The organism is Actinoplanes sp. CA-252034 (assembly GCF_050956125.1).
Lineage (GTDB): Bacteria > Actinomycetota > Actinomycetes > Mycobacteriales > Micromonosporaceae > Actinoplanes.
Map to the genome: position 1 here is coordinate 6,263,488 of NZ_CP191846.1, position 54,415 is coordinate 6,317,902.

Here is a 54,415-nt window from a genome sequence, read left to right on the forward strand (position 1 = left end):
ACCGACTTCCTGGCGCTGCCGGTCGACGGTCTGGAGCCGGCGGAGAACGATGTCGACGGGTTCATGGTGCAATGGGGCCGGTACAGCTGGAACGACCGGCTGCCCAGTGTGGCCTTCACCAGAGAGCTCATCATCGATGCTCGGGGCTCTCGGGTCGGCGAAGCCCCGTATCAGCCCGAGATCTGGCAGGTCAGCCTGGACATGGTCTTCCCGGACACGCCCGAGCTGGCCGAACTCGGCCGGCCCGGCGCGGCGGACACCGGCTTGGACTTCAGCCGGCCGGGCCCGGAGCGCGACCGTGCCGTGCACGCCATGGAGCAGCGGCTGAGGCAGCACCCGGCGCTGCAGGCGGCGTGGGCGAGCAGCCCGGCACACAGTTCCCTCACGCTGTACGACGCCGGTTGATCACCCCCCGGACGGTGGCCGGCGGATCGAGGTCTCGGACCTGGCCGACTCCAGCGTCGCCGTCTACCGCGCGGACCGAAGGCCCGACTCCACCGCTGCCGTCTACCGCGCGGACCGGTAGGCCGACTCCAGCCGCTCCGCCTCGGCGCGGGTGCCGATCGCCGCCCGGGCGGACGGATCCTCCCGATAGGCACGGAACGTGAAGCTCAGGAACGCCGGATCGATGTGCAGCCCGCGCTCCCGGACCTTCTCGGGAGGCAGGTCGGCCCAGGGTATCCGCCGCTCGCCGACGATCTTGCTGATCGTGACGCCGTCACGGTCGAGTGCCAGCCACGGCCACCGCCCCAGGACGAGCCAGATGGCGAACAGCAGGGCCGCCACCGCGAGCACCACCGCGGCCTGGGTGAAGAGGCCGAGTTCCGCGATCCGCTTCCGGTCCTCGCCGGGCACCCGCTCGGTCGGGAGGAGTCCCCCGGCCATCCATCCGAGCACCACCGCCGACGAACCCGCCCACGACGGCGACGGACCCGCCACGAACCGGCGCGCCCCGGCGTCGGCTTGCCAGGCCGCCGGCCGTTTGCGGGCCTGCCCGGTAAGCAGGAGATAGCCGCTCAGTGGAAGTCCCAGGGAACCGCCGAGCAATGACAGGATGGCGAGCAGCCCGAGCGCGAACGGCTCCACATTCCAGGTGAACGGCTCCACCCAGAGACTCGAGACGAGACGAAGGGCGCACGCCACCAGGACGAACGGAACCGCCAGCAGACGGGCGGCACGGGCAGACATCGGCGCAGCGTAGAACAATGATCATCAGGGCGGCTCGGCCGACCGGGCGGAAACGCCGACCGGGCGCGGCGAAAACCCGTCACATCCGGGCTTCGATCATGGCAACCTCGCGGACGTGAGGTATCCCTTCGACGCTCCGCCGCCGGGGGCGGTCCTCGTCGGGAAGACCGCCGGACGCGGTCCTCGTCAGGAAGGCGGACTTGGAATGGCGCTGATCGAGCTGCACGATGGATTCCGCGACGGGGAACAGCGCCGGCGGGTGGCCGGGTTGATCCGCACTCGGCTGGTCGACGACCGGAATGACGAGGAGCGCTACAGCCTGCTGAACCTCGCCTCCGGCCTGTCCGGGGAGGACGGACGCATCGACGATACCGAGTGGGCCGCCACCATGAGTGGAAGCCGGCTCGCGGCGGTCAAGGCCCTGATCACGGCGGTACGGACCTCGCCGGACGCCGTAGACGACTGGATCGGGAGGACATCGCGATCCCCTCGGCTTTTCGCCGCCGAACCACGGTGGGACATTCACCCGGCCGGGCCCGGACCCGACGGTGCGGACCTGGCACCGGCCCGGGCGGCGGTCGACGGCGGCATCGATGGTGCCGCGTTCCGGCTGGCGGAGCTACTCGAGCAGCGGGGTGAGCTGGACCGGGCCGCCGAGATGTACCGGCTCGCCGGCGAGACCGGCGACGTGCAGTCCCTGTACGCCCTCGGCCGTGTGTACTGGAGGCTGGACCGGCGGAGGTCCGCGCCGGCCGACGAGAGGTTCCGGCTGCCCGACTGGCGGATCACCGAGGTCTGGCAGCACGCCGCCGATCTGGGCCTGGTCGAGGCCATGTATGCGGTGGGCCTGATCGCGGAGATCGGGACCGGCATGTCCCTCCGTTACCTTCGCCGGGCGGCCGATCTCGGCCACCTGCCGGCCTGCTACGCGCTCGGCTACGCCGCGGACCGGCGCGGATCCCTCGACGAGGCGATCACCTGGTGGACGCTGGCGGCCACCAGCGGCTACCAGCCCGCCGTCGAAGCACTCACTCTGCTCGAGATCTTCTCCGCGCAGGACGAGAGCACCTTCTCCGTGCGGGACGAGAGCACCTTCCCCGTGCAGGAGAAGAGCTCCTGCTCCGTGCAGGAGAAGAGCTCCTGCTCCGTGCAGGACGAGAATGACGATCTCGCGGAGCCGGGTCCGGCAGTCGCCGTTTGAGCTTTCCGGCCCCCGCCACGGGACTGCGGGCTCGCGGCCCGGGATCAGTGGATGGGGCGGCCCTTCGCGTCGGGGATTCCGGACTTCCGGTGGAAATACGTGTTGATCTGGTCCCGCCACTCCTCGGCGCTGCGGTGCTGCTCGGCCAGGCGGCCGGTCACCCGTGCGTGCACGTCCGGGTCCACCAGGTCGGCTACGGACTGCCATGCCGACTGCATCTCGGCCACCCGCTGGGCGCCGGCGAAGTGGGTGTCGTAGATGTGCTGGATGACCGTCGTTCCGCTGTGCAGGACGTGCGTGTACGGGACGTGGTGGAAGAACAGCAGCAGCTCGTCGGGGCAGCTCGACAGTGATTCGTAGCGGTCCGACCACGGGGCCGGGTACTGGCCGGCGAATCCGGTGCCGGTGGCGACCGTGCGGTCCACGCCGACGCCGTCGCGGTCGGCGAAGTGGTAGGTGCCCCACGGGGTGTACTCGTAGCCGTCCACATCGGGGCCGTAGTGGTGACCGGGCCGGACCATGAAACCCACCCCGAGCGGGGCCGTGTAGTGCTCATACGTTCGCCACGAGTCGTCCATCAGCGTGTGCAGCGTGTGCCGCAGCCGGGGTGGCGCGTCCGGGAACGTCAGTGAGATCCACTCGTCGAGGATCGCCGCCGGGTCGCGGTCGGGGGCCCAGGCCAGGCGGCCGACGGCATACAGGTTGGCCTGCGCCAACGGGTGCCCTGTCCAGAATCGGTCATCGCCGACGTTGGCCACGGCCGACAAGACCCCCGCGGCGGTACGGCCGGAGGCCGCTCCCTCAACGGCCGAACCGGAACCGGCGGGTCCGGCCGACAGGCGCTCTGCGAGGGTCGGGGCGGAGTCGCCGGTGGCGCGGAAGCCGAGCACTTCACTCCACATCGGCGGCAGGTAGCAGAGGTGTTTCTGCTGGCCGGTGTACTCCTGGGTGACCTGCAGCTCGACGGCCTGCCGGGTGTGCCGCATCGCGAAGAGCACCGGTGACACCGGCTCCCGGGTCTGGAAGTCCATCGGCCCGTGCTTGACCTGCAGGATCACGTTGTCGGCGAACTGCCCGTCGAGCGGGGCGAAGTGGTCGTGGGCGGCCCGGGCCCGGTCGGTGCTCCGGTCGCGCCAGTCCTGCCGGTGGTTGTAGACGAACGCCCGCCACCGGACCGGGGCGCCGTGCGGGGCCAGGGCGGCGGCCAGCATGTCGGCGCCGTCGGCGTGGGTGCGGCCGTAGGTGAACGGGCCGGGCCGGCCCTCGGAGTCGGCTTTCACCAGGTAGCCGCCGAAGTCGGGGATCGTCGCGAACACCCGGTCGGTGGTGTCCGCCCACCAGCGGCGGACCCGCGGGTCGAGCGGGTCGGCGGTCGGCAGGTCCCCGAGGACCACGGGCGCGGCGAAGTCGATCGACAAGTGGACGCGTATCCCGTACCGCCGGAAGATCGAAGCGATGGTGGCGACCTCGCCGAGCCGGTCGGTGAGCAGGTGGGCCTCGCCCGCGTGGACGTTGACGTTGTTGACGGTGACCGCGTTGATGCCGGACGCCGCCAGCAACCGTGCGTAGTCGCCGACCCGGGTCAGGTCGTCGCGGAGCCGCCCCGCGTGCCAGAACAGCGACCCGCCGGCGTAGCCGCGTTCGACCTGACCCATCACCGGGTGCACGTCCACGTTGTCCCAGTGGTCCAGAACGCGCAGCCCGAAGGCGGGCTCGTGGTGTTCGTCGGCCAGCGCCGGATCGAACGCGCCCTCGCCGCGGCGGATCACCTCGAACAGGCCGTAGAGCAGGCCGGACGGCCCGTCCGCGGTCACCACCGTCGCCGTCCCCCGGCGCCCCAGCCGGAAGCCGTCCCCGGCCGCCGGGAATCCGGGCGCGGCGCCGGGGGCGGCGGGCCCGAACCGGAAAGCGGCGTCGGAGGCGTCGGGAACGGACCGAGGAGCGGCGCCGGAGTCCTCGGGGGCGAGGGTCAGGATCAGGTCGGCCGGGCCGCCCGCCGGTGAGAGGCTCCCGCCGAAGAGCGAGCAGGCCCGGGAGACCTCGTCCCGGACGGTGTCGGCGAATGGCCCGGAGGCGTCGACCCGGACCCGCCGGGAGCCGAGTGGCCGCCACGTCGGCGGCGGTAGCCAGGCCGGATGGATCACGGGCGGCGGGAGGTCTGTCACGGCGACTCCGGCGGATCGAGGGACGACGATCGCTTCCATTGAAGTCATCCGATGCCCGGACGTCGAGCCCGGCTTTTGAACGGTTCCAAGATGATCTTGCGAGAAGACAGCCCCGATGCACTGAAACGATCCAGCGGTTTACCGGCCAGAAACCGTTGACGGGCTCGACCGACCATTGCAGACTTCGCTGGAAAGCGCTTTCCTACCGCACATCCCCTCGGGAGGAACGAGAGCATGAGTCCCCGTACCGGAAGATTGTGGAAAGCGTGCGTAGCGGTCGCCGTGCTGGCCGCCGCCCTGCCCGCGTCGCCCGCGGCCGCCGGGAGACCGCACGGCGGCCCGAAGCTGGAACGCCTCGACCGCGGCCTGGTCGCGGCCGCCACCAGCGAGGGGGTCTTCCTGAGCTGGCGTCTGCTGGGACCGGAGGCGACCGGCCACTCGGCGACCGGCCTGACCGGGAAGAGCTTCACGGTCTACCGGGACGGCCGGCGGATCGCGACGGTCACCGACAGCACCAACTTCCTGGACCGCGACGGCACGGCCACCTCCCGCTACCGGGTCAGCGGATCAGAAACGGTCACGCCTTGGGCCACGAACTACACCGAGCTGCCGCTGCGGAAGCCGGCGGACGGCGTGACCCCGGCCGGCGAGGCCTACACGTATGCGGCGAACGACATGAGCGTCGGCGACGTGGACGGTGACGGGCGGTACGAGTACATCGTCAAGTGGGACCCGTCGAACTCCAAGGACGTCTCGCAGGTCGGGTACACCGGGCCGGTCTACATCGACACCTACCGGGCCGACGGCACCCTCCTGCACCGCATCGACCTGGGCGTCAACATCCGGGCGGGCGCGCACTACACCCAGTTCCTGGTGTACGACTTCGACGGCGACGGCCGCTCGGAGATGATGCTCAAGACCGCCCCGGGCACGAAGACGATCCGTGACGGCCGGGAGCGCTTCATCACCACACCGGGTCACGCGCCGACCGAGGACCACCGCTTGAGCGCGGCAGGCTACTACGAGCACGTCGTGCGGATGTTCCTCGGCTGGCACGAGCACCCGGAGGTGGTGGCGGGCCACTGGCCGGCGACGCTGGAGCAGGCGTTCGGCATCGCCCCGCAGTATCAGTACCCGCTGAGCCGCGCGGATGCCGAGAAGCTGACCGACTACTTCATGGACGTGTACGCCCCGTCCCGCAGCACCCGCAACAACCTGCGCGCGTTCGCCGGCTTCATCGTTGACGGCCCGGAGTATCTGACCGTGTTCGAGGGCGCGACCGGCCGTGAGCTGCAGACCATCGAGTACAAGCCGGGCCGGCACGACGACGGCCTGATGTGGGGCGACTACGCGATGGCCCGCATCGAACCGGGCAACCGGGTGGACCGGTTCCTGTCCGGGGTCGCCTACCTGGACGGCAGACATCCGTCGGCGGTGTTCGCGCGGGGCTATTACACCCGCACGACGCTCGTCAGTTACCGCTGGAACGGCCGCAAGCTGGTCGAGGACTGGTACGTGGACTCGGGCTGGACGCCGATGACGAACCCGTTCAACGACTCCCCGCACGGCCGGGACGGCACCTCGGCGAAGTACGGGAAGATCACCACCCAGGGGTTCCACTCGCTGAGTGCGGCGGACGTGGATCAGGATGGCAGACAGGAGATCGTCTACGGATCGGCCACGATCGACGACGACGGTGACGTGCTCTACTCGTCGTTCGACGCGCTCCCGGCCGGCGAAGTGCAACGGCTCGGGCACGGCGACGCCATGCACGTGACCGACATCGACCCGGACCGGCTGGGCCTGGAGATCTTCACGGTCCACGAGGGCGCGACGTCGGCGCCGTACGGGATGGCGATGCGGGACGCGAAAACCGGCGAGGTGCTGTTCGGGACGTACTCGGGCCGTGACACCGGCCGCGGCATGATCGGTGACGTGCTTCCGGGGACGCGCGGGATCGAGTCGTGGGCGAGCATGCCCGGCGGCTCGGAGGCGCTCGGCCTGCACAGCGCCACCGGCGAGGTGCTGACCGGCACGATCCCGGGGACGAACGCGAGCATCCGGTGGGCGGGCGACCTGACCACGCAGATCGTCAACGGCGCGCAGGACGTCACGCCGACGATCGACGACTGGACGCGGGGCACCCTGCTGACCGCCGGCGGCACCCGCACGAACAACGGCACGAAGGGCAACCCGAGCCTGGTCGCCGACGTCCTCGGAGACTGGCGTGAGGAACTGCTGGTCCGGACGGCGGACAGCTCGGCGATCCGGATCCACCTGAGCACCGAGGTGACGAACCACAAGCTGTACACGCTGATGCACGACCCGCAGTACCGGGCCGAGGTGGCGCGACAGCAGACCACCTACAACCAGCCGTCGTACCCGAGCTTCTATCTGGCCTCGGACACCGACTGGTCGCGGGTGCCGCTCAACGTACGGACCAGGTGATCGACGACGTAGCGGGCATCGTCCTCGATCCCGTGCAGGAAGGTCGACCGGCGGCGGCGTAGCACCGGCAGGCCCAGGGCGTACAGTCCGGGGACGTCGGTCACGCCGCCGTCGTGGCGCAGCCGGCCCTTCTCGTCGAGGACCGGCAGGTCGAGCCAGGAGTGGTCGGGCCGGAAGCCGGTCGCCCACACGATCGTGCTGATCTCGCCGCTGCCCAGGTCGAGGCGCAGCCGGGGCCTCTCCGGCACCCGCGTCGGCTCCAGGGGCGCGCGGTCGGTGAGACCGGCCCACTCGTCGAAGCCGGCGAGCATCCGGTTCGCCTTCAGATCGGCGAGCGAGCACACGTTGCGCAGCCCGCCGGAGAACAGCGCCCACCCGTCACGCACCGTGGCCAGCCGCCCGACCAGCTCCACCCCGGCCGCGGTCAGCGTGTTGAGATCGACGTCGGCGCCCCCGGCGAGCTGCGGCGACGGCAGCCGCCGGGCCCGGTCGAGATCCTCCACCTCGTCGTAGCGCTGCGCCCACAGCCCCGACTCGTGCAGCCACCAGAGCACGTCCCGGCCGCGGTACCGGCGCGGCATACGGGTGTGCTCCCCCACCGACAGGACCACGTTCCGGCCGGATCGCCGCAGCTCCGCGGCGATCTGCACGCCGGTGGCGGAGGCGCCGACCACGAGCACGCCGCCGTCCGGCAGCCTGTCGGGATCGCGGTAGTCGAACGGCGTCACCTGGTGCACGCCGAGCTTCCCGAAATCCGGCACGACGGGCACGTTGCAGGCGCCACTGGCGATCACCACCGACCGGCACCGCAGGTCACCGACGGCAAGACCTTCGGTGGTACGCCGTACCGACGTCACGTTCACGCCGGTCCGGACGGGCGCCGCGACGGCGTAGCGCTCGATGAACGCGACCACCTCCGCCATCGTCATGTACCCGTCCGGGTCGTCGCCGTCGTAGTCCTGCCCCGGCAGCCGGCTCAGCCAGTTGGGCGTGAGCAGCCGCAGCGAGTCCCAGCGCTCGGTGCGCCACGAGTTGGCGACCTGTCCGCGTTCGAGGACGACGTGATCGACGCCCCGCTCACGCAGGAAGTGACTGGCGGCCAGGCCGGCGTGTCCCGCGCCGACGACGACCGCGGTGACGCTGTCGCCCAAGGTCAGGCGACCTCTACGGTCACGTCGGTCGGGTTGGTGAGCGCGTCGTAGACGGCCGACCGCTTCTGCGACTGGGCCACGATCGCCTCGATGTCCTCCTTGGAGGCGTCGGCGTCGATGTTGAAGGTGACCTTGATGTCGTTGTAGCCGTTGCGCACGTCGGGGTCGCCGAGGATGCCGCGGATGTCGTGGTTGCCCTCGACGGTGGCGGTGACCGAGCGCAGCTGGACGCCGCGGTTCTGGGCGACCGACGCGACACCGGCGGTGAGGCAGCTCGCCAGGCCGACGAGCAGGTACTCGATCGGGGTGATGCCGTTGTCCTCGGCCGCGAACACCTCGGGGTGGTCGGCGGAGAAGTCGGTCCTCGTCTTGTGGGTCTGCTCGGCGCCGAGGCCGTAGAAGTTCTCGATGGTGGTGGTGCTGTGCACGCCCTTCTCCCACTTGGAGGTGGCCCGCCAGGTGAACTGGGCGGCCTCCGGGGCGGCCTTGAGGGCCTCACGTGCGTCGAGCAGCGCCTGGACGTTGACTCCGTTATCGGTGACGGTCATGGCTGGCATCCTCCCTGGTGAACCCTTGATCTACAACACCCCTAGGTACGCTAGACAATGATCTTCTCCACGCCTAGCGTTGGGGTTCGTGAAAAGCGTGGGAGTCGTCGAGACGCGCTACCTCGACCTGCCCGATCCACTGCCACTGGACTGCGGGCGTGAGCTTGCCAGGGTCCGGGTGGCCTACGAGACCTACGGGACGCTGTCCCCCGATCGGGACAACGTGATCCTGGTGTGCCACGCGCTCTCCGGCGACGCGCACGCGGCCGGGATCGCCGCGCAGCCGCCCCAGGAGGGCACCCGCGAGGGGTACGCCAGGGGTCTGGGCTGGTGGGACGGCATGATCGGGCCGGGGAAGGCGTTCGACACCGACAGGTATTTCGTGGTGTCGACGAACCTGCTCGGCGGGTGCCGGGGAACGACCGGGCCGTCCTCGGTGAACCCCGCGACCGGGGAGCCGTACGGGCCCGACTTCCCGGTGATCACGGTCGCCGACATGGTCCGGTGCGAGCGGGCGTTCCTCGACGAGCTGGGCATCGGGCGGCTCGCCGCGGTGGCCGGCGGCTCGCTGGGCGGCATGCAGGCACTCGTCTGGGCGACCCGCTATCCGGATCAGGTCGACGCGATCGTGGTGATCGCGTCGACGCACGCGCTGCAGCCGCAGGGTGTGGCCTGGAACGCGATCGCCCGTGAGTCGATCATGCGGGACCCGGACTGGCAGGGCGGGCGCTACTACGGCACGGGCCGCACACCGGACGCCGGGATGGGGGTGGCGCGGATGGTCGGGCACATCACCTACCTGTCCGCGCCCGGGCTGGCGGAGAAGTTCGGCAGGCGCTTCCAGAACGGGCTCAACTACACGATCACCGAGCCCGAGTTCGAGGTGGAGAGCTACCTGCGCCACCAGGCCGCCGCCTTCGTCCGGCGGTTCGACGCGAACACCTACCTCTACCTCTCGCGGGCGCTGACCTATTTCGAGCTGGGACCCCTCGACGAGGTGAAGGCGCGGACCCTGCTGATCTCGTTCAGCTCGGACTGGCTCTACCCGCCGGCCGCGTCCCAGGAGATCGCCGACACGCTGACGAGACTCGGCAAGCACGTGGAGAACCACGTGATCGACGCGCCGTACGGGCACGATTGCTTTCTGCTGGAAGAGGCCCGGCAGACCCCCATCGTCCGGCGGTTCCTTCAGGAGGGCAGCGAGTGAGCAGAGAAGAAGCGCCGCACGAGTTCGGGTTCGAGACCCGGCAACTGCACGCCGGGCAACGGCCCGATCCGAACACCGGCGCCCGGGCGGTGCCGATCTTCCAGACCACCAGCTACGTCTTCGAGGATCCCGAGTCGGCGGCGGCCTACTTCAACCTCCAGGAGTACGGGAACACGTACTCCCGGATCATGAACCCGACGACGGCCGTCTTCGAGGAGCGGGTGGCCAACCTGGAGGGCGGCAGCGGGGCGGTCGCGTTCGCCAGCGGGATCGCGGCGCAGGCGGCGGCGCTGTTCACGCTGCTGGAGCCGGGTGACCACGTGGTCGCGTCGCAGGCCCTCTACGGTGGCACCGTCAACCAGCTCAAGCATCTGCTGCGCAAGCTGAACGTGGAGCTCACCTGGGTGGACCCGGACGACCTGTCGGCCTGGGGCAAGGCGGTGCGTGACAACACGAAGGCGTTCTTCGGCGAGACGATCGGCAACCCGGGCGGGAACGTGCTCGACATCGAGGCGATCGCCCGGATCGCACACGAGCACGAGCTGCCGCTGATCGTGGACAACACCTTCGCCACGCCGTATCTGTGCCGGCCGATCGAGTGGGGCGCCGACATCGTGGTGCACTCGGCGACCAAGTTCATCGGAGGGCACGGCACCAGCATCGGCGGGGTGGTCGTGGAGGCCGGCACGTTCGACTGGTCCAACGGGCGGTTCCCGGTGGTGGCGGAACCGTCCCCGGCGTACCACGGCCTGAAGTTCCATGAGACGTTCGGAACCTACGGCTATCTGATGAAGTTGCGCGCGGAGACGCTGCGGGATCTGGGCGGGGCGCTGTCGCCGTTCAACGCGTTCCTGTTCCTGCAGGGCCTGGAGACCCTGTCGCTGCGGATGGACCGGCACGTCGCGAACGCCGGCCGGGTCGCCGCGTTCCTCGCCGGGCACCCCCTCGCCTCGAACATCACCTGGGCCGGGCTGCCGGACAGCCGGTACCGGCCACTGGTGGAGAAGTATCTGCCGCTCGGGCCGGGCGCGGTGTTCTCCTTCGACGTGGCCGGTGGGCGTGACGGCGGTCAGGATCTGATCCGTGGCGTGCGGCTGTGGTCGCACCTGGCGAACGTCGGAGACGCGAAGAGCCTGATCATCCACCCGGCGAGCACCACCCACCGGCAGCTCAGCGACGACGAGCTGCGGGCCGCCGGGGTGGGGCCGGGAACCGTACGGCTGTCGGTCGGCACCGAGAGCGTGGACGATCTGATCTGGGACCTGACCAGTGCGTTCGAGGGGGTGACCGGATGAGCTACCAGGACGCTCTGACGATCCAGCGGGTGCTCAACACGGCGAAGACGATCGCGATCGTCGGCCTGTCCGGCAACGAGCTGCGGGCCAGCTACTTCGTCGGCTACTACATGAAGCGGCACGGCTATCGGGTGATCCCGGTGAACCCGCGGGAGTCCTCGATCCTCGGCGAGGTGTCCTACCCGTCGCTGGCCGAGGTGCCGGTCCCGATCGACGTGGTCAACGTGTTCCGGGCACCGGGCGCGTTGCCGCAGATCGCCGCCGGCGCGGTTGCCGTCGGCGCCGGGACGCTGTGGACCCAGTTCGGGGTGGTGAACCAGGAGGGCGCGGACATCGCCGAGGCGGGCGGCCTGACCGTGATCATGGACCGCTGCCTGAAGGTGGAGCACGCGCGCTACGTCGGCCGGATGCACTGGCTCGGCTTCAACACCCAGCGCATCACGTCGGTCCGGACGGGTCTGCAGTGACCCGCCCGGGCCCCTCGGCCGCGGGCCGCGCCGACCCTCGCCCGTCGCCGGGGACAGCCGGCCCGCCGCCGGAGCGCACCGGCCCTACGCCGCGCGGGCACCTCGGGCCGGGGCGAGCTCCAGCGCGCCCGCGGCCAGGGTGAGCGCGTCGATGTGCTGATCGACCGTGGTGATGCCGGGCTGGGTCGTGTTGACCGCGACGTGGGTGGCGCCGGCCTCCCGCCAGGCCCGCACCTGCCCGGCGACCGCGTCCGGTGACCCGGTCCACGAGATCGTCGTCTCCAGGCCGATGGTCGCCGGGTCACGGCCGGCGTCGACGGCGGCCTTGTCGACGATCGCCCGCGCCTCGTCCAGCTCCGGGCCGGGCTGCAGCAGCGGGAACCAGCCGTCGCCGAGCCGGCCGACCCGGCGGTAGGCGGGCGCCGACCCGGCCCCGAACCACAGCGGAATCGGCCGCTGGATCGGAGGCGGGGCGATCCCGGCCCCGGTGACCTGCTCGAACTCGCCACGGTGGGTGATCGACCGCTCGGTCCAGTAGCGGCGCAGCAGCCCGATCTGCTCGTCGTAGCGGCGGCCGCGATTGGCGAAGTCCTTGCCGAGCGCCTCGAACTCGACGGCGTTCCACCCGGCTCCGATGCCGAGCCGGAACCGGCCGCCGGTCAGCAGGTCGACCTGCGCGGCCTGCTTGGCGACCAGCGCCGTCTGCCGTTGCGGGAGGATGATCACGGCGGTGACTAGCTCCAGGTCGGTCAACGCGGCGAGGTGACCGAAGAGCACGAACGGCTCGTGGATGACGGTGTCCACGTCGTAGGGCCGGGTCCAGCCGGGGTGCACGTCCCGGTCGGCGCCGAGGACGTGGTCGGCGGCGCGCAGGTGGGCATACCCCAGCCCTTCGACGGCCTGGGCATAGGCACGGATCGCGCCCCGGTCGGCTCCGACGGCGGCGTGCGGGAAGATGACTCCGATTCGCAAGGGCATGAGAGACCCTACTATGCCGATAGGTTTTACGCGACCTCGGCCCGGTCGGGTGACTTTTTCCTTTATGGGGCGTTTTTCCGTTTACGAACCCTCCCGGTTCGCGCGCACACGCATCCCCAAGGGAGACCCGTCATGTCCGATCCCGCCGCGATCTACCGCCGCGTCGTCGCCGTCTGCGCGACCGTCGCACTGACCGCCACGGCGTGGGCCGCCCCCGCGACCGCCGTGGCCGTTGCCGTCGCCCCCGCCCCGCTGCCGTACGTCGCGCTCGGCGACTCGTACGCGGCCGGCTTCGGCGCCGCTCCGACCAGCGACAGGTGCGGCCGCAACTCGTCCGCCTACCCGGCCCTGCTGGCCCGCGAGGCACACGGCGGCATCGCGCTGCGCAACGCCGCCTGCACCGGCGCCACCACCGCCGACGTGATCGGCCAGGCCTCGGTGCTCACCGCGAAGACCAAGCTGGTCACCATCACCGCCGGCGCCAACGACCTGCGGCTCGCACGACTGCTCCAGTCGTGCATGAGCCGGATCGTCGGCGACGCCTGCCGCAACGGCAACCTCGCCATCGACCGCAAACTGACCACGGCCCTGCCGCGCGACCTGCACCGCATGATCCGCACCGTCGTCACCGCCGCGCCCCACGCCCGCGTCGTCGTCACCGGCTACCCGCTGCCGTTCGCCAAGAGCCGCCAGTGCCCGACCGTGCCGGTGACCGCCCGGATGCGTACCCGCGCCAACCAGGTGGTCACCCGCCTGAACACCGCGATCGCGACAGCCGCCGCCCGCAACAGGGTCCGCTACGTCGACGTCACGCCGGGCTTCGCCTCGCACGGCCTGTGCAGCCGCAAGCCGTGGCTGGTCGGCGCCGAGGGCATGCGCGACAACCGGGTGCTGCACCCGACCGCGACCGGCCAGGCCCGCGGCTACCTGCCGGCCATCGCTGGAAGCGGCCTTACCGACCGCGCCTGACGCCGTCGCCCGCTCCTCGTCCGGCCTCTCCTTCCGGCCTCTCCAACCGGCTTTCTCATCCGGCCTCCCCAACCGGCCTCTCATCCGGCCTCCCTGACCGGCCTCCACGGATCTTCCGGCGTCGAGGGGTCGCCCGGGCTTGAGGGATCCTCCGGCGTAGAGGTCCGCAGACTCGAGCGGGCCTCTACGCCGGTCGGGGGTCGCGAGCCGTCGCCGTTACGCTGCGGGGATGAATGATCGGGGCGGTCACCGGTGAGCCATGTCGCGGTCATCGGCGCGGGGTTGACCGGCGCGGCCACGGCCTGGCGCCTGGCCCAGCGCGGCGAACGGGTCACCGTCCTCGAGCAGGCGATGCCCGCCAACCCGCAAGGCAGCTCACACGGCTCGGCGAGGATCTTCCGGTACGCCTACCCGGACCCGTTCTATGCGAGCCTGGTGGCCGAGGCCCGCGATCACTGGGACGAACTGTCCGAGACCGCCGGCGTCCCCCTGATCCGGAACGTCGGATCACTCGACTTCGGCGCCCGCCGCGACCCGGCCCAGCTGGCCGGGATCCTCACGTCGATCGGTGTCGACAACGACCTGCTCACCGCCGAGGAGGCGGCCACCCGCTGGCCGGGCCTGCACGTCGACGGACCGGCGCTGTGGCAGCCGGGCGCCGGCGTCCTCGACGCGGAGTCCACAGTCACCGCCATGATCGAACTGGCCCGGGCCGGGGGCGCGACGATCCGGACGGGTTGGACGGTCACCGGTCTCACCACCGCGCCCCGTCCCGCCGCCACCGCCGGTCGCGCCACCACCAGTTCCGCCGCCACCACCCCCGATCCCACCGCCGCCACCGCCGTCGGTCCCACCACCCCCGGCCCCACCGCCACCAGTTCCGCCGCCACCGGCCTCACCGCCGCCACCGGTCTCACCGCCGCCACCGGTCTCGCCGCCGGCTCCGGGAGGTGTCGATCCGGTCCGCCGACGGTGAGGAGCTGACCGTCGATCACGTCGTCATCGCGGCCGGTGGCTGGCTCCCGACTCTCGCTGCCGGCCTGCCGTTCCGGCTGCCGTCACTGCGCGTCACCAAGGAGCAGGCGTACCACTTCCCGTACCGGGATGCGGGCACCGACTGGCCGACGACGGTGCACATCCGTGACGACATCGCGGCGTACTCGCTGCCGGGCGGCCGAGACGCCGGGCATCGCGGGCACAAGGTCGCCGAGTTCCTGGGCGGCCCGGACATCATGTCGGCGGCCGGCAACGACGGGATCATCGACCCCGGCAACCGGCAGCGGGTCGTCGACTACGTGACGAGATACCTGCCCGGCCTGATCCCCGAGCCCTACGCCGAGACCACCTGCGTCTTCACCTCGACCCCGTCGGAGGACTTCGTGATCGACACGGTGGGCCCGTTCACCGTGGCGTCGCCGTGCTCGGGTCACGGCGCCAAGTTCGCCCCGCTCCTCGGCGCGATCATCGCCGCCTCCGCCCTGGGCATCGCAGCACCCGCCGATCGATTCCGGACATCGTCCCGGGCGTCCAGGGCCTGAGTCCCCGGTCCGCCACCGCCTCCGGCCGACCGCGCCTGGTCGGTCGCGCGAGGTCGGTCGGGCGAGGTCGGCCGCGCAAGGCCGCCGCGCAAGGGCAGCCGGGCAAGGTCAGCCGCGCAAGGGCAGCCGGGCAAGGGCAGCCGGGCAAGGGCAGCCGCGCAAGGGCAGCCGCGCGAGGTCGGTCGGGCGAGGTCGGCCGCGCAAGGCCGCCGCGCAAGGGCAGCCGCGCAAGGTCAGCCGCGCGAGGTCGGTCGCGCGGGCGGTTCTCAGATTGCCCGGACCTCGGCGAGGCGCTTGTGCGAATAGTCGTCGTCCCAGCAGACGGCGGCCTGCCAGGCGGCCGATGCCTGCGCCGCGATGTCGTGGGCGTCGTCGTCGAGGTCGGCTGCGTTGCCGGGGAGTGCCAGGTCGAGGTCGGGGACGTCGGCGTGGGACTCGTCCCAGTCGATCAAGGCGACCCGGTCGGCGGTCATGCGGATGTTGCCGGGGTTGAGGTCGCCGTGCACGACGCAAGTCGGTCGGCCGGCCAGGCGCGCCCACGCCGCCCGGCATCGGGCGACGCCTTCCGGGGGCATCGCGTTCAGGTCGACCCTGGTCCCGGTGTCGGCGTGCAGCAGGTCGGTCGACGAACGCCAGCCGGGGCGCTGCGGCCAGCCTCGTGTCAGCCGGTGCAGCTCGCGGAGCGTACCGGCGACCCGGCGCCAGTCGGCCCGGGTCTCGGGCGGGCCGCCCTCCAGGTGGGTCATCACCACCAGGCCGTCGGCGAACAGCCGGCCGTCCTTCGCCGGGATCGGCGCCGGAACCGTGAGGCCCGCGTGGTCGAGGTGGACGAGCAGCCCGGTCTCCCACGCGAGGTCGGCGTCACCGCGGGAACCGAGGCGCCCGACCGCGAGCCGCCCGTCGACGTGCACGCTCCACACGTCGTTGGCGACTCCGCCGGACAGCGGCCGGACACGAACGGCGTCCGCACCCCAATGCCTGAGCGCCTCCCACCCCATCGAACGGACACTACCCCAGCGCCTGGTGCCCGTCGTCCGGGCGGAACGAGCCGGGTTTGCGGAGGTGGATGACACCGTCGCTTGTCGAAAGCGAAAGGGACACCCCCGGAGGACGCCGTCGCTTGTCGAAACGATAGGGACACCCCCGGAGATGGACGTGACGGTCCTGGACGGCGATCAGCCCGCCGTCGGTCTCCCGGCCGCTCGGGCACAGCGGATCCGGTCCGCAGACGACCGGCATCACCACCGGTGCGGGCATCCTCCAGCGACCTCCGGGGCGGCGGGACCGGCGCCCCCGCAGCCGGGCCCGCCGCTGGAGTTCCATGACGCCACAGCGCCCGGTGACGGGTCGAGGACGGACGGAAACCCGTTGCGCATTCGCGCAGTCACGGTCGGGTCCGCGACGCGTACCCCCTATGGTTTTTGCGCATCTGCGCAGTGGCGCGTCGATCGGCCTGGATGAATTCCGGCGTGGATGTTCTGATGGGACCACTCAATCGGGGGGTCGGGTATGTCAGGACACGCTGTGGTGCCGGTTCTGGGGCGGTGGGGGCTGTCGCCGCACGCCGACCTGGTGTATCGGACGTTGACGATGCTCGGCCCGCAGACGTGCGCGATGCTGGCCCGGGAGCTGGACATCGACGGTGGCCGTCTGGCCGAGGCGATGGAGGAGCTCACCGCCGCCGGTGCGGCGCGCCTGACGTGCCGCGGCCGGGAACGCTGGTGGAGCGCCGTGGACGTGCACCGGGTCGGGCTTCTGGTGCGGCAGCGGCGCGGGCCGGTGGCCGTGACCGAGGGCTACCGGCGGCATCTGGCCGCGGTCGCCGGCCTGCACCTGGAGCGCATCGATCCCCGGTCGGTGCGCCGGTTGCCCAACCGTGAGGCGGCGCGGGCCCGGATCGCCGTCCTGACCGCCGCGGAACGCCGCGAGCATCTGGCCATCAACACCGAGGAGCGGATCAGTGCGGAGGCCGCCGCGGTCGCCGCGCCGCAGGATCGCGAGCTGGTCGCACGGGGCGTCCGGCTGCGCGCGATCAGTCTGCCTCCACGCGACGGGCGGCCGCGGGAGACGGTGCCGTCCGGCGCCGAGTACAGGGAGACGACCGGTCTGCCCCTCAAGCTCATGGTCTTCGACCGGCACACCGCCCTGTTCCCCGCCGACCCGGCACGCTTCGACGCCGGCGCGATCCAGGTCACCGACCCGGACACCGTCGCCCATCTGACCCAGCTGTTCCACCGCATCTGGCGCACCGCCAGGGATCCCTTCCGGCAGGAGGTTCCGCCGATCGAACTGACTGCCCGTGAACAGGCCATCCTCGCCCTGCTCACCGACGGCTACAGCGAGGAGGCGGCCGGCACGATGCTGGGCCTGAGCCGTCGCACCGTCGTCTACACCCTGCGCGCGCTGATGGACCGTCTCGGCGTGCAGAACCGTTTCCAGCTCGCCCTCGTGCTCGGCGCGGCCAGGGCGGTTCCACTGCCGGGTGTCCCGGCCACCGCCGCGCCGACGCACGAGGAGACCTGATGTCGTTCCGGCTTCGCGCCGCCGCCACCACCGCCATGCTGCTGACGGCGGCTCTGCTTCCGGGCCAGGCCGTGTCCGCCGCCGCGGGGGCGGTTCCCTGGCGGTACGCGACATGCGTACAGGCTGAGCTGTCCGGTCTGCACCCCGACAGCAATCTCGAGTTCTTCGTCGTGACGGGCGCCGCCACGCAGTGCGCCGCACCGGCGGCCACGGATCTCCCGGTCGGTTTCAGCCTGGTGGCGTACCGGGGCCGCGCCGGTCTGGCCGGCCGGTTGCAGGGCTACAACGTGCGGCTGTTCCCGGCTCCGCCGTCGTCCGGCTGGCAGCCCGCACGGGTCGAATTCGGCGCCCTGGCCGTCGAGCGGGCCGCCGGGACCTACGGGGTGTGTGCCGTCTCCGGGCCGACCCGCATGGATCCCCAGATGCCCCTGTACTACTACGGGGTCCGGGTGGCATGCGTGCGCATCACCGTGACGGGGGACCGCAACACCGGCTATCACACCACGATGACGCCGCTGGCCGCCGACGACCCGCTGGTCAGCGGCCCGGTCTCGCCGCGCAGCGCCTACACCGGCAGCACGTCGCCGGGCGAGCCGGACGGGTCACCCGGCGGCGACCCGCACAATTTCTGCGGCAGCTGCTTCTGAGCGTCGTCCCGCGGCGCCCGTTCCTGCCGCGAGCACGAGAAACCCCGGGCGGCGCCGGTGAGGGCGCCACCCGGGGGTGGGATGCTCGAGGTGCGTCAGGCGCAGGTGGTGATGCTCAGGCTGTCCGGGGCCTGCTGGACCGAGCCGCCCTTCTCGCTGTCGTACAGGTACTTCTTGGTGCTGCCGCCGCCGTTGGTGGCGCAGAGCTTGTAGGTGCCGGTGGCGGTGCCCGCGACGTAGGTCAGCTGGGTCTTGTCCGACAGGGTGATGACCTGCTTGCCGGTCGCCGACAGCTTCAGCGTGGTCTTGGTGCCGTCGGTGTTGTTCTCGGTCAGCGTGCCGGTCGGGTACTTGTTGCCGTTCTCGGTGTAGTACTGCTCCACCGCGCTGATCGCGCCGCGCACGTCGGACTGCGCCGACTTGTCAGCCGCGCCCTGACGGTAGTTCAGGTAGACCGGGACGGCGATCGCGACCAGCACGCCGATGATGACCACCACGACCAGAAGCTCGATCAGGGTGAAACCCTCGTCGTTCTTCTTACCAGCGCGGAGCCGGGCGATGGCGTCGTGCAGCTTCATTTGGATTACCTCTCGGTGGGGGTGGGGAAGTGAAACTGGAACCAGTGCCCGGTCGGGCGGTCGGCCGTCGGGAGCTTGGCCGTGGCCTCTGGCCGTAAAGGTCGGCAACCCGGTGGGTCACTTGACGGATCCGGCCCACTTCTTTCCGGGAAATCCAGACCCGGTTCGAGGCGGCCCGCGTACGGGTGAACGCAAAACCCCCGGGTGACGCCGGTGAGGGCGCCACCCGGGGGTGGAACAGCTGAACGCGTCAGGCGCAGGTGGTGATGCTCAGGGTGTCCGGGGCCTGCTGGACCGAGCCGCCCTTCTCGCTGTCGTACAGGTACTTCTTGTCACTGCCGCCGCCGTTGGTGGCGCAGAGCTTGTAGGTGCCGGCGGCGGTGCCCGCGACGTACGACAGCTGGGTCTTGTCCGACAGGGTGATGACCTGCTTGCCGGTCGCCGACAGCTTCAGCGTGGTCTTGGTGCCGTCGGTGTTGTTCTCGGTCAGCGGGCCGGTCGGGTACTTGTTGCCGTTCTCGGTGTAGAACTGCTCCACCGCGCTGATCGCGCCGCGCACGTCGGACTGTGCCGACTTGTCAGCCGCGCCTTGACGGTAGTTCAGGTAGACCGGGACGGCGATCGCGACCAGCACGCCGATGATGACCACCACGACCAGGAGCTCGATGAGGGTGAAACCCTCATCATTCTTCTTACCAGCGCGGAGCCGGTCGATGATGCGGTGCAGCTTCATGAGGAATGCCTCCATGGGGGCGGGGAGGAAGGCTCGGGTGGGACGCCATCCGACATCGGCCGGTCCGTGACGTACCTGAGAATTGAGCGGGCCGGAATATGATCGGGTGGTGAGCTCAGCGGCCGCATTGTTCGCGTCGGCGCGGGTGGCGCGGCTCGCCACGGCCGGCGCCGACGGTGTCCCCCACGTGGTGCCGATCGTCTTCGCGGTGATCGGCGACGTCATCCACACCGCGGTCGACGGCAAACCCAAGCGCACCCGCGCCCTGCGCCGGCTCTCCGACATCGCGGCGAACCCGCGCGTCAGCGTGCTGGCCGACCACTACGAGGAGGACTGGTCGGCGCTGTGGTGGGCGCGTGCCGACGGCATCGCCCGCATCGTCGACCACTCCCCGGAGGGCCGGGCCGCGCTGACCGCGCGCTATCCGCAGTACCGCGCGACGCCGCTGCCGGGGCCATTCCTGGAGATCACCGTCGATCGTTGGACGGTCTGGCGCCCCTGACGACGTCACCCACACGGGTCTCCCATGGTCGCCCGATCACATGATCCCCGACTACTTCTGCTTGGGCGAGGCGGGAGAAGACGCGGTGTAGCAGGCCGGCGCGCATGGTGCTGGATCTTGATCTGGCGATGTGATCCGTGGAGTCGTAGCGATGTGGGCCGGTGCGCTGCGGGCTCGGCCTGGCCGGCGATTCAGCGGGTCTTGTCATAGGGAGCTCCTACGATGTGCCGATGACGCGATTCGTGCAGCAGCCCGACTACGAGGGTGCGGAGTTCATCGACCTGTCAATGGCCGGCGCGACCTTCCGCGAGGTGGATCTCAGCGGCGCCCGGATGCGTGGCGTTCTGCTGTTGGATGCCGACATCGACGGGGCGATCGACGGGCTGCGCGTCAACGGCGTGGAGGTCATGCCGTTGATCGAGGCCGAGTTGGATCGTCTTCATCCCGAACGGCTGCGACTGCGGCCGACTACGCCAGAGGCGATGCGCGACGCATTGGATGTCATCGAGGAGCTGTGGCAGGCGGCGCTGCGACGCGCAAGTGCGCTGCCGGAGGAGGCCGCCTACAGGTCGGTGAACGACGAATGGTCGCTGGCCCAAACCTTGCGGCACACGATCTTCGTCGTGGACGCCTGGTATGGCCACGCGGCGGCCCTTCGCCCGAACCCGTTCCATCCGATCGGCGTGCCCGCATCGTTCACGACCAACGGCGCGGAGTTCGGCATCGATGAGTCGGCCGCGCCCACCCTCGACGAAGTCCTCGCCGTGCGCGCCGAGCGGATTGCCGATCTGCGCGCGTATCTGGCGCAGGTCACGCAGGAGGAGCTGGACCGGGTGCGGGGGCCGAATACAGTCATCGGCTGCCCGCCGCCCGCCGAACGGACGGCGGCCAAGTGCCTGCAGGTCATCTTCAGCGACCAGTGGGCGCACATGCAGTTCGCCAACCGCGACCTGGCCATCCTGGAACAGGAGTATGCGTGATGCTCCGCAAGGTCAACTGCTACACCGTCCGTGCCAGTGGCAAATACTCCTCGTAGCGTGTCGCCGCTTAGTTCTGCGTTGTCTGACTGAGAGGCGTTGCCGCCGGTGCCTTCGCCGGTCACCGGTGATGGCTGCTCTCCACGGGCGTCAGGGCCTGGGGTTCTGCAGGCACCACGTCTGGTCGGGGGTGCTGCCGTGCGGCCACATGATGACCGGCGCGCCGTTGGCGGTGCTGCGCCCCTCCACGCTGAGCAGGTAGCCGGTCTGCGTATTCACCACGATGAAGCCGCCGCACGCGCTGCTGGGCTTCAGGCGCCAGGTCTGGTTGGGTGTGCCGTCACACTTGTTGATCACCACCTGGGCACCTCGGGCGCCGCTGCCGCCGAGGACGCCGAGACAGAACCCGGAGCCCTGGCGGTTCAGGATCCGGTGATCGAAGCCCTGGGTGTCGACCTGCCAGAACTGGTCCCAGTTGTCCAGGCACTGCCAGAGGATGATCCGGCTCAGGTTGCGCATGTCGCCGCCCTCGACCCCGGCACAGCGTTCCTGCGCGCCCGGGTTGAGGTTTCGCAGCTGGTAGTAGTCGAACAGGCCGGCCGCCGCCGGCGCGGCGGGTGCCAGCGCCGTCGACACCGCGACGATCAGCAGGCTCGCGGCGGCGAGCAGGCGGCGGAGCCGGCGACGGGGGTTTCGTGGATCCAGGGGTACGGCCATGGTCCTGCCTTCCGGACGCTGGTGGCCGGTGGGTGCACCGGCCCTGGCCGGAAGCATCGCCGCCCGGGCATGACACCGGCGTGACACGCCACGGGGAGGGCCGGTCACGGTCGACGTCAGCCGGAGCGCAGGGCGGTGTCCAGAGCCGCCAGGTGATCCGCGACCGTGCCGACGGTCAGCGCCCCGCTCGCGGCGCCCGCCCACTCCCCCGCCGCCGGGGCGAGCGCCCGCCTGGCCCGTCGCATCGCCGTCCGGTCCCCGGCGCTGATCGCGGCCCGCCCGAACAGGCACCACAGCGCCTCGGCGAGCAGATCCGCGGGCGGATCCGGCACGTCGGCGAGCGGGATCCGGCCGGGGTCGAGCAGCGGCCGCACCCAAGGTTCGTACGGCCCCCACGCGTCGTCGCCGATGTCGGGTGGCAGGCCCCGGCGCAGGCGCAGGCCCAGCAGCGCCAGGGACAGCAGCCCGTCGCGCATGCCGGGCATCCCCGCGTCGTCGAGCCGGGCCGCCGCCGCACGGTACCGGGCCTCGGCCGGCGCCTGCCCGGTCACATCGGCCCGCAGCGCTCCATACCACTGGGTGAACACGCCGACGAGCGGCCGATCGTGCCGGCCGGCCAGATCGTCGGCGGCCCGCGCATGCTGGTCGGCCCGGTCGAACGCGGCCACCGCGCAACTCGACTGCAGGCGGATCAGATGCCCGAGCACCTCCACGGAGACGAGACCGTGCCGGTTGCCCAGGCTCGCCAGTTCGGCGCCGATCCGGTCGCGGCGCCCGGACGCGCCGGTGGGCCGGCAGCTCTGGATGAACACGCCGTTCAGGGCGAACGCGAGCAGCGCCGGATCACCCAGCTCCCGGGCGATCGACTCGGCCTGCCGGGCACAGTCGCGCGGCCGGGCCTCGTGGACGCCGCGCGACTCCAGCGCGACGGTGGCCAGCAGCCGTGCCCGAGCCGGTTCGTGCCCGGTCGCGGGAAGGGCGGCGAGGGCCCGTTCCGCGGCGGCGACGACGCCGGCCGCCTCGCCGGGGTCGTCGGAGCGCGGCCAGATCGCCGGCACGTCGTAGGCGCCGATCACCCGTGCGGTCAGTTCGGGGTCGCCGAGCTGCTCGGCGGCCGTGACCGCCGCGGCACGCTGCCGGCGGGCCACCTGCAGGCCGTCCGCGCCGGTGACGGCCAGGTCACGCAGCAGACCGACCGCCGACTCCAGGCGGGTCCGCGCTCCACCGGCCACCCGGTCGTAGGCCGACGCGGCCTGCCGCAGCACCTCACCGGCCGGATCGGTCACGTCCAGGTGCGGCTCCTGCCGCAGGATGTCGGTCTCCAGTGTGCGCAGCGCCGGCCCGGGCTCCACGCCGAGCTGACCGGCGAGGAGCCGCCGGGCGCGTCGCAGCACCGCGAGCGCGTCCCCCTGCCGGCCCGACCGGTACAGCGCGAGCGCCAGCAGCCGCCAGCCGTCCTCCCGCCACGGATGCGCGGTCACGTGCTCGTCGAGGTCCGGGACGGCCTCGGCCGGGCGGCCCAGGGCCAGACGCGCCCCGGCCCGGCGCTCGACGGCCTGCAGGCGCAACTCGGCCAGGCGGGAACGGTCGGCGCGTGGCCACGCCGCATCCGGGAAGTCGGCGTACGCGGGGCCGCGCCACCAGGCGAGAGCCTCGTCGAGCCGGGACAGGGCGGCGGCGGGGTCAGCGGCACGGGCGTCGTCGACGGCCTGCTCGAACCGCCACGCGTCCACCTGATCGGGCGCGCACCTCAACGCGTACCCCATGCCGTGGGTCGTCAGCAACGTCGCCGGTGCTCGCGCCGGGCGGTCCGGCTCGACGGCCTTGCGCAACGCGGCGACGAAGGTCCGCACAGCGGCCACCGCCCCCTCGGGAGGCGACACCCACAGGTCATTGACAAGATCATCAAGGGGTACGACACGACGGCGCGCCACCAGCAGCCGGCCCAGCACCGCCCGGTGCATCGGCCCCTTCAGCGCGACCGGCCGGCCCGACGCGTCCTCGGCGATCACCGGCCCGAGGACACCGAAATGGATCACCCGGTCACGTTACTCCGGGGCCTTTTCGCCTCACAGCACCGTCGTCAGGGCGCCTCCGTCGACGCGCACCGCCGACCCGTTGATCGCCGACGCCACGGGACTGGCGAGGAAGGTCACCGCGTTCGCGATCTCGAACGGCTCGATGAAGCGCCCGAGCAGGGACGTCGCGTTCGTACCGATGATCGCCGCCTTCATCTCGTCCTCGGTGACGGATCGCGCACCGGCCAGCGCCTTGACCGTCCGGGCGACGCCGTCGGAGTATGTCGGGCCGCCCAGGACGGAGTTGACCGTCACCGCGGCGCCTCGCGTGAGCTTGGCCAGGCCGTTGCCCACCGACAGCATCGCCGTCTTGGACGTGCCGTAATGAATCATGTTCGCGGGGATGTCGACGCCCGACTCGCTGCTGACGAAGACGATCCGCCCCCAGCCCCGGTCGAGCATCCCCGGCATGAGCCGCCGAGCGAGCCGGACACCGCTGAGCACGTTGACCTCGAAGTAGAGCCGCCAGTCGTCGTCCGAGATCAGCTCGAACGGTTTGAGCTCGAACAGCCCGACGTTGTTGACCAGGATGTCGACGGCCGGGATCTGCTCGCACAGCCGCTCCACGTCCTCGGCGACCGAGAAGTCGGCGGGCAGCCCGCTGACGGCCACCCCGGGAACCGCGCGGCGCAACGTCTCGACGGCGTCCTCCACCTTCGCGGGGTCGCGGCCGTTGAGGATCACGTCGGCACCCTCGCCGGCCAGGGCCCTGGCGGTCGCGTACCCGATGCCCTGGCTGGATCCGCTGATGAACGCGGTCTTGCCGGTGAGCTGCAGATCCATCGACTCTCCTCAGAAATGGCCACCGGCCGGAACCGGGACCGTGCACCCGTGCCGCGTCGTCGACGGCGGCTGACACGAGGATGCCGCCGCCCGATGAGCATCCGATGAGCGAGCGGCGGGGCCGGCCGGCTGCGGGCCCTGATTCCGGAAGGTCGTTACAGACCGAGGCGGATCGGGCGGGTCGGCGCGCCCGCGGCGAGAAGGGCCGCCAACGGGGTGGCGAGGTCGCGGGGCGAGAACAACTCGGGGCCGGTGTGGCCGGTGATCTCCGCGAGACGCCACCAGCGGAACGCGTCCAGGTGCTCGTCGGCGGCCAGCCAGGCGTCGGTCATCTCCCCGCGCGGCCGGAAGTGACCGACACGGACGAGGAAGTAGTCGTTGACGAGGCCGTCGAGGCCCGGCGCGTGGACGGCGTCGATCTCCTGGCGCCACACATGCGGCGGATCGGCGGTGATCGTCAGCCCCGTCTCCTCGCGGAGCTCGCGGCGCAGGGCGGTCAGCGCGTCCTCGCCGGGTTCGATGCCGCCGCCCGGCGCCGCCCACACGCCCTTCGCCCCGCGCGGCACGGCCGGGTGCGGGGGACGAACCGGCACAGCAGGACGCGGTCGTCCTCGTCGAGGAGGATCGCCCGCGCGGAGTGCCGCAGCCGCGGCGTCACGGCACGTCGGACGTGACGACGGAGCCATCGATGATCGACACGCCGGGAGACTATCAACGTCTCCGCCGTCTTCTCGTGCCCGCGCCGGGACTCGAACCCGGGACTGCCGGTGTGTAGGACCGGCGCTCTCGCCGCTGAGCCACACGGGCATGCGGAGGAGGTGGGATTGTGTCGGCGGGTGCCGACCGCGTGTTCCGGCCTGGAATCGAACCAGGGACCTCCGTCTTGTCGAGGCGGTGCTCTACCGATTGAGCTACCGGAACGGGATGGTGCACACTTTCGGCCCCTGGGCGGGACTCGAACCCGCAACCGTCGCCTTAGAAGGGCGCTGCTCTGTCCAGTTGAGCCACCAGGGGGCATGCCGAGCCGGCGGGGCGACTCGAACGCCCTCCTGCCGCTTACGAGACGGCCGCACCACCTGTCGTGCTGCGCCGGCCTGCCGGACACGTGTTGCTGGGGGTGCAGGGCTCGAACCTGCATTCCCGAGGCCAAAGCTCGGTGGCCTGCCGATTGGCCGAACCCCCATCGGCTCGTGTCGCCGTCGCCCGTCCGGGGGTCGAACCCGGTCTTCCGGATCGAGAGTCCGGTGGTCTACCCACCTCAGCCTCACGGGCGTTCATTCACCGACCAGGCCGGGGTACGAGAATCGTTCCAGCACCCGGGTCCGGTCGTTTCTGGGCAGCCGGAAATGGGCCGCCACAACACCTGCCGTCCACTGTTCAGTTGAGAGAGAACAATTCCGCCGAACGCATGCGGAGGAGGAGCGGGAATCGTCATGCAACCACGCCCGCGGGAATGCTCCGGAAACGAGGGAGCCGCCCTTTTCGTCGGCTGACGAGGGCGGCACAGGCGCATGTTTTACTGCGCTAACCGCTCCATCGCTCCAGCTCATGGCACGTCTCGTGCTCTTGGAGACGCCGAGTCGCCGTCACGACGGATATGGCGGATCCACACCGCATCGCCCGCGCTCGGGCGGTCACGCAGTCTGCATTCCACGACATGACGGTTCGACTCCTCTCCAAGCTGGTGCGGCCGGTCTCACTAATCCTTACCGGCCGATGCGGTCTCGTCAACGCATTTGCGGGGCGATTCTCGTGTCCGCCCCACCGGCGTTGAGATCACTCTGCCCCGTCGCCGGGCGACGCGCGACCTATTATTTACGCGCGTCGTCCGTACACCCTGATCGGTTGATTTGTCTTCCCTCGCCGCCGTGATGTCAGCCGAGCTGACCCAGCACGACCGACCCGGCGAGGAACAGCAGGACCAGCGGCGTCGTGCGCAGCAGCGTGCGCCGGGAGGGACGCTCGGCGCCGCGCAGGAGGGTGACACCGAGGGGGACGAACGCCACGGTGAGCCCGGCGACCTGCACGACCGACGCCCAGGTGCTTCCCTTGAGGACGCCCAGCATCAGGCCGGACATCAGGGCGAGAGCGATCGCGGGCGCCGGGCGCAGCACGCCGGAGAGGTGGCAGCCGATCGCGAGGACGATCCAGCCGAGCATCACGGCGGCGGCGAGACTGGACGCGACCCACTCCGGATGGCGGTAGTACGCGCCGACGGCCCGGGTGGCGACTTCCGGGCCGCCGGCATCGGCCAGCGAGAAGGCGAAGGCGTCGGCGCCGTGGTGGAAGGCGCGGGCGAAGAGCCCGAAGATCACCAGGCCGCCGCCCCAGAGGGCCCAGGCCGGACGGGTGACGCCGATCCGCACGGCGACGGCGACGACGCCCGGCCACAGCGCGATGACGCCGGCGAGGAACAGGGCGTACGAGGTGGCGACCAGCATGGGCTGACGCTGGTAGGCGGCGAGTTGGTGGGGGAAGAAGAAGGGGATGCCGAGTCGCAGGAGCGTGCCGGCCAGCAGGAGCAGGGGCCCGGCGACGAGGGACACCCCGCCCAGCCACGGTCCAGGAAAGGTGAACGCCGGCCGGGTGATCGTCGTGGTGAGCATGTCCGGGACTCTGCCGCGCGACCATGGTGCGGCACATCCGGCCACGGCACCGATCCGTGGCCGGGCCGCCGGGATGAGCCGGCCCGCGCGCCTGCCACCGGAGGATGAGCGACCCGGGTCGGATGGCAACGGCGGTGGGACCGGATAGCGTGGCGGCGTGTTCGCGACGCGGGGGCGGATCGTCGATGTGGCGGCGGCCGCGGCTGTCCTGGTGGTGTGCGGCTACGCCGCGCAGGAGTCCGGAAGTCCGGCCTGGTGGCAGTGGCTGCTGGTGGGCGCCGTCGCCGCGCCGGTGGCCGTCCGTCGCCGATGGGCGCTGCCCGCCGCCGCGGCGACACTGGCCGCGGCCGGTGGTGTCCTGATCGGCGGCGTGATCCCCGGCTACGCGTCGCCCGGCGTGTGCGCGGCCGTGGCGCTGACCCAGTACGCGGCAGCGGCCGGCCTGCCGCTGCCGCGTTCGGTTCCGGCACTGGCCGCCGGGCTCGCCGGCGCGGCCGGGCTCGGCCTGCTGTGGCCGGTGGCGCCGCTGGCGGCCGGGTCGGTGGTCGCCGGCGCGTGGACGGCCGGCCGGCTCGTCCGCCACCGGCGGATCCTCGCCGAGCAGGCCGCCGAGGAGCGGACCGGGCGCGCGGTGACCGAGGAGCGACTGCGTATCGCCCGCGACATGCACGACATCGTGGCGCACAGCCTCAGCATGATCACGATGAAGGCCGGCATCGCGCGGCACGTCGCCGCGGTCCGGCCGGAGGAGGGCCTGGCCGCCCTGGAGGTCATCGAGACGGCCGGCCGGGAGGCTCTGGTCGAGATGCGCCGTGCCGTGGGCCTGCTCCGCGCCGACGAGGGCCCGGCGACGCCGTCCGGTGGCGATCAGGACCTGCGGGCCCTGGTCGGGCGCGCCGAGGAGGCCGGGGTGCGGGTCCGGACCACCTTCGTGGACGTGACCACGCCACCGGCCGCGGTCCGCCTCGTCGTGTACCGCGTGGTCCAGGAGGCCCTGACCAACGTGGTCCGGCACGCGCACGCCACCGGCTGCACGGTCGAGGTGGAGGCCGGCCCGGCGTCCGTCACGGTCCGGGTGGTCGACGACGGCGCCGCGGTGGCATCGGCGGGGGCCGGCAACGGGCTGCGCGGGATGCGTGAGCGCGTCGCCGCCTACGGCGGCAGCCTCCGGGCGGGCCCGCACGAGGACGGTGGCTTCGCGGTGACGGCGCACATTCCCTACCCGGCCGAGGACCGGGGGGTACGGTCGTGACCGATCCGATCCGGGTGCTGATCGCCGAGGACCAGGCGCTCCTGCGCGACAGTTTCCGCGTCCTGCTCGACACCGTGCCCGGCTTCGTCGTGGTCGGTGAGGCCGCCACCGGCCGGGAAGCCGTCGAGTCGGCGCTCGCCCATCGGCCGGACGTGGTGTTGATGGACATCAGCATGCCCGACATGACCGGCATCGACGCCACCGAGCGGATCTGCCGGCAGACGTCCGACACCCGGGTCCTGATCCTCACCACGTTCGACCTGGACGAGTACATCTACGGGGCGCTGCGCGCGGGCGCCAGCGGCTTCCTGCTCAAGGACACCACCGCCGCCGACCTCGTCGCCGCGATCCGCGTGGTCGCCGCCGGCGAGGCGCTGCTCGCGCCCAGTGTCACCCGGCGGCTCATCGCCGCGTTCGGCGCTCAGGCACGCCCGTCACGCGCCTTCCACCGCAGGCTCGACGGGATCACCGAGCGAGAGCGCGAGACCCTGGTCCTGATCGCGCGCGGACTGTCCAACGCCGACATCGCCGCGCACCTGACGCTCAGCCAGGCGACCGTCAAATCCCACGTCGGCCGGCTGCTCACCAAGCTCAACGCCCGTGACCGGGCCCAGCTCGTCGTCGTCGCCTACGAGACCGGACTCGTCACGGCGGCTCCCACCGAGTCCGCGGACTGATCAGGCCCCGGCCCCGGCGGACGCGCGCAGCGCCGCCGCCAGCCACTCGTACGGGAATTGTTCCGGCTCCGTGTCGTTGACGGCGGTCACCAGCTCCATGTAACGGTCGAGCGGCCCCGGCGGGTCGGGGGGTGTGCGGTCCCATTCCGCGCCGGCGAGCATGTGGTCGGCGGACTGGATCCGGAACTCCGGCGTGTCCGGCATGCCGGGGCTGTCCGGTGTCGCGAACAGCGCGGTCAGCCATCCGATCCACCGGTCGGCGATCTCCCGGGCCTCCGGCGAGTCCGGTGGCACCCGGTCGCGGGCCGCGTCGATCACGGCCTGGCCGATCGGTGTGGCCGCGTCCAGGGCGTCGAGCATGGGCGCGGAGGTCATCAGCGGGCCGGCGCCGGTGGTGCACACCTCGTGCAGCTCCCGGCGTACGGCCTGACGGGTCCCGGCGTCGCGGAGCAGGTCGGCCAGCTCGATCCACGCCTCGAGCTGGGCCGCGGTGGGGTGGTCGGGCAACTCGGGACGGGCCGCCCGCCACCACTCCACCATGCGCTCCGGGGGTTCCCAGCCGGTCGAGACCTCGGCCCAGAAGTCGTCGATCAGCCGGTCGCGTTCCTCGTCCGGCATGCCGACCAGCCGGTGCATCAGCGTCACCTGCTCAGCGGTCGAGTCCTGACGCACGATGGCCGACAACACCGCGCGGCGGGTACGCATCCGCGCCTCCTGTTCCGTCAGCAGCGCCAGGTGGGTGGCGGCCAGCTCACGCAGTGTCGCCTCGCCGGCCAGCACCCGCCGGATGTCGTCCAGGCTGCCACCGAGCTCGCGCAGCGTGCGGACGAGCTCCAGGCGGGCGATGGCCGACACGTCGTACAGGCGGTGACCTGCGGGGGTGCCGGCGGTGGGCGCGACGACGCCGGCGTCCGCGTAGTAGCGGATCGCGCTGACGTTAAGACCGGTCCGCCGGGCGACATCACCGATCGGGTAGAGCTCGCTGTCGTCCATGACGCCCACTATGCGATCTCAACCAGCTTGAGACGCAACCCCCGCTCCGCGGCCGACTGTTCACGAATGTTGCTAACCGAGATCGATGCCGTTAAATTTGGGAGCGCTCCCACTCCCGTCCCCAGGAGAGGCTCCATGTCCCGTTCCCGCGCCTTCGCCGTCGCCGCCGCTTGCGCCACCGCGGCGGCGGGTGGCGTCCTGATCGCCGGCGGCTCCGCCTCCGCCGGCACCATCTCCGGCACCCTCCACCGAGATGCGAACACGCCCGTCGCCCGCTGGTTGCAGTCCAATGCGGGCGACTCACGAGCCACCGTGATCCGCGACAGGATCGACAGCCAGCCCGCCACCCGCTGGCTGTCGAACTTCAACGTCGCCACCATCGGCAGCGAGGTCGCCACCTACGTCAACGCCGCCAACGCGGCCGGGCGGATTCCCGCCCTGACCGTCTACGGCATCACCAACCGCGACTGCGGCGGCGCCAGCTCCGGCGGCGCCCCCGACCTCGGCCAGTACCAGACGTGGATCGGCAACATCGCCCGCAACCTCGGCGGCCAGACCGTGATCCTCAACCTGGAACCCGACTCCATCGCCCTGCTCACCTGCCTCAACAGCAGCGAGATCGCCGCCCGCAACCAGGCGCTGCGGACCGCGGCACAGACGCTGAAGGCCGGCAACCCCAACGCCAAGGTCTACCTCGACGGCGGGCACTCCGCCTGGAACAGCGCCGGCGAACAGGCGTCACGTCTCGTCGCCGCCGGGATCGCCGGCGCGGACGGGTTCTACACCAACGCCTCCAACTTCCAGCCGACCAGCGCGGAGGCGGCGTACGGCCGCTCAATCATCAGCGCGCTCAACGGGCAGGGCGTCAGCGGGAAACGGCAGGTGATCGACACCAGCCGCAACGGCGGCGCCGCCGGTGACTGGTGCGGCGACGACAACACCGATCGCCGGATCGGCCAGTACCCGACGGTGAGCACCGGGGACGCGAACATCGACGCGTACCTGTGGATCAAGCCGCCGGGCGAGGCGGACGGCTGCCGGTACGCGGCCGGGTCGTTCCAGCCGGACCTCGCCTACAGCCTGGCGAGCTCCGCACCCAACCCGCCGTCGCCGTCACCGACGTCCTCCCCGTCGTCCTCCCCCTCGTCGTCTCCGTCCTCGTCGCCGTCGTCCTCACCGTCGCCGTCGTCGTCGTTCCCGGGTGGAGCCTGTGGCGCCACACTGCGGGCGGTCAGCACCTGGAACGGCGGCTACCAGGGTGAGGTCAGGGTTCAGGCCGGCAACGGCGTCTCCGGCGGATGGACCGTCTCCTGGTCACTCCCGTCCGGCTCCTCGATCAGCCAGGTCTGGAACGGCACGCTGACCACGTCCGGTTCCACGGTCAGCGTCCGCAACGTCTCGTGGAACGGCAACCTCCCCGCGGACGGCTCCACGACCTTCGGGTTCATCGCCACCGGCGCGCCCGGGACGCCGGCCCTCACCTGCACCTCCCCCTGACGCGGCGGCCGGGGCCGCGCCCGCACTCGCGTCCCCCGGCCGGCCGCCTCACCGATCGCGGCCGCGGTCGCTCGCCAACCGGCCGCGGCCGCGATCACCCTCACCGGGGACGGGGCGCTCGCACTCGCACTCGCACACGGGGCCGTCCAGCAATCGTGGGCGGCGAGGCCACCTCTTGCGCTGCCGGCGAGGTCGTGGGCCGTACCACCTGGTGTGCGGGATCTCGGGTCGCGGCATGGGTGAGAATGCCGCGCACCTGTACCGGCAGGCCCCGGTGACCGTGGTCACGATCATGGCGGAAACGCCGCGCCGAGGCCCGGCCGGGGCGTCGGAACGGGTATGGGTAGGGGTGAACGCGACCGCGAAGCGAGGAGCCCGCCCTGACGTCACCGCCTCGGCGGCCGGCCCTGTTCGCCCTGATCCTGGTCATGGGTGTCGGCCCGTTCGCCACCGACACCTACCTGGCCGGCCTGCCCGAGTTGCAGCATTCGTTGCGCACCAGCGCGACGGTGGCCCAGCTGACCCTGACGGCGTTCATCGTGGGCATGGCCGTCGGCCAGTTGCTGATCGGGCCGATGAGCGACACGTACGGCCGGCGCCGCCTGCTGGTCGTCTGTGCCGTGGCGTTCGCCGTGCTGTCGGTGGTGTGCGGGCTCAGCCCCGACGGGGCGCTGCTGGTGGCCGCCCGGCTCGCGCAGGGCGCCGTGGCCGGCGGTGGGGTGGCGCTCGGCCGGGCCGTCGTCACCGACACCCACCACGGCGACCGCGCCGCCGCCACGTTCGGGCTGATCTCGTCGTTCACGTTCCTCGGGCCGATCATCGCCCCGGCCGCCGGTGGGGTCGTCCTGGCGTACGGGACGTGGCGCACGGTCTTCGCCGTTCTCGCCGTGCTCGGTGTGCTGATGGCCGTCGCCGTCGTGCTGGGCGTGCCGGAGACGCTGCCCCCGGCACGGCGGCATCCGGCCGGTCTGCGGTCGCTCGGCTCACGGATGGCCGGGCTGCTGCGCGACTGGGGCTTCATGCGTCACGTGCTGCTGCAGTGCCTGGCCAGCGCCGGATTCTTCACCTACATCGGCGGGTCCGCGTTCGTGTTGCGCTCGGTCTACGGCATCAGCGCCACCCACTACACCGTCGTCTTCTCCACCAATGCCGCCGCGATGGCCGTGTTCAGCCTGATGTTCCGGCTCCTGGCGGTCCGGGCCGGCGCGGTCCGGCTCAGGGCGATCGGCATCACCGTGTCCACGATCGGCGCGGCCGGGCTGCCGGTGGTGGCGCTCGCCGGGCCGCACAGCGTGCCGCCGGCCGTGCCGTGGGCCCTGCTCTGCGCGGTGGTCGGCGGCATGGGCTTCGCGATCCCGGCGGCGACCGCCCTCGCCCAGGAGGCCGGCCGCCACTCGGCCGGCACCGCCTCGGCCCTGCAGGGCGGGCTCGCCTTCGTCACCGCGGCCGTGGTCACGCCGCTGACCGGACTGTTCGGCTACGACACGCTGCTGCCGATGGCCGTGGCGATGAGCCTGTTCTACGCCGCCGCCTTCCTCCTGATGTGCGTCATCACGGTCCGCTCCCCCGCTCGCGCCGACGCCCCCGTCGGGTGAGCTCCCGACGGGGCGCCGGCTGTGGTGGAGCAGGCGATGCCGGCCCCGGTGTCACCGCCGCACGATCAGGTCCACGCGCCCTGCATGATCAGGTCCACGCGCCCTGCCAGCCGAGCAGGTTCCACTGCCACAGGAACCAGGTCAGGGCCACCATCCCGGCCAGCAACGCCACCTGGTGGATCCGGGCGGCCACACCGGCGCCGCCGCCGCGCCAGCTCCGGACCGTCAGCGTCGTCGCCGCCACGGCCACCGTCAGTGCCACGACCGGCACGCCCAGCAGGAGCCGGAACGCCATCGGCACGCCGTACAGGAACTCGCCGGACAGGGTCACCACGGTGCCGATCAACCCGCCCAGGAACAGCAGACCCAGCAGGGCCGCGCCGACCGCCAGCCGGCGCGCCAGCCGCCAGGTGGGAGTCGTCGCGGCCGGCCGCCGCCGTACCCGGCGCACCACCCGGCCGACCGGTAGCGCCGCCGCGCCGAGGAGCGGCAGGAGCAGAGCCGCCAGCACCCCCAGGTTGACCGGCGGCGTCTCGGCGGGGGACATCGACTCGGCTGCGGACCCGTCGGTGGCCACGTAACGCCGTCCGTCCGTGCCGGCGAGGAACACCAGCCGCTCACCGTCGGCCGCCTGGTAGCGCCCGTCGGCCTGCGGCGTCCACGTCCGGCCCCGGAACGTCACGGCGCCGGCGTCGTCGACGGACAGCCGGGACGGCGAGAGCAGGGTGGTGAGCTTCTCGAAGGAGGTCGCGTTGTGCCGGGCCGGCTTGTAGAACCCGGCCAGCGGCTCGGCCGGCCGCGCCGCTCCGACGGTGTCCGGTCCGTCGGGCTCGGCGGCGGCCCGCTCCGGAGCGAACCTGTCGAAGAAGGCGTCGAGGAGTCCCTGCATCTCCGGGCTGCCACCGCTGAGGCTGTTCATCGAGATGAACAGGCCGAGGTCGCAGTCCGGCACGAGCATCATGATGCTGGCGAACCCCTCCCAGCCGCCGTCGTGCATGAGGACCCGGTGCCCGTTCATGGTGCGCTCCTTGAAGCCGTGGGCGTACCCGTCCACCCGTGGGTCGGCGGTGAACGAGCGCTGATGCATCCGGGCCGTGGCCTGCGGGGAGAGGATCGGCCCGCCGTCGTGCAGGTGTGCGTTCATGAAGGCGGTCATGTCCGCCGCGGTGGTGGTGATCGAGCCGTCCGGCGGCATCCGGTCGAAGGTGAACGGGTACACCTTCGCCGGGGTGAGGTCGGTGTCGTAGCTGCGGGCCAGGTCCGGGCCAGGGCGGCGGGCACCGGCTCGGCGGCGGTGCTGCGGGTCATGCCGAGCGGGCCGAGCAGGTGGCGCTGGACGTACTCGTCGTACGGCTCGCCGCTGACCTCGCTGACGATGTGGCCGGCGAGGGCCGCGCCGTAGTTGGAGTAGGCGGAGATCTCGCCGGGCGGCCGGATCCGGGCGGGCATGTGATCGGCCAGGTAGCGGCCCAGCGGCGGCACGTCGGCGGCGTCGCGCGCGCCGGTTCCGGTGATGACGTCCTCGAATCCGGCGGTGTGGCTCATCAGGTGCCGCAGCGTGACCGGCCGGGCGTAGGCGTCCGGCACCCGGAAGCCGGTGAGATACCGGTTCACGTCGGTGTCCAGGTCGAGCCGTCCAGCCTCCACCTGCTGCATGACCGCCGTCCAGGTGAACAGCTTCGAGATCGAGGCGATCCGCACGAGGGAACGGGTGGCGTCGAAGGCGACCGCGCGTTCGGTGTCGGCCAGCCCGTACCCCTTGGTGAAGGCCGTGGTGCCACCGGCGGCCACCGACACCACGGCGCCGGGCACCCGGTCCGCCGTCAGCTGTCCGGGCAGGTTGCCGTCGAAGAACTCGGCCAGCGCGGCCGAGGTGGCCGGCGGGCAGGCGATCGGCGAAGCGGCGGCCGGTGGCGCGAGCACGCCTGCGGCCGGCACCGCCGCACCGCCGACGAGCAGACCGGTCAGGGTACGGCGGATCAGGGCTCTCATCGTGGCGCTCCTCGGACTCGTCGCTGATGGACGATGGCTCATCGCTGGTGGACGATGGGCTCGTCGCTGGTGGACGACGCCCAGCCTGGCGCCCGCGGGTGGCCCGGCACATCGCCGCACGGTCGGCGCACGGCCTCCACGAAAGACGCAGCGGGCGGGTCACGGTCGTCGACGAAAGTCGTAGTGGCCGCGCGGTGCACGGTGCCTAAGCTGCGTACATGCAGAGGCGACCGTTGATCGACGCCGCGCTGGTGCTGACCTGTCTCGTGTTGAGCCTGCTGGCGGTGAAGACCCCGTGGTCGCCGCTGCCGTGGCCGGTCGTGGCGGCGGCCGGGGTGCTGGGCAGCGCGGCGATGTGGCCGCGCCGCCGGTGGCCGGTGACCGGCGCGGTGGCCGGTGCGGGCGCTTTCGCGCTGTCCGGCAACCCCGGTCCGCTGCTGGCCGGGCTCTACAACGGCTCCCGGTACGCCCCGCGTCGCAGCGTGTGGCTGTGCGCGATCGCCGGGTGGGCGGGCTTCGTGGGGTGGTCCCGGCTCGACTCCGGGCAGGTGACCGTGGACAACCTGGTCTTCCCGGCCCTGGGTGTCGGGCTGGTGGTCCTGGCCGGGGTCAACCTCGCCACCCGCGACGCGTTGCTGACCTCCCTGCAGGAGCAGGCCCGGCGGGCGGACGCCGAGCGGCTGCTGCGCGACGAGCAGGCGCGGGCCGCCGAGCGCACCCGCATCGCCCGGGAGATGCACGACGTCCTGGCCCACAAGATGTCGCTCATCGCCCTGTACGCCGGCGCGCTGGAACTGCGCGCCACCGATGATCCGAAGCTGCGGGACGGCACGGTGCTGATCCGTACGACTGCCCGGGAGGCGCTGGTCGAGCTGCGGGAGGTGCTGGGCGTGCTGCGTACCGACGCGTCACCGGCATCGGAGACCGCCGCGGCCGGGCAGTACCCGGATCTGAGCGCGCTGGTCGGGGCGTCCAGCCGGGCGGGGCACCCGGTGGAGCTGCGTGACGAGGCCGGTGACCTGCCGGCGGCGACCGCCCGGGTCGTGTACCGCGTCGTCCAGGAAGGCCTGACCAACGCCCACAAGCACGCGCCCGCCGCGCCGACGGTCGTGTCGGTGGGCCGTACCGGGGACGGGAGCGTGGCCGTCGCCGTCCACAACAGGGCGGGTGCCGTACCGATGGATCTGCCCGGGTCCGGGGCCGGCCTCGTGGGGCTGGCGGAGCGGATCCGGCTGGTCGGCGGAACGCTGCGCAGCGGCCCGGTGGCCGGGGACGGCTGGCAGCTGTCGGCTGTCGTACCGTGGCTGGATCCCCGACCGGAGGCCTCATGATCTCAGTACTGCTCGCCGACGACGAGGCGCTGGTCCGGGCCGGGTTGCGGATGATCCTGGAGACGACCGCGGACCTGACCGTCGTGGGTGAGGCCGGCGACGGCCGGGAGGCGGTGGCCGCGGTGTCCCGGCATCGGCCCGACGTCGTCCTCATGGACATCCGGATGCCCCGGCTCGACGGGATCGCGGCGACCGCGGAGATCCGGGAAGGGACGCAACCACCATCGGTGATCGTGCTCACGACGTTCAACACCGACGACGACGTGTTCCGGGCGCTCGAGGCGGGCGCCAACGGCTTCCTGCTCAAGGACACGCCACCGGCCGACCTGCTGCGTGCGGTGCGCCTCGCCGCCTCGGGCGACGCCATGCTGTCTCCGAGTGTGACGCGCCAGGTGATTCACCGGCTCACCGCGGAGGACCGGTCACGCACCCGGGCCGAGGCGCTCGGCAGGCTCGGCCCGCTGACCGACCGTGAGCGGGAGGTGCTCGTCCAGATCGGTCTCGGCCACGCCAACGCCGTCATCGCCCGCGCGCTGCACATGAGCGAGGCCACGGTGAAGAGTCACATCACCCGCCTGTTCGAGAAGCTCGCGGCGACCAACCGGGTCCAGCTCGCCATCGCCGCGTTCCGTGCCGGCCTGGTGGAGTGATCCCGGTCCATCGGTCACGCCGGGCGATCATCGAGGTCCGGCGGGCGGGCCTCCGCGTGGGGCAGCAGCGCGCGTCCCTGCTCGGTGAGCGCCACACCACGCGGCAGGCGGTCGAAGACCCGTACCCCCACTCGGCCTCCAGCGTCGCGATCTGCCGGGAGACCGCCGACTGCGTGAAACGCAGGTCACGGGCGGCGGCGGTGATCGGTCACCCTCGACGCGCTGGCGACCGGCCCGCTGGGCGGGGCGATCCGGCGGGCGACGACGACCGGGGCGTCGTTCGCGATCTCCCTGGCCGCCAAGGACCTGCGGCTCGCCCTGCGGGACGCGCCGGCCGCCCCCGTCGCGGCCGCGGCGCTGCGCCTCGTGAACGCCGCCGCCGACCCGGCGGCGGACGTCGCCTCCCTGATCGACCTGGAGACCCGATGAATCTCACCCTCGACAACCCGCAGGCGGTGGCCGCGCCGTTCGGCGACCGGTTCGCCCACGTGGCCCGTCTGGACCTCGACGGCGGCGCGCTGCTCATGCTCGCCGGACAGGTGGCCGTCGACGACGCCGGCGAGGTCGTCGCGCCGGGCGACGCGGCCGCGCAGGCGGAACGCGCACGGCACCCCGGTGGAGGTCGCCATCCACCGATCGGCTGGTGGGGCGAGCCGACCGCCGGTGGATGAAACCGCTGCGGCCCGCCGCGACGATGAGTCACATGACTGCGAAGAGCACCCGCCGCGCCAGGAACATTCTCTCGTACCGGTCGAACGGCTCGATCCTGAGCATCTGCTCGACGGACTCGGTGCTGTCCGTCGGCTCCGTCGGCTCGATCCTCTCGGTCGGATCGTTCGGCTCGGTCCTGTCGGTGGGTTCGATCGCCTCGTTCGGGTCGGTCCTGTCGGTCGGGTCGTTCGGCTCGCTGCTCGCCGTCGGCGTGTTCGGCTCGGTGCTGAGCATCGGGTCCGTCACGGTCGGCGCCGTGGTCGCGGCGGCCGTGGCGCTCGTCGTGATCGTGGCCGGCCGGCTCACCCGCCGGTGAGCGACGGAGCGACCACGCCCTCGCCGAGCCGTGCTCAGGCACTCCCCGTGTCACGAACGGCCTCGGGGCCGGGACGCCGGTCGCGGAGCTCGAAGTGGCTGACCGTGGTCTCGCGCCCGACGAGGAACTCATCGTCCTCCGGGTAGAAGACGGCCCGCCCGATGTCGTCTCCGGCGAACGCCCGGATCGACTCCCGGTCGGCCCACCAACTGACGGTGACCACCTCGGTCCGCCCGTCACCGAGGTCACGCGTCCACATCTGGGCATCCACGTTGCCGGGCGTCGACCGGTACTCGGCGAGCCCGGTGGCCTCGACGTATCGCACATACTCCTCGGCCCGGCCGGTCTCGACCCATCCCCGCCACATCCGCACGATCACGACGCCAGTCTATGCCGCAGACCCCGGCGGTCTCCCCCGTCGCAGCCGGGCACACCGCAGCATCCCACTCGCAGTGGGTAGCGTCCGGCAGCCGCGGCCCGCCGATCCTGCGGGGACCCGGCGCCCCTGAAATACTGCCCACCATACGAGACATCGGCGATCTTCATCGATCCGATACCGGCCCGATTCCCGTATCCCGTAGCGCTGCGAGGTGGGACCCGACGATCGGAGGTGCCAGGTGGCTGACCAGCCGGACGAATCGTCGTCGGGTAGGCGGCGGGCGGATGTCGAGGTGCGCTTCCTGTCGCCCACCCGCGTCGGCGCCCCGGCGGATCGCACCGCCGAGGACGCGCGGCCCCACCCGTCGACGGCTCCGGAGTTTCGTCTCCGGTCCTTCACCGGCACCCTGCCGGCGTCCGGCCGGCCCACCGTCCCCCTGCCCGCTCGCCCGCCGGTGGCCCCGCCGACGGCCGACGCCCCCGCGGTGCCGGCGAGCGGCAACGCACCCGCCCTGCCCTATTCGGTGGCCGAGGACGGGATGCCGGTCGCGGGCCGGCCGGCCGGCAGCCCTCCGACCGCCCGCCCGGCCCGGTCCGGGTCGCCCGCGGGCCGTTCCCTGCTGGGCCGCCGCCCGCCGCCGGCGGACGCCGGGCGGGTCGTGCTCATCTATGAACAGCAGATCAAACGGCCATGGCGGCTGCTCGGCTTCACGGCCGTGCTCGTGTCGCTGACCGTGGGCGTGGTGCTGGGCCAGACGACGGCATACCGGCCACCCGCCTCGCGTCCGGTGGCGACCGTGCAGGCCGACGCGCCGACGCCGCAGACGTCCGGCCCGCTCCCGCCACCGGTGCCGCTGACCGCCCCACTCGGCGCGGTCGAGAAGCGACGGCTGGAGATCACCGGCACGGCGACCACGCTGCGCGTGCGTACGGCGGCACTGGGCGATTCGCTGTTCACCATCGTCTCGCTCGACCCGAACGCCGCACCCCGGCTGACCGAGATCGGCGACGGCTCGCTGCTCACCCTGACCTCGGGCGCGGAGGTCGTGCTCAACTCGACGGTGGCGTGGACGCTGCGGCTCACCGGCGGCGCGAGCGAGCTGGACGTGGACGTACGGGCGGGCGGGCTGGCCGGCTTCGACCTGGCCGGTGGCGTCGCCCGTGGCGTGTTACGGCTGCCCCGGCCCCGCGGCACCGTCCCGCTGACGGTCACCGGCACGACCGGTGAGCTGATCGTCCGTACCGAGGCGAGGGCCCCGGTGCGGGTGCGTCTGGACAAGGGCGCCGGCCTGGTCACCGTCAACGGCAGGGCCCGCCGTGACGTGAAGCCGGGCAGCACGCTCCGCGAGACCGGCTGGGCGGCGGCCGCCGGCAGATACGACATCCGCATCCGGGCCGAGGCGAAGTCCGTCCTGGTCGAACGCGCGACTCCGGCGGGCTGACCCGGCCGGCCACCCTCGGCGATGCCGTGATCGCGGTGGCCGCCCGGTGCTCCTGGCCGGAATCAGTCGGACATCGGCGTTTCTGCCACTGTGACGGCCGACGGCGTCTTCCTAGGTTCGGAGCATGTCGATCGTCGCACCGATCCTGATCGGGCTCCTCTTCATCCTCGTCATGGCGCTGTTCCCGGACCGGGCCCGGCAGAAGGTCAACGCGCTGCTCATCGCGGGTGCGGGCGCCGTCTACTGGAGCGGGGGCCTGGGCGGATGGGAGTTCCCGTTCGGCCTGGTGATGATCTACGTCGCCTATCGTGGCCTGGCGTCGTGGCGGTGGATCGGGGTCGGCTGGCTGCTGCACACCGTCTGGGACGTCGTCCATCACCTGAAGGGCAACCCGATCATCCCGTTCGTACCCGGCTCGTCCTTCGGTTGCGCCATCTGCGATCCGGTGATCGCGGTGTGGTGCTTCGCCGGCGGGCGCTCGGTGGTCGCCGTGTTCCGCAGGTCGCGCGGCGCGCTGGGATAGTGGAGCCGATGGATGACGATCGGCTCCTCAGGGCGTTCATGGAGACGGTGAGCGTCGGCGACACCTTGACGGGCACCGTCGCGGAGATCCGGCGTTCCGCCACAGCGGTGCTGCTGGACGGCTTCACCGAGCGCCCGGTCGGCATCATCGGCCCTCTCGACCTCTCCTGGCATTTCCACCGCCGATCGCCCGATGAGACTCTCCGGGCCGGCGACCGGGTCAGAGCCGAGGTCATCGCCGTCGATCAGCCGCGGCGACGGATCCTGCTCTCCCGGGCGGCGACCGAGAACCCGCTGCTGTGGGCCTTTCTCAAGGGACTGCACGCCGGGCGGCGTCTGCCGGGCGTGGTGGCGGCCATCGAGCGCTTCGGGGTCTTCGTGGACCTGGACGACGGGCCGAAGCACCCTACGTTTCCCGGCGTCGGCTTCATCACCATGCCCGAGCTGTCCTGGCGCCGGTTCGAGGACCCGGCCGAGGTGGTCTCCGTCGGCCGGCGCGTGACCTGCGAGTTCCTCATGTTCGACACCACCAACGGCGAGGCCCGTCTGTCACTTCGCGCCACCCTGCCCGATCCGTTCCTGGACTTCGCCCGCGCCGTCCGGGCGGGGCAGGTCCTGCCGGGCACGGTCACCAGATTGGTGCCGTTCGGCGCCTTCGTCCGCGTCGGGGACGACATCGAAGGCCTGGTTCACCTCGACGACCTCTCCCCCACACCCGTCGAGGCACCGGATCAGGCGGTTCAGGTCGGCGACCAGGTCACCGTCACGGTCAAGGAGATCGACCCGACGCGGCGGCGCCTCGCTCTGTCACGCCACCTCTGACGGGCCCCGTCGCCCGAAGACGCGGATGCCGTCCGGATGGGGCGACTTCACCTTTCCGGCCTCAGGCGGATTCCTTGCGCGGGTCCTGAGAGCGTCCAGAGGTTGTCTTGAGGTGGCGATCCGATCTGAGCGGGCATGAACGCCACCGCAGTCGCCGCCGCCGCTCCCACCACCACCGCCACCGGTCGTGCCGGGGTCGAGCTCAGCGTCGTCGTGCCGTTCTACAACCCCGGTGCGGCGCTGCGCCCGACCGTCGAGCGGCTGGTCGCCTGCCTCACCGACGCCGCGATCGCGTTCGAGGTCATCGCGGTGTCCGACGGCTCGACCGACGGCTCCGCCGCCACCATCGCCGACATCGCCGGGGTCACCGTCCTGGACAACCCGATCAACCAGGGCAAAGGCGCCGCCCTGCACCAGGGCTTCGCCGCCGCCACCGGCGCCTGGATCGGCTTCATCGACGCCGACGGCGACATCGACCCGCAGCACCTGGTCGACTACCTGCTGCTCGCCCGCACCGGCGGCCACGCCGTCGTCTACGCCGACAAACGCCACACCGCCTCGGTCAGCGGCGCCACCCGCACCCGCAAACTGATCTCCATCACCTACTCGACGCTGGTGAGCACGATGTTCGGCCTCGACGTCCGCGACACCCAGACCGGCTGCAAAATCATCCGCCGCGACGTACTCCACACCGTCCTGCCCCGCCTGCGCGAACGCCGCTTCGCCTTCGACCTGGAGCTGTTCGTCGCCACCAAAGCCGCCGGCATCACCGACCTCAAAGCCGCCCCGGTCCGCCTCGAAACCCGCACCGCCGGCTCCACCGTCAGCAGCTCCACCATCATCCGCACCCTCCGCGACACCCTCGTCATCCACGGCCGCCGCCGCGCCGCCCACTACGCCGCCTACGCGCTGGCCGCCTGAGACCGTCGCGGCGGTGGAGATCCCGTGGAGGTGTCGGGGAGGAAGAGCGCGGTCCGCGTTCTCCTCCCCTCGTGCGTCCTACTGTCCGACGCATGCCGAGACCTGCTCCCGCGACCGCCTGGGTCCTGCTCGCCGCCGCGGCCCTCGTCGCGCACTGGTGCGGCCTGATGCTCCTGGTCGGCTCGCGGATGGTTCCCGGCTGGGCGTCGGGTGCCGCCCTGCTGGGCGCCGCCCTGGTGGCCCGCCGAGCCGAGCCCACCTCCACCGGCCGGGACCGGTGGAGGTGGGCTCTGGGCTCGCTGACCGCGGTGGGCTGCCTGCTGAGCGGAGGGACCGACGTCTTCGCGACCTACCATCTGCTGGACCCGGCCGGTCCCGGCGGCTGCCGGGCCTTCGCGCGGGAGACGGCGATCCTGTTCGCCGGAGGCGGTGAGGTGTACACCGGCTACGCCGTCGGCCCGGTCGGCGTCGCCTGGGAGGGCAGCTCGTGGACCGCCGACGACGGTTACCGTCCCATCGCCGCCGGGACCTACCGGCTGACCTGGGGGCTCGGCGGCGGGTCACTCGTCGTCGAGGGCACGGGCGGCAATCCGGTCTGGCCCGCCCTGCACGGGGTCGACTGCGGCTGAGCCGGGGTCAGACCCTGCCCCAGATCTGGTTGCTGGTGCCGGCACAGTCCCAGAGTTGCAGCTTGGCGCCGTTGCTGCCGTTCCAGTCCTTGATGTCGACGCAACGGCCGGACGAGACGTTCTGCAGGGTGCGTGCGGCGGTGAGGGTGAACCGCTGAACGGGGTTGGCGTTGCAGTCGGCCAACTGGACCGGGGTGCCGTTGGCGAGGGCGCCACCGGCCGGGTCCATGCATCTGCCCATCGCCCGTACGGTCCCGTCGCCCTCGAACGTCCATTTCTGCGCGGCGGTGCCGTTGCAGTCCCAGGTCTGCAGGACCGCGCCGGCGTCGGGCACGCCGCCGGGGATGTCGATGCACCGGCCGCTGAAGTTGGACTGCAGCATGGTCGCTCCGGTGGCCGGCGGTGTCGTCGGGCCGGTCGGCGGGGTGCCGGGGTCGCAGTCGTTGGCGGCCACGACGTTGTCGGTGTGGGCGGTGCCCCCGGAGCGGTACGCGTTGATCGCGGCGCTCGCCTGTGCGGGGGTGAGCACCTGCTTCTTGGCGTGGTAGACGTAGTCGACCGACTGGAGCCAGGTGCTGGCCCCGCCGCTGTGCCCGGCCAGGTCGATGAACCACTGGTTGAAGTCGATCGACATGTTCTGCCGGGGGTAGACCTTGCCGGAGTGGTCGCCGACGAGCGCGCCGTCGATGTAGTACTTCACGTGGCCGCCGGACACGGTCGCCATCACGTCGTGCCAGCCGTTGATGCTGCGGGCCTGCTGGCTGTGCACGTTGTCGGCATACCAGGGATCGGCGACGTAGGTGTACCAGGTGGTCTGGTAGTTGATCGGGCCCGCCTCGCCCCAGCCGCCGTTGGGCAGGTACTCGGAGAAGTCCATCTCGGAGTAGAGCGGGTCGCGCGGGGCCGCGAGCGGCGAGATCGTGTAGAAGGTCTGGTTGACGTGGTCGCCGTCCGCGCCGCTCACGGGGGCGTCGGCGAACTTGATCCGGGCGAGGTAGGTGCCCTCGAAGAAGCGGCGGTTGGACAGCGAGAACTCGGCGTGCGACGTGCCGGCCGCGGTGCCGTCGGTGACCGCTTTGAGCTGGGCGACCTTCTGCCCGTCGACGGTCGGGAAGGACACGTTGTCGGGCAGCCAGCGGGCGCCGCTCACGCCGGGGCCGCCGGCGTTGCCGCGGATGCTCCAGCCGCGCTGGCCGAGCGCCGCGTCGGTGCGTGACGAGTAGTTGAAGTCGTCGAAGAGAACGCCACAGCCGGCGGCGGCGCTACCGATCGGGGCCGCGGCGATGCCGATGCCGGTGAGGGCTGCGACGGTGGCGGCCATGGTCGTACCTATGACGATCTTGCGGGTGGGGGCTGGTCCCATGGGGGTGGGCTCCTTCGAGGATGAGGCCAGAATTGACCACTGGTAAGGAAATCGGCCGCTGGGCTACTCTGCTCTGGACCAGTGGTATGCGTCAATAGACTGCGGAAAAGTTTCTTTACAGTGAGATTCGGGGGACGCCGTGCGGCGTGCTGAGGTGCGGGACCGGTTGCGGGAGCTGATCGACGCGCGGGCGCCCGGTGATCCCATGCCGTCCGAGCGCTCCCTGTCCGAGCTGCTCAGCGCCTCGCGCCCGACGGTGCGGGCGGCCATCGACGACCTGGTCGGCGCCGGCCGGCTCGTCCGTCAGCACGGGCGGGGCACGTTCACCAGCCCGCACAAGATCTCCCAGGAGGTGCCGGCGTTCGGCGAGCCCGTCCCGCCCGCCGACGGCGACTGGACCAGCGAGGTCCTGCAGTTGCACGTCGAACCGGCCGGGGCCCGGCTCGGCCGGCGGCTGCAGATGTCCCCCGGCGACGGCCTGCTCTACGTCAGACGCCGGCGCATCGTCGACGGCGAGCCGATGGCCATCGAGCAGATCCGGCTGCCGGCCGCCCTGGTCCCCGGCATCACGGCTGAGGACTTCGTCTCCGGTTCGCTCTACCGCCGGCTGCGGGAGCGGTATGGCGTGGACCCGGCCGAGGCCGTGCAGACCGTCGAGCCGACCGTCACCGACGCCGACGAGTCCCGGCTGCTCGAGGTGCCCCTGCACTCACCGGCGCTGCTCTTCGAGCGCACCACCCAGGACTACGGCGGCCGGATCATCGAGTTCACACGCTCGATCTACCGCGGCGACCGCTACCGGATCACCAGTCACCTGAGACTCGGCCCGAACTCGGGTTGAGCGTCCCCATAGGATGGTGGGGAAGGGGGTCGGATGGCACTGTTCGACGACGCGTTCGCGGCAGACCCGCATCCGGCGCTGGCCGCGCTGCGGGAGGCCGGGCCGGTGCACCGGGTCACCTCGGCGGCCGGGATCCCGTTCTGGATGGTCACCCGGTGGGACGAGGCCCGCCAGGTGCTCACCGATCCGTCACTGTCCAAACAGCAACCGGTCGACCAGCTGCCGCCGGGTTTGCGCGAGGCCCTGGCGACGCAGATGCTGCTGCGCGATCCGCCCGACCACACCCGGCTGCGACGGCTGGTCTCGGCGGCGTTCACCCCGCGCCGGATACAGGAACTGGCGCCGGACATCACACGGATCACCGACCGTCTGCTCGACGACATGGCCACGGCGGCCGAGCCGGATCTGATCGGCCGGTTCGCCGTCCCGCTCCCGCTCGAGGTGATCTGCGAGCTCCTCGGCATCCCGGCGTCCGATCGCGGGTCGTTCCACACCTGGTCCAGCGCGATCATCAGCGGTGGCGGCGGTCCGGCCGACATGCTCGCGGCCATGTCGGCGATCGTCGGCTACTTCCGCGAGCTGCTGGCCGACAAGCGCGCACGGCCGGCCGACGATCTCCTCAGCGCCCTGACGGCGATCGCCGACGACGGTGACCGGCTCTCCGAGGACGAGTTGGTCGGCATGGCCCTGCTGCTGCTGATCGCGGGGCCACGAGACCACGGCCAACCTGATCGGCAACGCCGTCCACCTGCTCTGCGGCCGGCCGGATCAGCGCGACCGCGTGGTGAACGATCCGGGTCTGCTGCCGGCCGTGGTGGAGGAGATCCTGCGGTTGGCCAGCCCGGCGGCCACCAGCACGTACCGGGTCACCACCCGCCCGATCACGCTCGGGGACACCACGATCCCGGCCGGGGAGCAGGTGCTGATCTCGCTGCTCGCCGTAAACCGTGATCCACGGCGGTTCACCGGCCCGGACACCCTCGACGTGGACCGTGGCGACGGCGGGCATCTCGCGTTCGGCCACGGCATCCACTTCTGCCTCGGCGCCCCGCTGGCCCGGCTGGAGGCCCGGATCGCGCTGGCCCGGCTGTTCGCCCGCCATCCCGCGATCCGGCTCGCCGTCCCGCCGGAGTCACTGCGCTGGCGGGCGGGCCTGCTGATGCACGGCCTGGAGACGCTGCCGGTCCACCTGCGGGCGGGGGCGCCGCACCGCTGATCGTCACCGGCCGGTCGCCGGGCCGAGGAGCTCCCCGACCCGGCGGGCCGGTCAGAGCGCCGGTCGCCGGGCCGAGGGGTTCCCCGACCCGGCGGGGCGGTCAGAGCGCCGGTCGCCGGGCCGAGGAGCTCCCCGCCCCGGCGGGACGGTCAGCGGGGCGGTCAGGAGGCGAAGGTCTGGAACTCCGCGACCTTCGGCGTACCCGTGGCATTGGTGATCTTGAGGGTCAGCTTGGTCGTGGAGACCGCCGGGAAGCTGATCGCGCCGCCGCCCGTGCCGGAGGCCAGGACCGCGCCGGTGGCGCCGTTGACCAGCTGGTAGGCGCCGATCGTGGAGCCGGAGGCCTCGACGATGACGGCGCGGGAGACCTTGGTGGCGGCCGGCCATTTGATCGACACGTCGCCGGTGGCGCCGCTCGGCGACCAGAAGGTGGACGCCTTGCCGTCCTTGACGTTGCCGTAACTGGTGCCACTCGCCTTGCTGGAGCCGTCCGCCCCGGCGCCGAGGCTGAGGTTGGTGCCGCTGGTCGCGGTCGGCGAGACGGTCGCCGTCGGTGACACGGTCGCGGTAGGCGAGGCGGTGGCGGTGGCGGTAGGTGAGGCGGTGACGGTCGGCGAGGCGGTGCCGGACACCGTCGGGGCGGCGGTGGCGCTGCACTTGCCGTCGGAGACCTTCAGGCCGGTTCCGGCGCCCGCGGTCGCGGCGACGATCGCCGGTACGCACGACGCGCTGTCGGGCGTGAACGCGTACGGGATGCTCACGGTCGTGTTGGACGTGACGTTCGGGCCGGCCGGGTTGTTCTCGGTGCCCACCGCCGACCAGGTGACGTTGTCGAAGATGTTGTCCGACACCTGCCAGAAGCCGGCCGCGTCGGTGTAGAAGGTACCGAGCACGTCCTTGGAGTCCTCGAAGTAGTTGCTGTCGACCTTGGCCTTGGCCCCGGCCCGCGAGTTGATGCCCGACTCGTTCAGGTTCAGGTAGTGGTTGTTGTACATGTGGGCGACACCGCCCCGCAGCAGCGGCACCCGCGAGTCGAGATTCTCGTACCTGTTGTGGTGGAACGTGATGCCGGTGTTGCCGGTGTCGGTCTCGCTGGAGCCGATCAGGCCGCCCCGGCCCGAGTTACGCAGGATGCTGTAGGACAGCGTCACGAACTCGGTGTCGTCCTTCATGTCGAACAGCCCGTCGAAGCCCTCCGACTCGCCACCGGAGGCGATCAACGTCGAGTGGTCGACCCACACGTTACGGACCGTGCTCTCCATGCTGACCGCGTCGCCGCCGTTGGACAGCGGCGAGCCGGACTTCTCGACGTTCTGCACCGTCACGTTGCGGACGATGATGTTGCTGGAGTCCCGGATGTGGATGCCCAGCTGGTCGAACGTCGCACCGGAGCCGACGCCGACGATCGTGACGTTGCTGATCTCCTTGAGCTCGATCCTGTCGGCGGCGGTGTTGCAGCTGTCGCCGGACACCTTGGTGGTGTTGCCGTGGTTGATCGTGCCCTCCACCTCGATGATGATCGGGGTGTCGACGGCGGCACGCCTGCACAGTGCCTCGTGGATCTGCGTGCCGGTGGTCGCCTTGACCGTGGCGCCGCCCGCGCCGCCGGTGGTCCCGCCGTTCTGTCCGGCGAACCCGTCGGCGGCGAGAACCGCGTCGGCGTTGGCCTGCAGCTGGGGCACACCGAAGGCGATCGCCCCGGCCACACCGGCGACACCGAGCACGGCGGAGAGTCGCAGCGCGACTGACCTCTTCATCGTCTGTCTCACCTGTTCCCGCGCGTCACGACGCGCGTGTGGGGATGATCGGCGACCGGTTGGGGGACGGTCGCCGCTTGCTGATCATCCGTAAGTGGCAGGCGAGCACGTTTTGGTTGCCCGGCTGCCGACGGGTTCTTCCGGTCGGCGGCGAGCGCGCGCATCCGGCACCACACCCACGCGGGCCCGCAGGTGCCGGGCGTCACAACCCCGAAAGGCGATCATGACGAAGGTTGCCGATGATATTAGGTTAGGCAAGCCTTATCAGCGAAGAAGTGGAGTCCCCCCGCCATGCGCGCTACCCGGTTCCTCGCGGGAATCGTCGCCCTCACCACCGCTCTGGCTCTGACCGCCTGCGGGTCGTCGGACAGCGACGACACCCCGGCAGCGTCGGGCAGTGCGGCGGCGTCGTTCCCGGTCACCGTCACCCACGCCTTCGGCACCACGACCATCGAGAAGAAGCCGGTCCGGGTCGCCACCGTCAACTGGGCCAACCACGAGGTCCCGCTGGCTCTCGGCATCGTCCCGGTCGGCTACGCCAAGGCGAACTTCGGTGACGAGGACGGCGACGGCCTGCTGCCGTGGGACGCCGCGAAGCTCAAGGAGCTCGGCGCGCAGACCCCCGTGCTGTTCGACGAGACCGACGGCATCGACTTCGAGGGCGTCGCGAACACCAAGCCCGACGTCATCCTGGCCGCCTACTCGGGCCTGACCCAGCAGGACTACGACACCCTCACGAAGATCGCGCCGGTCGTGGCGTACCCGAAGGCGCCGTGGGCCACGTCGTGGCGCGACAGCATCAAGCTCGAGAGCAAGGCCCTGGGCCTGGCCGGCGAGGGCGACGCGCTGATCACCACCATCGAGAAGCAGATGAAGGACGAGGCGGCCCGCTACCCGAAGCTGGCCGGCAAGTCGGTGATGTTCCTGACCCACCTCGACCCGACCGACCTGAGCAAGATCAGCTTCTACACCACGCACGACACCCGGGCCCAGTTCTTCACCGACCTCGGCATGAAGCACCCGGCCAGCATCGAGAAGGCGTCCGCCGCCACCGCCGAGTTCAGCCTCACCCAGAGCGCCGAGCAGGTGCAGAACCTCAGCGACGTCGACATCATCGTGACCTACGGCGACGCCGAGGGCACCACGCTGGCCACCCTGCAGAAGGACCCGCTGCTGTCGAAGATCCCGGCGATCGCCCGCGGCTCGTTCGTGTCGCTGCCCGGCAGCACACCGGTGGCCACCGCCGCCAACCCGACCCCACTCGCGGTGTCGTTCGTGCTCAAGGACTACGTCGACCTGCTCGGCAAGGCTGCCGACAAGATCTGATGACGGTCACGCGAACCGAGTCCGGGCCGGGCGTCGCCGCGCTGCGACGCCCGGCCCGGGTGCGCCTGGGCTGGCTGCTGGCCGTACTCGCGATCCTGGTCGTGGTGTTGCTGGCCTCGGTCGCCTTCGGCTCCCGCATCGTCGGCTTCGCCGACATCACCGCCGCGTTCGGCGGCGCCGACGAGACCCTCGACCAGGCGGCGGTGGTCAAACGCATTCCGCGTACGGTGCTCGCCGCCCTCGTCGGCGCGGCCCTGGCCCTGTCCGGCACGGTCATGCAGGGCGTCACCCGCAACCCGCTCGCCGACCCGGGCATCCTCGGCGTGAACATGGGCGCCATGCTCGCGATCGCCGTCGGCATGGTGACCGTCGGGCTGTACACCGCCACCGCCTACATCTGGTTCGCGATCGCCGGCGCCGCGGTGTCGACCCTGTTCGTCTACGCGGTCGGCTCGCTGGGCCGCGGCGGCGCCACCCCCCTCAAGATCGCGCTGGCCGGCGCGGCCACCTCGGCGGCCCTGGCCTCGATGGTGACCGCGGTCGTGCTGCCGCGCGGCGACATCGCCGAGAACTTCCAGTCCTGGCAGGTCGGCGGCGTCGGCGGGGCCGGCTGGGAGAGCATCGGGCAGGTCCTGCCGTTCCTGATCGCCGGCCTGGTCGTCTGCCTGCTCTGCGCGCGGGCGCTGAACTCGCTGGCGCTCGGCGACGAGCTCGCCGCCGGGCTGGGCGAACGTGTCGCCGTCGTACGGGCGGTGGCCGCCGCGGGCGCGGTGGTGCTGTGTGGCGCGGCCACCGCGGTCGCCGGGCCGATCGCGTTCGTCGGGCTGATCGTCCCGCACCTGTGCCGGCTGCTCGTGGGCCTGGATCATCGCTGGCTGCTGCCGTTCGCCACACTCGCCGGGGCCGCACTGCTGACCGCGGCGGACGTGGTCGGCCGGGTGGTGAACCGTCCGGACGAGATCGAGGCCGGCATCATCACCGCCCTGATCGGCGCCCCGTTCTTCATCTACGTCGTCCGCCGGCAGAAGGTACGAGAGCTGTGAGCACCTCGACCCTGCAGGCCGTCACCCGCGGCCGCGCGCGCCGCCGCCTGCGCCGGCAGACCGTACTGGCCACGGCCGGGATCGCGGTGGCCGTGATGGTCGCGCTGTCGCTGATGGTCGGGCAGACCTTCTACCCACCGGCGGACGTGCTGCGGGTGATCCTGGGCGAGACCGTCCCGGGCGCCTCGTTCACCGTCGGCGAGCTGCGGCTGCCGCGGACCGTGCTGGCCCTGGTCACCGGCCTGTGCTTCGGGATGGGCGGCGTCACCTTCCAGACCATGATGCGCAATCCGCTGGCCAGCCCCGACCTCATCGGCATCAGCTCGGCGGCGAGCGCGGCCGCGGCCTTCGCCATCATCGTGCTCGGCCTCGGCGAGACCGGTGTCTCGGTGTTCGCGATCGTCGCCGCGCTGGGCGTCGCGGTGATCATCTACGTGCTGTCGTTCAAGGACGGTGTGGCCGGCACCCGGCTCGTGCTGATCGGCATCGGCATCGCGGCCATGCTCAACAGCGCCACCTCGTACGTGCTCAACCAGGCGGGGCAGTGGGATCTGCAGGCGGCGACCCGCTGGCTCAACGGCAGCCTGAACGGCTCCACCTGGGACGAGACGGTCCCGGTGCTGATCGCTCTCGCCGTCTTCGGCCCGGTGCTGCTGGGGCAGGCCCGCAACCTGACGATGCTGCAGCTCGGCGACGACACCGCGTCGGCGCTGGGGACCCGGCTGGAGCGTACCCGCCTGATCTCGATCGTCGCCGCGGTCGGTCTCATCGCGTTCGCCACCTCGGCCACCGGACCGATCGCGTTCGTGGCCTTCCTCGCCGGCCCGATCGCGGCCCGCCTGGTCGGTCCCGGCGGCTCGCTGCTGTTGCCGTCCGCGCTGGTCGGCGCACTGCTGGTGCTGGTCGCCGACTTCCTGGGCCAGTTCGCGTTCGACACCCGCTTCCCGGTGGGCGTGATCACCGGGGTGCTGGGCGCCCCGTACCTCATCTTCCTGCTCGTCCGCACCAACCGCGCCGGAGGCTCCCTGTGACCACCGACCACTCCCTGTCCGTCGAGAGCCTGACCGTCGGCTACGGCGAACGCGTCGTCATCGAGTCGCTCGACCTGCTGGTGCCGCCCGGCCGGATCACCGCGATCGTCGGCGCCAACGCGTGCGGCAAGTCGACGCTGCTGCGGTCGATGTCGCGGCTGCTCGCCCCGCGGGCCGGCCATGTCCTGCTGGACGGCCGCGAGGTGCACCGGATGCCGGCCAAGGAGCTGGCCCGCACGCTCGGCCTTCTCCCCCAGTCACCGATCGCGCCGGAGGGCATCACCGTCGCCGACCTCGTCGGCCGGGGCCGCAACCCGCACCAGCGGCTGCTGTCGCGGTGGAGCCGCGACGACGACCGGGCGGTCGCCGCCGCCCTGGACGCCACCCACACCGCCGAACTGGCCGACCGGTCGGTCGACGAGCTGTCCGGCGGCCAGCGGCAGCGGGTGTGGATCGCGATGGCGCTCGCCCAGCAGACCGACGTGCTGCTGCTCGACGAGCCGACCACGTTCCTCGACGTCAGCCACCAGGTCGAGGTGCTGGACCTGCTGACCGACCTGAACGCCGGCCGCGGCACCACGATCGTGATGGTGCTGCACGACCTGAACATGGCGGCCCGCTACGCGGACCACCTGATCGCCCTGGCCGGCGGCGGCCTGCATGCGGCGGGCACACCCGCCGAGGTGTTGACCGAGCAGTGTGTACGGGCGGTGTTCGGCCTGGACAGCCGGGTCATCGTCGACCCCGTCTCCCAGAAGCCGCTGATGCTGCCGATCGGCCGTCACCACGTCGTCGCCACCGCCTGACCTCGCTCACCCACCCACGACTGCCGGTCGGCGCGGGCCGCCGGCCCCAGAAGACTGGGGAGCCGAGCAACGCCTCACGCCGAGGGCGGCACGCGGTCAACCGATTCGATCTACGGCGTTCCGGCTGGGCCTCATTCGTCGGTGGCTTGCCGCAACTGCTCGAGATAAAGAGATCGGTAACGACTCAGAATCGGCTCGACCTCACTGGTCGCAAGGCCGGCGTAGTGGTCGAAGAGATACCGATACTGTTTCAGATCGGCGCGGCCGCGGGAGGTGAGCCCCGTGTTGAATGAATCGATGGCGAGAATGTCGTCGCCGTAGAGAGCGAAGCCGTGCATGGGCGGGATGACCAACACCGTCCCCTGGGGGATGACTCGAATATCGATATTGGCGTGCCGCCGGTTCGCGTCGGTCAGATGGCTGATCTGCGTCAGCATCTCCAACCGGGAACACGGTCTGTTACTGAGAACGGATTCAAGAAAGACGAAGTGAAAGACCTTGCCGCTATCAGCGAGCGCCTCCTGACGCCTGATCCGGGCCGAGACCGCTGCCGCGATCGCCGGTTCGGGCGACGCCTGCTCCCCTGCCCCGATCATCTGCTGAAAACTCGACAGCACGGCCCGGGCATAGCCACTGGTCTGCAGGAGACCGCTGACCAGAGCCGGCTGGAACTCGAACACCTCCGAAGCCGCGGACTCCCACTCCCGGACACGGTGCTGGGCGCCGGCTAGCCCGACCGGCGCGGGTCTCCAGTCCGCCAACTTGTCGTGAGACCGCCAAGCCCGCTCGACGAGAGATCGGGTCAACGCCTCATCAGCGCCGAGGGCGGCCGCGAGGACGGCCACGTCAGTCGGGTCGAGGGCCCCGACACCCCGCTCTATGCGCGAGACCTTCGGCTGGCTCATATTGACCCGGGCCCCGAGTTGCGCACCGGACAGCCCAGCGGCCCGGCGCAGCCGCCCGAGCGCAACGCCGACCGGTTCCTCGGGATCGACGAGATTCCCCACGGCGGAGGTCACCGGAGTACCCCCGCCAGCGAGTCACCGAAGGTTTCTGGCAGCCTCGGAGAGCAGGCTGGCCGGAATCTCGACGAGAAGCTCACCATCGGCAATGTCAACACCTACCCGGTCGGCGGCGACCGCATATCCCTGAATGATCAATGAGCCGCCGGCTTCGGCTTGGTACACCGTCGGACAGGCGCCTGACTGGCAGGAGAGTGCGATCGCTTGATATTCGACGCTCGACGTTTCGTTTTCGCTAGTCATGGGCGTGATCCTATTCAACGGCCTTGCATCGTCAAGGCGAATCGCGCATTTTGCCCCGAGTTTCTTCCCGACGATCAGCCATGTGGCTGACTGCACCCTAGCACTCGCCAGCAGGTTTAATACCACAATCATCAATGGCACACCTTCCGATTGACTAGTCACCGCGCGCGAATAGATACTCGGGTTACGGGAGAGACTTCAAGTGGGTGGTTGCCATGATTAAACGATCGCCACAGAGACCGAGCGAGAGCGGATCATCCGGTTCCTCGAACCCATCGGGAGCCCCTCGGTCGATGTGGGTGGCACTCATCCTGCTCGCTGCCTGCATCATCGGCGGGATAGCGGGCCTGCTCGCTCACGCCGGTGGAAGCAATGTCCCCGCATCGATCCTGACCGGAGGCGGCGCGTTCGCCGGCGCCGTCGGGCTTCTGCTAGCCATCGCGCACTACGCTGACGTCGCCCGCTGACCAGTTCGCGTCCGTGCGGGGATCACTGCCGTAGTGGTAGCCAGCTGGAAGCCGATATGACGCAACGGATTGCGGACGCCGACGGACGGCTATGCTGCGCGCGTGCCAGCCGACGATGAGAACGCCGGACGCCGGCCGGCCGGCTCTCTCGAGTCGGAGGTGCTGCGGGTTCTCGTGGCCGCCTCCGGGCCGCTCAGCCCGCGTGAGGTTCGTGACCGGCTGAGCTCGCCGCTGTCGTACAGCACGGTGGTGACGATCCTGACCCGCATGCAC

56 protein-coding genes, 6 tRNA genes and 1 pseudogene (2 of these 63 running past the window's edge) are annotated in these 54,415 nt (G+C 71.4%); 35 read left to right on the forward strand and 28 right to left on the reverse strand.

Features of this window, described 5'->3' with window-relative positions:
* Positions 1-405: the 3' portion of a hypothetical protein gene (locus ACQPZW_RS28835; protein WP_433789163.1), read on the forward strand. 108 nt of this gene lie to the left of the window's left edge; only the last 405 of its 513 coding nucleotides appear in the window; its start codon lies beyond the left edge, outside the window; its stop codon occupies positions 403-405.
* A 102-nt stretch (positions 406-507) separates the two neighbouring features.
* Here ACQPZW_RS28835 and ACQPZW_RS28840 read toward each other — a convergent pair whose 3' ends face one another.
* Positions 508-1,188, reverse strand: a complete 681-nt coding sequence (locus ACQPZW_RS28840; RefSeq protein WP_433789164.1) for a hypothetical protein — start codon at positions 1,186-1,188, stop codon at positions 508-510.
* Between the two features lie 205 nt (positions 1,189-1,393).
* Here ACQPZW_RS28840 and ACQPZW_RS28845 point away from each other — a divergent pair, with 205 nt between their 5' ends.
* A complete protein-coding gene (locus ACQPZW_RS28845; RefSeq protein WP_433789165.1) occupies positions 1,394-2,389 on the forward strand; it encodes a tetratricopeptide repeat protein in 996 nt (331 codons plus the stop codon).
* A gap of 44 nt (positions 2,390-2,433) precedes the next feature.
* On the opposite strand, the gene ACQPZW_RS28850 is transcribed toward ACQPZW_RS28845, so the two are convergent.
* Positions 2,434-4,554: an alpha-glucuronidase gene (locus ACQPZW_RS28850; RefSeq protein ID WP_433789166.1), complete on the reverse strand. Its 2,121-nt coding sequence runs from the start codon at positions 4,552-4,554 to the stop codon at positions 2,434-2,436.
* 234 nt (positions 4,555-4,788) lie between these two features.
* On the opposite strand from ACQPZW_RS28850, the gene ACQPZW_RS28855 reads away from it, so the two are divergent.
* Positions 4,789-7,002, forward strand: a complete 2,214-nt coding sequence (locus ACQPZW_RS28855) for a rhamnogalacturonan lyase (protein ID WP_433789167.1) — start codon at positions 4,789-4,791, stop codon at positions 7,000-7,002.
* On the opposite strand, the gene ACQPZW_RS28860 is transcribed toward ACQPZW_RS28855, so the two are convergent.
* Together ACQPZW_RS28860 and ACQPZW_RS28865 are read right to left on the reverse strand one after the other, a co-directional pair.
* Entirely contained in the window at positions 6,945-8,153 is a 1,209-nt protein-coding gene (locus tag ACQPZW_RS28860; protein ID WP_433789168.1) for an NAD(P)-binding domain-containing protein, read from the reverse strand. The two genes, ACQPZW_RS28855 and ACQPZW_RS28860, sit on opposite strands and share 58 nt — an antisense overlap.
* Positions 8,154-8,155: 2 nt before the next feature.
* The gene (locus ACQPZW_RS28865) at positions 8,156-8,701 is read right to left on the reverse strand and encodes an OsmC family protein (RefSeq protein WP_433789169.1); all 546 of its coding nucleotides are present in this window, start codon (positions 8,699-8,701) and stop codon (positions 8,156-8,158) included.
* Positions 8,702-8,789: 88 nt separating this feature from the next.
* Between ACQPZW_RS28865 and metX the strand changes: the two genes are divergently transcribed.
* Genes metX through ACQPZW_RS28880 form a run of 3 tightly spaced genes read left to right on the forward strand, consistent with a single transcriptional unit; the run spans position 8,790 to position 11,670 of the window.
* Positions 8,790-9,908, forward strand: a complete 1,119-nt coding sequence (gene metX / locus ACQPZW_RS28870) for a homoserine O-acetyltransferase MetX (protein ID WP_433789170.1) — start codon at positions 8,790-8,792, stop codon at positions 9,906-9,908.
* A complete protein-coding gene (locus ACQPZW_RS28875; protein ID WP_433789171.1) occupies positions 9,905-11,203 on the forward strand; it encodes an O-acetylhomoserine aminocarboxypropyltransferase/cysteine synthase family protein in 1,299 nt (432 codons plus the stop codon). Before metX ends, ACQPZW_RS28875 begins: the two co-directional genes overlap by 4 nt.
* Entirely contained in the window at positions 11,200-11,670 is a 471-nt protein-coding gene (locus ACQPZW_RS28880) for a CoA-binding protein (protein ID WP_433789172.1), read from the forward strand. Before ACQPZW_RS28875 ends, ACQPZW_RS28880 begins: the two co-directional genes overlap by 4 nt.
* 84 nt (positions 11,671-11,754) lie before the next feature.
* On the opposite strand, the gene ACQPZW_RS28885 is transcribed toward ACQPZW_RS28880, so the two are convergent.
* Positions 11,755-12,642 carry an LLM class F420-dependent oxidoreductase gene (locus ACQPZW_RS28885; RefSeq protein ID WP_433797650.1) on the reverse strand — a complete coding sequence of 296 codons (888 nt, stop codon included), beginning with the start codon at positions 12,640-12,642 and terminating at the stop codon, positions 11,755-11,757.
* 138 nt (positions 12,643-12,780) lie between these two features.
* Between ACQPZW_RS28885 and ACQPZW_RS28890 the strand changes: the two genes are divergently transcribed.
* The 3 genes from ACQPZW_RS28890 (at position 12,781) to ACQPZW_RS28900 (ending at position 15,155) form a co-directional block, all read left to right on the forward strand.
* Positions 12,781-13,617, forward strand: a complete 837-nt coding sequence (locus ACQPZW_RS28890) for an SGNH/GDSL hydrolase family protein (RefSeq protein WP_433789173.1) — start codon at positions 12,781-12,783, stop codon at positions 13,615-13,617.
* A gap of 252 nt (positions 13,618-13,869) precedes the next feature.
* Positions 13,870-14,601, forward strand: a complete 732-nt coding sequence (locus tag ACQPZW_RS28895; RefSeq protein ID WP_433789174.1) for an FAD-dependent oxidoreductase — start codon at positions 13,870-13,872, stop codon at positions 14,599-14,601.
* Complete coding sequence (locus ACQPZW_RS28900) at positions 14,568-15,155, forward strand: FAD-dependent oxidoreductase (protein ID WP_433789175.1); 588 nt, start codon at positions 14,568-14,570, stop codon at positions 15,153-15,155. The genes ACQPZW_RS28895 and ACQPZW_RS28900 overlap by 34 nt, the downstream gene beginning before the upstream one ends.
* Before the next feature lie 266 nt (positions 15,156-15,421).
* Here ACQPZW_RS28900 and ACQPZW_RS28905 read toward each other — a convergent pair whose 3' ends face one another.
* Positions 15,422-16,153 (reverse strand): phosphotransferase enzyme family protein, encoded by a 732-nt coding sequence (locus tag ACQPZW_RS28905; protein ID WP_433789176.1) that lies wholly within the window; start codon positions 16,151-16,153, stop codon positions 15,422-15,424.
* A 526-nt stretch (positions 16,154-16,679) separates the two neighbouring features.
* On the opposite strand from ACQPZW_RS28905, the gene ACQPZW_RS28910 reads away from it, so the two are divergent.
* Both ACQPZW_RS28910 and ACQPZW_RS28915 read left to right on the forward strand, forming a co-directional pair.
* Positions 16,680-17,678, forward strand: coding sequence for a LuxR C-terminal-related transcriptional regulator (locus ACQPZW_RS28910; RefSeq protein WP_433789177.1), 999 nt, complete (start codon positions 16,680-16,682; stop codon positions 17,676-17,678).
* Positions 17,678-18,325, forward strand: coding sequence for a hypothetical protein (locus ACQPZW_RS28915; protein WP_433789178.1), 648 nt, complete (start codon positions 17,678-17,680; stop codon positions 18,323-18,325). The genes ACQPZW_RS28910 and ACQPZW_RS28915 overlap by 1 nt, the downstream gene beginning before the upstream one ends.
* Positions 18,326-18,420: 95 nt before the next feature.
* On the opposite strand, the gene ACQPZW_RS28920 is transcribed toward ACQPZW_RS28915, so the two are convergent.
* Positions 18,421-18,903, reverse strand: coding sequence for a type II secretion system protein (locus tag ACQPZW_RS28920; RefSeq protein ID WP_433789179.1), 483 nt, complete (start codon positions 18,901-18,903; stop codon positions 18,421-18,423).
* A 250-nt stretch (positions 18,904-19,153) separates the two neighbouring features.
* Positions 19,154-19,636 (reverse strand): prepilin-type N-terminal cleavage/methylation domain-containing protein, encoded by a 483-nt coding sequence (locus tag ACQPZW_RS28925; protein ID WP_433789180.1) that lies wholly within the window; start codon positions 19,634-19,636, stop codon positions 19,154-19,156.
* A gap of 109 nt (positions 19,637-19,745) precedes the next feature.
* Here ACQPZW_RS28925 and ACQPZW_RS28930 point away from each other — a divergent pair, with 109 nt between their 5' ends.
* Positions 19,746-20,138: a TIGR03668 family PPOX class F420-dependent oxidoreductase gene (locus ACQPZW_RS28930; protein WP_433789181.1), complete on the forward strand. Its 393-nt coding sequence runs from the start codon at positions 19,746-19,748 to the stop codon at positions 20,136-20,138.
* A gap of 230 nt (positions 20,139-20,368) precedes the next feature.
* Positions 20,369-21,118 (forward strand): DinB family protein, encoded by a 750-nt coding sequence (locus tag ACQPZW_RS28935; protein ID WP_433789182.1) that lies wholly within the window; start codon positions 20,369-20,371, stop codon positions 21,116-21,118.
* 147 nt (positions 21,119-21,265) lie between these two features.
* Here ACQPZW_RS28935 and ACQPZW_RS28940 read toward each other — a convergent pair whose 3' ends face one another.
* The 11 genes from ACQPZW_RS28940 to ACQPZW_RS28990 all read right to left on the reverse strand — a co-directional run bounded on the left by ACQPZW_RS28940 (position 21,266) and on the right by ACQPZW_RS28990 (position 27,299).
* A complete protein-coding gene (locus tag ACQPZW_RS28940) occupies positions 21,266-21,832 on the reverse strand; it encodes an RICIN domain-containing protein (RefSeq protein ID WP_433789183.1) in 567 nt (188 codons plus the stop codon).
* 116 nt (positions 21,833-21,948) lie between these two features.
* Positions 21,949-23,871 carry an AfsR/SARP family transcriptional regulator gene (locus ACQPZW_RS28945; RefSeq protein WP_433789184.1) on the reverse strand — a complete coding sequence of 641 codons (1,923 nt, stop codon included), beginning with the start codon at positions 23,869-23,871 and terminating at the stop codon, positions 21,949-21,951.
* Positions 23,872-23,901: 30 nt separating this feature from the next.
* The gene (locus ACQPZW_RS28950) at positions 23,902-24,693 is read right to left on the reverse strand and encodes an SDR family NAD(P)-dependent oxidoreductase (protein ID WP_433789185.1); all 792 of its coding nucleotides are present in this window, start codon (positions 24,691-24,693) and stop codon (positions 23,902-23,904) included.
* Positions 24,694-24,848: 155 nt separating this feature from the next.
* Positions 24,849-25,286, reverse strand: coding sequence for an NUDIX domain-containing protein (locus ACQPZW_RS28955; protein ID WP_433789186.1), 438 nt, complete (start codon positions 25,284-25,286; stop codon positions 24,849-24,851).
* A 141-nt stretch (positions 25,287-25,427) separates the two neighbouring features.
* A tRNA-Val gene (locus ACQPZW_RS28960) sits at positions 25,428-25,500 on the reverse strand.
* A gap of 41 nt (positions 25,501-25,541) precedes the next feature.
* Positions 25,542-25,614, reverse strand: a tRNA-Val gene (locus ACQPZW_RS28965).
* Between the two features lie 19 nt (positions 25,615-25,633).
* A tRNA-Arg gene (locus tag ACQPZW_RS28970) sits at positions 25,634-25,707 on the reverse strand.
* An 8-nt stretch (positions 25,708-25,715) separates the two neighbouring features.
* Positions 25,716-25,787 (reverse strand) — tRNA-Thr (locus ACQPZW_RS28975).
* 17 nt (positions 25,788-25,804) lie between these two features.
* Positions 25,805-25,876: transfer RNA gene (locus ACQPZW_RS28980), tRNA-Gln, on the reverse strand.
* Positions 25,877-25,892: 16 nt separating this feature from the next.
* Positions 25,893-25,966: transfer RNA gene (locus tag ACQPZW_RS28985), tRNA-Glu, on the reverse strand.
* Positions 25,967-26,567: 601 nt separating this feature from the next.
* A complete protein-coding gene (locus ACQPZW_RS28990) occupies positions 26,568-27,299 on the reverse strand; it encodes a hypothetical protein (protein ID WP_433789187.1) in 732 nt (243 codons plus the stop codon).
* A 157-nt stretch (positions 27,300-27,456) separates the two neighbouring features.
* On the opposite strand from ACQPZW_RS28990, the gene ACQPZW_RS28995 reads away from it, so the two are divergent.
* A complete protein-coding gene (locus ACQPZW_RS28995) occupies positions 27,457-28,551 on the forward strand; it encodes a sensor histidine kinase (RefSeq protein ID WP_433789188.1) in 1,095 nt (364 codons plus the stop codon).
* Positions 28,548-29,228, forward strand: coding sequence for a response regulator (locus tag ACQPZW_RS29000; protein ID WP_433789189.1), 681 nt, complete (start codon positions 28,548-28,550; stop codon positions 29,226-29,228). Before ACQPZW_RS28995 ends, ACQPZW_RS29000 begins: the two co-directional genes overlap by 4 nt.
* Here the strand turns inward: ACQPZW_RS29000 and ACQPZW_RS29005 are convergent, their stop codons facing one another.
* Complete coding sequence (locus tag ACQPZW_RS29005) at positions 29,229-30,221, reverse strand: MerR family transcriptional regulator (RefSeq protein ID WP_433789190.1); 993 nt, start codon at positions 30,219-30,221, stop codon at positions 29,229-29,231. It lies immediately after the preceding gene.
* A 135-nt stretch (positions 30,222-30,356) separates the two neighbouring features.
* Between ACQPZW_RS29005 and ACQPZW_RS29010 the strand changes: the two genes are divergently transcribed.
* Together ACQPZW_RS29010 and ACQPZW_RS29015 are read left to right on the forward strand one after the other, a co-directional pair.
* Positions 30,357-31,718 carry a glycoside hydrolase family 6 protein gene (locus ACQPZW_RS29010; RefSeq protein WP_433789191.1) on the forward strand — a complete coding sequence of 454 codons (1,362 nt, stop codon included), beginning with the start codon at positions 30,357-30,359 and terminating at the stop codon, positions 31,716-31,718.
* Between the two features lie 428 nt (positions 31,719-32,146).
* Entirely contained in the window at positions 32,147-33,313 is a 1,167-nt protein-coding gene (locus tag ACQPZW_RS29015; protein ID WP_433789192.1) for a multidrug effflux MFS transporter, read from the forward strand.
* 88 nt (positions 33,314-33,401) lie between these two features.
* Here ACQPZW_RS29015 and ACQPZW_RS29020 read toward each other — a convergent pair whose 3' ends face one another.
* Both ACQPZW_RS29020 and ACQPZW_RS29025 read right to left on the reverse strand, forming a co-directional pair.
* Positions 33,402-34,532, reverse strand: coding sequence for a serine hydrolase domain-containing protein (locus ACQPZW_RS29020; RefSeq protein ID WP_433789193.1), 1,131 nt, complete (start codon positions 34,530-34,532; stop codon positions 33,402-33,404).
* The gene (locus tag ACQPZW_RS29025; RefSeq protein ID WP_433789194.1) at positions 34,466-35,305 is read right to left on the reverse strand and encodes a serine hydrolase domain-containing protein; all 840 of its coding nucleotides are present in this window, start codon (positions 35,303-35,305) and stop codon (positions 34,466-34,468) included. The genes ACQPZW_RS29020 and ACQPZW_RS29025 overlap by 67 nt, the downstream gene beginning before the upstream one ends.
* Before the next feature lie 218 nt (positions 35,306-35,523).
* On the opposite strand from ACQPZW_RS29025, the gene ACQPZW_RS29030 reads away from it, so the two are divergent.
* Together ACQPZW_RS29030 and ACQPZW_RS29035 are read left to right on the forward strand one after the other, a co-directional pair.
* Positions 35,524-36,636: a sensor histidine kinase gene (locus ACQPZW_RS29030; protein ID WP_433789195.1), complete on the forward strand. Its 1,113-nt coding sequence runs from the start codon at positions 35,524-35,526 to the stop codon at positions 36,634-36,636.
* Positions 36,633-37,286: a response regulator gene (locus ACQPZW_RS29035; RefSeq protein ID WP_433789196.1), complete on the forward strand. Its 654-nt coding sequence runs from the start codon at positions 36,633-36,635 to the stop codon at positions 37,284-37,286. The genes ACQPZW_RS29030 and ACQPZW_RS29035 overlap by 4 nt, the downstream gene beginning before the upstream one ends.
* A 160-nt stretch (positions 37,287-37,446) precedes the next feature.
* Here the strand turns inward: ACQPZW_RS29035 and ACQPZW_RS29040 are convergent.
* A pseudogene (locus tag ACQPZW_RS29040) lies at positions 37,447-37,491 on the reverse strand (hypothetical protein); the annotation flags it as partial.
* 220 nt (positions 37,492-37,711) lie between these two features.
* Here ACQPZW_RS29040 and ACQPZW_RS29045 point away from each other — a divergent pair.
* Both ACQPZW_RS29045 and ACQPZW_RS29050 read left to right on the forward strand, forming a co-directional pair.
* Positions 37,712-37,957 carry a hypothetical protein gene (locus ACQPZW_RS29045; RefSeq protein WP_433789197.1) on the forward strand — a complete coding sequence of 82 codons (246 nt, stop codon included), beginning with the start codon at positions 37,712-37,714 and terminating at the stop codon, positions 37,955-37,957.
* A 32-nt stretch (positions 37,958-37,989) separates the two neighbouring features.
* Entirely contained in the window at positions 37,990-38,313 is a 324-nt protein-coding gene (locus ACQPZW_RS29050; protein ID WP_433789198.1) for a hypothetical protein, read from the forward strand.
* 34 nt (positions 38,314-38,347) lie between these two features.
* Here the strand turns inward: ACQPZW_RS29050 and ACQPZW_RS29055 are convergent, their stop codons facing one another.
* Positions 38,348-38,692: an antibiotic biosynthesis monooxygenase family protein gene (locus ACQPZW_RS29055; RefSeq protein WP_433789199.1), complete on the reverse strand. Its 345-nt coding sequence runs from the start codon at positions 38,690-38,692 to the stop codon at positions 38,348-38,350.
* Between the two features lie 238 nt (positions 38,693-38,930).
* On the opposite strand from ACQPZW_RS29055, the gene ACQPZW_RS29060 reads away from it, so the two are divergent.
* From ACQPZW_RS29060 to ACQPZW_RS29080, 5 genes are all read left to right on the forward strand, one after another.
* Positions 38,931-40,133: a hypothetical protein gene (locus tag ACQPZW_RS29060; protein ID WP_433789200.1), complete on the forward strand. Its 1,203-nt coding sequence runs from the start codon at positions 38,931-38,933 to the stop codon at positions 40,131-40,133.
* Between the two features lie 124 nt (positions 40,134-40,257).
* Positions 40,258-40,656: a DUF6010 family protein gene (locus ACQPZW_RS29065; RefSeq protein WP_433789201.1), complete on the forward strand. Its 399-nt coding sequence runs from the start codon at positions 40,258-40,260 to the stop codon at positions 40,654-40,656.
* A gap of 8 nt (positions 40,657-40,664) precedes the next feature.
* Complete coding sequence (locus ACQPZW_RS29070) at positions 40,665-41,477, forward strand: S1 RNA-binding domain-containing protein (protein WP_433789202.1); 813 nt, start codon at positions 40,665-40,667, stop codon at positions 41,475-41,477.
* A gap of 135 nt (positions 41,478-41,612) precedes the next feature.
* Entirely contained in the window at positions 41,613-42,398 is a 786-nt protein-coding gene (locus ACQPZW_RS29075) for a glycosyltransferase family 2 protein (RefSeq protein WP_433789203.1), read from the forward strand.
* Between the two features lie 92 nt (positions 42,399-42,490).
* Positions 42,491-43,027, forward strand: coding sequence for a hypothetical protein (locus ACQPZW_RS29080; protein ID WP_433789204.1), 537 nt, complete (start codon positions 42,491-42,493; stop codon positions 43,025-43,027).
* A gap of 7 nt (positions 43,028-43,034) precedes the next feature.
* Here ACQPZW_RS29080 and ACQPZW_RS29085 read toward each other — a convergent pair whose 3' ends face one another.
* Entirely contained in the window at positions 43,035-44,390 is a 1,356-nt protein-coding gene (locus ACQPZW_RS29085) for an RICIN domain-containing protein (RefSeq protein WP_433789205.1), read from the reverse strand.
* A gap of 139 nt (positions 44,391-44,529) precedes the next feature.
* Here ACQPZW_RS29085 and ACQPZW_RS29090 point away from each other — a divergent pair, with 139 nt between their 5' ends.
* From ACQPZW_RS29090 to ACQPZW_RS29100, 3 genes are read left to right on the forward strand one after another with little or no spacing between them, the layout of a single operon-like run.
* Positions 44,530-45,231 (forward strand): GntR family transcriptional regulator, encoded by a 702-nt coding sequence (locus ACQPZW_RS29090; RefSeq protein WP_433789206.1) that lies wholly within the window; start codon positions 44,530-44,532, stop codon positions 45,229-45,231.
* Between the two features lie 33 nt (positions 45,232-45,264).
* Positions 45,265-46,182, forward strand: coding sequence for a hypothetical protein (locus ACQPZW_RS29095; protein WP_433789207.1), 918 nt, complete (start codon positions 45,265-45,267; stop codon positions 46,180-46,182).
* The gene (locus tag ACQPZW_RS29100) at positions 46,064-46,447 is read left to right on the forward strand and encodes a cytochrome P450 (protein WP_433789208.1); all 384 of its coding nucleotides are present in this window, start codon (positions 46,064-46,066) and stop codon (positions 46,445-46,447) included. The genes ACQPZW_RS29095 and ACQPZW_RS29100 overlap by 119 nt, the downstream gene beginning before the upstream one ends.
* 161 nt (positions 46,448-46,608) lie before the next feature.
* Here ACQPZW_RS29100 and ACQPZW_RS29105 read toward each other — a convergent pair whose 3' ends face one another.
* A complete protein-coding gene (locus ACQPZW_RS29105) occupies positions 46,609-48,204 on the reverse strand; it encodes a pectate lyase family protein (RefSeq protein ID WP_433789209.1) in 1,596 nt (531 codons plus the stop codon).
* 291 nt (positions 48,205-48,495) lie between these two features.
* Here ACQPZW_RS29105 and ACQPZW_RS29110 point away from each other — a divergent pair, with 291 nt between their 5' ends.
* The 4 genes from ACQPZW_RS29110 to ACQPZW_RS29125 are packed head-to-tail and all read left to right on the forward strand — an operon-like array spanning position 48,496 to position 52,410.
* Complete coding sequence (locus tag ACQPZW_RS29110; RefSeq protein WP_433789210.1) at positions 48,496-49,530, forward strand: iron-siderophore ABC transporter substrate-binding protein; 1,035 nt, start codon at positions 48,496-48,498, stop codon at positions 49,528-49,530.
* Entirely contained in the window at positions 49,530-50,573 is a 1,044-nt protein-coding gene (locus tag ACQPZW_RS29115) for a FecCD family ABC transporter permease (protein ID WP_433789211.1), read from the forward strand. Before ACQPZW_RS29110 ends, ACQPZW_RS29115 begins: the two co-directional genes overlap by 1 nt.
* Positions 50,570-51,604, forward strand: coding sequence for a FecCD family ABC transporter permease (locus tag ACQPZW_RS29120; RefSeq protein WP_433789212.1), 1,035 nt, complete (start codon positions 50,570-50,572; stop codon positions 51,602-51,604). Before ACQPZW_RS29115 ends, ACQPZW_RS29120 begins: the two co-directional genes overlap by 4 nt.
* Positions 51,601-52,410: an ABC transporter ATP-binding protein gene (locus ACQPZW_RS29125; RefSeq protein ID WP_433789213.1), complete on the forward strand. Its 810-nt coding sequence runs from the start codon at positions 51,601-51,603 to the stop codon at positions 52,408-52,410. The genes ACQPZW_RS29120 and ACQPZW_RS29125 overlap by 4 nt, the downstream gene beginning before the upstream one ends.
* A gap of 131 nt (positions 52,411-52,541) precedes the next feature.
* Here ACQPZW_RS29125 and ACQPZW_RS29130 read toward each other — a convergent pair whose 3' ends face one another.
* Both ACQPZW_RS29130 and ACQPZW_RS29135 read right to left on the reverse strand, forming a co-directional pair.
* A complete protein-coding gene (locus ACQPZW_RS29130; protein ID WP_433789214.1) occupies positions 52,542-53,429 on the reverse strand; it encodes a helix-turn-helix domain-containing protein in 888 nt (295 codons plus the stop codon).
* A 21-nt stretch (positions 53,430-53,450) separates the two neighbouring features.
* Positions 53,451-53,810, reverse strand: a complete 360-nt coding sequence (locus tag ACQPZW_RS29135; RefSeq protein WP_433789215.1) for a hypothetical protein — start codon at positions 53,808-53,810, stop codon at positions 53,451-53,453.
* A gap of 158 nt (positions 53,811-53,968) precedes the next feature.
* Here ACQPZW_RS29135 and ACQPZW_RS29140 point away from each other — a divergent pair, with 158 nt between their 5' ends.
* Together ACQPZW_RS29140 and ACQPZW_RS29145 are read left to right on the forward strand one after the other, a co-directional pair.
* Complete coding sequence (locus tag ACQPZW_RS29140; protein WP_433789216.1) at positions 53,969-54,142, forward strand: hypothetical protein; 174 nt, start codon at positions 53,969-53,971, stop codon at positions 54,140-54,142.
* Positions 54,143-54,244: 102 nt separating this feature from the next.
* Positions 54,245-54,415, forward strand: the 5' end (the start) of a protein-coding gene (locus ACQPZW_RS29145; RefSeq protein WP_433789217.1) for a BlaI/MecI/CopY family transcriptional regulator. The gene runs 201 nt beyond the window's last position; 171 of the gene's 372 nt are visible here — the first part of the coding sequence; the start codon lies at positions 54,245-54,247; the stop codon falls past the right edge of the window.

Excerpts from the sequence above, each read along its gene's own strand:
- ACQPZW_RS29005 (WP_433789190.1), bottom strand. The coding sequence starts at position 30,221 with ATGGACGACAGCGAGCTCTACCCGATCGGTGATGTCGCCCGGCGGACC.
- ACQPZW_RS29050 (WP_433789198.1), top strand. The coding sequence starts at position 37,990 with ATGACTGCGAAGAGCACCCGCCGCGCCAGGAACATTCTCTCGTACCGG.
- ACQPZW_RS29140 (WP_433789216.1), top strand. The coding sequence starts at position 53,969 with ATGTGGGTGGCACTCATCCTGCTCGCTGCCTGCATCATCGGCGGGATA.
- ACQPZW_RS28865 (WP_433789169.1), bottom strand. The coding sequence starts at position 8,701 with ATGACCGTCACCGATAACGGAGTCAACGTCCAGGCGCTGCTCGACGCA.
- ACQPZW_RS28915 (WP_433789178.1), top strand. The coding sequence starts at position 17,678 with ATGTCGTTCCGGCTTCGCGCCGCCGCCACCACCGCCATGCTGCTGACG.
- ACQPZW_RS29025 (WP_433789194.1), bottom strand. The coding sequence starts at position 35,305 with ATGAGAGCCCTGATCCGCCGTACCCTGACCGGTCTGCTCGTCGGCGGT.
- ACQPZW_RS29045 (WP_433789197.1), top strand. The coding sequence starts at position 37,712 with ATGAATCTCACCCTCGACAACCCGCAGGCGGTGGCCGCGCCGTTCGGC.
- ACQPZW_RS28855 (WP_433789167.1), top strand. The coding sequence starts at position 4,789 with ATGAGTCCCCGTACCGGAAGATTGTGGAAAGCGTGCGTAGCGGTCGCC.
- ACQPZW_RS28840 (WP_433789164.1), bottom strand. The coding sequence starts at position 1,188 with ATGTCTGCCCGTGCCGCCCGTCTGCTGGCGGTTCCGTTCGTCCTGGTG.
- ACQPZW_RS29035 (WP_433789196.1), top strand. The coding sequence starts at position 36,633 with ATGATCTCAGTACTGCTCGCCGACGACGAGGCGCTGGTCCGGGCCGGG.
- ACQPZW_RS29075 (WP_433789203.1), top strand. The coding sequence starts at position 41,613 with ATGAACGCCACCGCAGTCGCCGCCGCCGCTCCCACCACCACCGCCACC.
- ACQPZW_RS29105 (WP_433789209.1), bottom strand. The coding sequence starts at position 48,204 with ATGAAGAGGTCAGTCGCGCTGCGACTCTCCGCCGTGCTCGGTGTCGCC.
- ACQPZW_RS28890 (WP_433789173.1), top strand. The coding sequence starts at position 12,781 with ATGTCCGATCCCGCCGCGATCTACCGCCGCGTCGTCGCCGTCTGCGCG.
- ACQPZW_RS28920 (WP_433789179.1), bottom strand. The coding sequence starts at position 18,903 with ATGAAGCTGCACGACGCCATCGCCCGGCTCCGCGCTGGTAAGAAGAAC.
- ACQPZW_RS29115 (WP_433789211.1), top strand. The coding sequence starts at position 49,530 with ATGACGGTCACGCGAACCGAGTCCGGGCCGGGCGTCGCCGCGCTGCGA.
- ACQPZW_RS29010 (WP_433789191.1), top strand. The coding sequence starts at position 30,357 with ATGTCCCGTTCCCGCGCCTTCGCCGTCGCCGCCGCTTGCGCCACCGCG.
- ACQPZW_RS29030 (WP_433789195.1), top strand. The coding sequence starts at position 35,524 with ATGCAGAGGCGACCGTTGATCGACGCCGCGCTGGTGCTGACCTGTCTC.
- ACQPZW_RS28880 (WP_433789172.1), top strand. The coding sequence starts at position 11,200 with ATGAGCTACCAGGACGCTCTGACGATCCAGCGGGTGCTCAACACGGCG.
- ACQPZW_RS28935 (WP_433789182.1), top strand. The coding sequence starts at position 20,369 with ATGACGCGATTCGTGCAGCAGCCCGACTACGAGGGTGCGGAGTTCATC.
- ACQPZW_RS28905 (WP_433789176.1), bottom strand. The coding sequence starts at position 16,153 with ATGGGGTGGGAGGCGCTCAGGCATTGGGGTGCGGACGCCGTTCGTGTC.
- ACQPZW_RS28845 (WP_433789165.1), top strand. The coding sequence starts at position 1,394 with ATGGCGCTGATCGAGCTGCACGATGGATTCCGCGACGGGGAACAGCGC.
- ACQPZW_RS28940 (WP_433789183.1), bottom strand. The coding sequence starts at position 21,832 with ATGGCCGTACCCCTGGATCCACGAAACCCCCGTCGCCGGCTCCGCCGC.
- ACQPZW_RS29070 (WP_433789202.1), top strand. The coding sequence starts at position 40,665 with ATGGATGACGATCGGCTCCTCAGGGCGTTCATGGAGACGGTGAGCGTC.
- ACQPZW_RS29065 (WP_433789201.1), top strand. The coding sequence starts at position 40,258 with ATGTCGATCGTCGCACCGATCCTGATCGGGCTCCTCTTCATCCTCGTC.
- ACQPZW_RS28925 (WP_433789180.1), bottom strand. The coding sequence starts at position 19,636 with ATGAAGCTGCACCGCATCATCGACCGGCTCCGCGCTGGTAAGAAGAAT.
- ACQPZW_RS29085 (WP_433789205.1), bottom strand. The coding sequence starts at position 44,390 with ATGGGACCAGCCCCCACCCGCAAGATCGTCATAGGTACGACCATGGCC.
- ACQPZW_RS28990 (WP_433789187.1), bottom strand. The coding sequence starts at position 27,299 with ATGCTCACCACGACGATCACCCGGCCGGCGTTCACCTTTCCTGGACCG.
- ACQPZW_RS29080 (WP_433789204.1), top strand. The coding sequence starts at position 42,491 with ATGCCGAGACCTGCTCCCGCGACCGCCTGGGTCCTGCTCGCCGCCGCG.
- ACQPZW_RS29110 (WP_433789210.1), top strand. The coding sequence starts at position 48,496 with ATGCGCGCTACCCGGTTCCTCGCGGGAATCGTCGCCCTCACCACCGCT.
- ACQPZW_RS29015 (WP_433789192.1), top strand. The coding sequence starts at position 32,147 with ATGGGTGTCGGCCCGTTCGCCACCGACACCTACCTGGCCGGCCTGCCC.
- ACQPZW_RS28950 (WP_433789185.1), bottom strand. The coding sequence starts at position 24,693 with ATGGATCTGCAGCTCACCGGCAAGACCGCGTTCATCAGCGGATCCAGC.
- ACQPZW_RS29095 (WP_433789207.1), top strand. The coding sequence starts at position 45,265 with ATGGCACTGTTCGACGACGCGTTCGCGGCAGACCCGCATCCGGCGCTG.